Source organism: Arthrobacter sp. SAFR-179 (genome assembly GCF_059414945.1).
In genome coordinates, this window is sequence record NZ_JBPFDM010000003.1 from 56479 (window position 1) to 112222 (window position 55744).

Genomic DNA, 55744 nt, shown 5'->3' on the forward strand with positions numbered 1-55744 from the left:
GGCAGATTGGGTCATAGTGCACTACTTTCCAGGCGGAAGGGTGCCGGTCTTAGCCTCAGGAGAAGACCAGCCCCGCTTCCGCCAAATCCCCGCGGATGGTTTCGATCTCGGTTTCGTCCGGCTCCACGAGGGGCAAACGGACAATCGAGTTGGGCAGGACTCCCTGCCATTTAAGAATCTGTTTGGCCGCCACGGCGCCCTGGACCCGGGTCATGGTTGCACGGACCACCGGCTGCAGCTCGAAGTTGACCTTGCGCGCGGTGCCGAGGTCGTTGGCGATGACGGCGTCGATGAGTTCGCGGAACCGGCGGGTGGCCACGTGGGTGGTAACGCCCACCAGGCCGACGGCGCCCAGCGCCATCCAGGGCAGGGTCAGTCCGTCGTCGCCCGAGTAGAACAGGAGGTCCGTTTCCGCCATGACACGGGTGGCTGCCATGAAGTCGGCCTTGGCGTCTTTGACTGCCACGATGTTGGGGTGCTGCGCCAGCCGGATCATGGTGTCGGGTTCGATCGGGATGGAGGACCGGCCGGGAATGTCGTACAGCATGACGGGTACGTCCACGGCGGAGGCGATGGTCTCAAAGTGGGCGCGGACACCGGCCTGGCTGGGCTTGTTGTAGTAAGGGGTCACCAGGAGGAGGCCATCGACGCCGAGGGCGGCAGCCTGCTGGGAGAGGTGGACCGAGTGCGCGGTGTCGTTGGTACCGGTACCGGCGATGATGGCCGCACGGCCGCCCACGGCGTCCTTCACTGCGCGGAACATGCCAAGGTTCTCTTCGTCCGTGAGCGTGGAGGTTTCGCCGGTGGTGCCGGTGACCACCAGGCCGTCACAGCCGTCGTCGACCAGCTTGCTGGCCAGCGCTGCCGCCTGGTCGTAATCCACTGCGCCGTCCTTGGTGAACGGCGTGACCATGGCGGTCAGGAGGGTACCGAGGGCAGGGATGTGCGCAGAAGAGTCAGCCATGGAAAAAACGTTACCCTGTCCTCGGCTGGTTAGGACAATGCCACGGGCGTGACAAGCGTCAAATACGGTTCCGCCCGGACTGCCGGGCATCCGTTCCGGCATGGCAATAGCGGCCGACGGCGGCCTGCCGGAGGCCCTCAGCCCAGGAGGCGAGCCGCTGCGCAGCCCGTACATAGTGGAACAGCTCGGTGGGCGTCAGGGCGTCAAGGTCCGTCTCTGCCAGCCGGCGCGCAAGCTCCGCCCCTTCCGGCTGCGCGGCCAGGCTGACGCCTTCCCGTTCCCACTGGACGTCCTCGGCTGGGCGCCCGGAGACAAGCTGCCGGAACAGGTAGTCCACCACGCCCGGACTCATGGCCTTCAACAGCCCATCTCCCACGTTCCCGTCGGCGGGCACCGGTGGAGGGTTGAATCCCTGCGGGGCAATGGCTTCTGATGGTGGCATCTCCATGGCCCCATGGTATTCGAACATATATTCGAACACAAGAGTGTGCTGGACTGCGCCTTCCTTGTGACAGCCACGCCTCAGGCGTATGTGAGACGATCTGGTCATGACGTCCCGCACCCCGGCCACCCGGCCCCGGAAGACCGCAAGCCGTCATCAACCGGGCCGCCTTCGGGGCGTGGATGCAGCCCGCGGCCTGGCGCTGCTGGGCATGATGGCCACCCACCTGCTGCCGACATTCGAATCGAATGCGGATCTTACGCCCACCTGGATCGGCCTCACGTTTTCCGGACGCGCTGCCGCCCTGTTCGCCGTGCTGGCCGGGGTGGGACTTGCCCTGTCCACGGGGAAGGACAAGCCGTTGCAGGGCCCCGAACTCTCGGCGGCCCGCCGCGGCGTGGCACTGCGCGCCCTGGTGATTGCCGCCGTCGGGCTGACCCTGGGCGCCCTGGAAGTGAACGTGGCCATCATCCTGGTCCACTACGCCGTGCTGTTCCTGTGCGTCCTTCCCTTCCTGGGACTGGGCGTGAAGCGCCTGTGCGCGTGGGCCGCCGGCTGGATCCTGGTGTCGCCGGTGCTGGCCTACCTGCTGCGGCCCTGGCTCCTTGCCCCTGAGCCGCCCCTGAGGCTGGGCCACAACCCACGCTGGGAGGACCTCGGAACACCGTCCCGGCTGCTGGCCGACCTGTTCCTCACGGGCTACTACCCCGTCCTGCAGTGGCTGGCCTACCTGCTGGTGGGGCTGGCCATCGGCCGGCTGCTCCTGGCCAAGGCAGTGGTGCCCGTGCTGCTGCTGGTGGGAGGAACAGTGGTGGCTGTGGTGGCCAAGACACTGGGTGTGGCGGCGATGGAGGATTGGGGTGGCCGGGCTGCGCTGGAGAAGGTCCTCAACTCACCGGGATACCCGCTGGGCAGCGTACTGCAGGTGAACCTGGCCGGACTGCCGCAGGAGGGTTCGTGGTGGTGGCTGGCATCGGCCGCGCCGCATTCCGGCACCCCGCTTGACCTGCTGCATACCTCAGCCGTAGCGGCGGCCGTCATCGGTGCATGCCTGCTCCTGGAGCGCCTCGCCGAATGGGTTGACCTGGACCTGCTGCTGCCGTCGCGGGGGCCCGGTGCCATGACGCTGACCCTGTACACCGTCCACGTCTGGGTGCTCTCCGGCTTCTACCTCAAACCCCTGCCGGCAGGCTGGACCGAGGACGGGATGTACTTTGCCCATGCCGCCCTTGCGATCGGTGTGGGCATCGTGTTCGCGCGGCTGATGTGGCGGGGCCCGCTGGAATGGGTGGGCCATGGGGCAAGCCTGGTGGGGCGTGGCGGCTTTAAGGCCCTGGCCTGAACGCCGGGCGCAAGGGTTGCACACCGGGCTGCGCGAGGAGCTTCGCATCACACGAAAAGGAACCCGCGGCCGGCCACTGAATGGCGCCGCGGGTTCCCTTCCGGACAGTTCGGTTACGGCCCGGGCTATTGCGGGGTCAGCGTGAAGGTGGCCGTTTTGTCGCCGTAGTCATCGTTCACCACCACCTGGACCGGGCCCTTCTTCACGTCGAACGCAATGACACCCTTGCGGACATCGCCGGCGCCGACCTCATCGGTGGGCAGGGCTCCCAGCCCCTCATCCAGGTAGACCAGTTCGCCCTCTTTGCCGTCGGCATCGTAGACCGCGAAATTCGATGGGCTGGAGAAGCTGCTGCCGGTCAGTGTCTCCCAGGAAACCTGTACCGCCAGGAACCCGCCATTCTTCGGTTCAAGATAAGTCATGTCCGGTATCTCGGTGGTGTAAATGGAGTCAAGAACGCCGATCTTCACCGTGTTGCCTTCGGAGACCGTGGCCACGAAGGAGTTCGCACCGACCCCGGTCCCATTGGACGGAGATGTCCCATTTGACGGTGCGGTCCCATTTGAGGGTGCGGGTGCGGTTTGGGAAGCCGAAGGAAGTTCCGGTGGAACGGGGATGTTCCGGCCGTTAACCGCAGCAGTAATCATGGCCACGGACATAATGGCCAGCACAACCCCGGTAATGATGCTCACCAGCCAAACGACACCGGTGATGATCCAGGCCTTCTTCTTGTTCTCCGGATAGCCGTCCAGGGGTCGCCCGTCTTTATCCCTGGTGTTCCCGGTCAAGGTCATGATCAGGTCCACAATGGACCAGATACCCAGGCCCCCAGCAGTCAGCAGTTTGGCAACAGCCGAGCCGATCTTGCCAAGGTAGAAGCGGTCGGCGCCAAAGGTGCCCAGGAGCAGGGACAGGATCCAGGTGGTCACGAAGGACTTGCGGGGCCGGTCGGAGTATGGACCCTGCCCATAGGATCCTGGCTGGTATTCCCCCTGGGGGGCTGCCGGGTACCGCCCCTCGAAGGAGGGCTGCCCTTCAAAGCTGGACGGCGCTGGGGGAATCGGCGGCGCCGACGGTCCGCCCTGGGGCGCGTGGGGGTAGTTCGGGTGGCTCATTGGTCGTCCTTTGTAAAGGTGTGCAGGTGCGCAAGTGGGGTTCAAGGGACGACCGTGGCGGAATAACCGCCAACCCCATGTCCGCCCCCCAAGCCGGAAAATGTTGCACAACGAACCTACCGCGTGCGGCAGGGAGGTGCGATGGGCAGAAATACCCATCGCAGAAAGTGAGCGGCCGCCGGCAGCCGCCACTGATATTGGTGCCTCCCCCCGCAGCAGGGGTTTAGACCGTGGGCGGGGTTAGCGCGGCTGGGACGCCGCGGTGAAGAGCTTCACGGCGTCACGCATGGAAGAACGCGCGCGCTTGCGGTCCCCGGCCGCGTCATAGGCACAGCTCAGCCGGAACCAGGATCGCCAGTCACCAGGAGCAGCCTCAGCTTCAGCCCTGTACTTTTCGAACTCCGCGTCAGCAGCGGCGCGGACGATCCTGCCGCCGGGCGTGCGGGGAAGTTCATCCACGGGCAGCCCGCCCTCGGCTTCCAGGACCTTTGCCATCTGCTCCGTCCGGGCACCGAACATCAGCTCGCGGATCAAGGCCCACGCGCCGACGATGGGCAGCACCAGGTAGGCAGCGCCGATGGCCTTGGCCGTCAGGTTGCTGTCCGCCAGCAGCAGGAGGGAACGCTGGAAGGACACCACCAGGTAGAAGACCAGCAGCAGGGTCACCGCTCCCACCCAGATCTTGGTGCGGTTCTTCCGGAAGCCGGCTGCGAAAGCGTTCACGGCCTAGAGACCCAGGTCCAGGTAGCCGTCCAGGCCCACGGTCAGGCCGGGGTGCGCGGCGACGTTGCGCACGCCCAGGAGCACGCCCGGCATGAACGACGCGCGGTCGAAGGAGTCATGGCGGAAGGTCAACTGCTCGCCGGACCCGCCGAGCAGGACTTCCTGGTGTGCCACGAGGCCGCGGAGCCGGACGCTGTGGACACGGACGCCGTCCACCTCGCAGCCGCGCGCGCCCGCACGTTCGGTGGTGGTGGCATCGGGGCTGGGCGGCACCTGGGCTGCCTTGCGTTCAGCGGCAATGAGTTCTGCGGTGCGGACGGCGGTGCCGGAGGGGGCATCCACCTTGTCAGGATGGTGGAGTTCGATGATTTCCACGGATTCGAAGTATTTGGACGCCTTCGCGGCGAAGGCGGAGGCCAGCACCGAGCCCAGGGCAAAGTTCGGCGCGATGAGTACGCCTGTTTCCGGGTGCCCGGCCAGGAGGGATTCCAGTGCGGACAGGCGGCCGGCGTCCCAGCCGGTGGTGCCCACCACGGCGTGGATTCCATGCTCGACGGCGAAGCGCACGTTGGCTTCGGTGCTTTCGGGGACTGTCAGGTCCACCAGGTACTGGGCACCGGAGGCGGTCAGCTGCTCCAATGAGTCACCCCGTCCCAGGGCTGCGACGAGCTTCATGTCGGGCGCGGCATCAATGGCCTTGACGGCCTCGGCGCCCATGCGTCCGTTGGCACCAAGGACGGCCACCAGCTTGGTAACGGAGTGTTGTTCGGTCATGGCGTTAACCCTACCGGCGGGACAGGATGGTGCAGGAACCGGGCGGCGTGCGTTACCTCGCAGTTGGGGCACCCAGCGGGCGCGCGTTGAACGGCGCCCGGCCCGGGACGGCATCAGCCGCCGGCGCCGACCCATTCCACGGTGCCGTCCGCGAAGAACTGTTCCTTCCAGATGGGCACCTGTTCCTTGATCCGGTCCACCAGTTCGGAGCAGACCGCAAAGGCCTGCCCGCGGTGCGCAGCGGATACTGCGCACACCAGCGCCGGGTCCCCGATCTCCAGCGTCCCGATCCGGTGTGCGGCCCAGATCCGGACCGGCTGGCCGGCCTTGCCCCCGGAAGTCTCCCCGGCAGCCTCATCCCCCACGGCGTTCTGCTCGGCAACCAGCCGGGCGACGACGTCGGCCATGACCTGGTGGGCCGTGGGGTGGGCACTGTAGCTGAGGCGCTCCACGGCCTTGCCGCCGTCGTGGTTGCGCACAACCCCGCTGAAGCTGACCACCGCGCCGGAGGTGTCGCTTTCCACCGCAGCAATCGCCTGGTCCACGGAGATGGGCTCCGCACTCAGGACTGCCCGCACTACCTCGAATGCTGCGTCAGTGCCCATGTCCGCCCTCCAACTGGTCGCAAAGGTGCCCGATCAGCGGGTCCAGGACGCTGAGCCCGTCCATGACCCCCTTCGGTGACCCGGGCAGGTTCACAATAAACGTCCGCCCCGCGGCGCCGGCGCAGCCCCTGCTCAGGGCCGCCAGCGGCGTCTTGGCAGCGCCGGCCCGCCTGATCGCTTCCATGATGCCGGGGATTTCCCTGTCCAGCAGCGGCAGGGTGACATCGGGCGTGCGGTCGTCCGGGCTGAGGCCGGTGCCGCCGCTGGTGATGACGACGGCGGGACGCTGGGTAAGGAGGGCCCTGATGGCAGCGCCCACGGGATCACCGTCGGGGACCACCATGGCCGGGAAGACGTCGAAGCCGTGTTCCGTGAGCCAGTCGGTGATTACCGGGCCTGTTTCGTCGTCGTAGATACCGGCTGCGGCGCGGGTGGAGGCGATCACGACGCCGGCCTTGCGCCCCTGCACGTCGCCGTGGCGGTGGGGTTCGGAGACGTCCATGACGTTGGGGTTGGTCACAGTGCCCAGTCTCCGCTCTTGCCGCCGCTCTTGGCCAGCACCTTGATTTCCGTCAGGACGGCATGCTTGTCCACCGCCTTGATCATGTCGTAGACACTAAGGGCTGCCACTGACACTGCGGTCAGGGCCTCCATCTCCACGCCGGTGACACCCCGGGTCTTCACGGTGGAGCTGATGGTCACGGCGTCAGTGCCGAGGTCGAAGTCAACGGTGACTTTTGAGAGGGGCAGCGGGTGGCAGAGCGGAATCAGGTCCGGCGTTTTCTTGGCGCCCATGATGCCTGCCACGCGGGCCACGGCCAGGGCATCGCCCTTGGGGAGGCCGCCAGTGCCCAGGAGCTGCATCACCTCGGTGGTGGTCCTGACGGTGGCGGTGGCCGTAGCTTCCCGGGTGGTCTCGGCTTTGGCGGAGACATCCACCATCTGGGCGCTGCCGTCCTGGCGCAGGTGCGTCAGTGCGGGGGTATGTTCTGCGTTCACAGCATCCATACTTCCACCTCGTCGCCGTCGGCGAGTTCCGTTACACCGGAAGGAACGTGGACCAGGACGTTCGATCCGGCGAGGGCGTGCATCAGGTGCGAGCTCTCGCCACCCTCCAGCCGAACGGTTCCGTCCGGCTGCAGGCTGCCGCGCCGGACCTGGTGCTTGTGCCGGGGCGAGGTGAGTTTCCCGCCCGCCCCTCCAAGGTCGAGGCGGGCGCGCAGCGGCAGCCTTCGGGCCGGCGCCCCGAGCAACTCCGACAGTGCGGGGCGGAGGAACATCTCGAAGGACACCAGGCAGCTGACCGGATTGCCGGGAAACCCAAGGAAGGGGACGCCGTCGAACGTTCCCAGTCCCTGGGGCCCGCCCGGCTGCATGGCCACGTGCAGGAAGTCCACCGGCTGGTCCGCCATTGCCTGCCGAACCACTTCGTAGGCCCCCTTGCTGACCCCGCCGGTGGTGACGATCAGGTCGGCGTCCCGGCCTTCGGTCCGCAGCAGCGCCTGGAGTTCGGCCGGGTTGTCGGTGGAAATTCCGGTGCGGCGGACTGTCAGGCCCGCCTGATTCATGGCGGCTTCCAGGAGTGTTCCGTTTGAGTCGTAGATCTTGCCGGGCGGGAGCGGCCGGCCGGGTTCCACCACCTCGTCCCCCGTGGTGACCAGCAGGACGGTCACCGCCTTGTACACTGCCACCTCCGGCAGGCCCAGGGCGGCGAGCAGCCCCAGCTGGGCCGGCCCCAGGCACGTCCCGGCGGCCAGGGCACGCTCCCCTGCCCTGGTGTCGCTGCCCGGGAAGCGCACGAACGCTCCGGGTGCGGTGACGGGCAGCGTTACTGTCTGCCCGTCAACGGATGCCAGGAAGTGGTCCGGCACCGCCTTTTCAATGGGCACGACGGCGTCAGCCCCCGCCGGGATCATGGCACCGGTCATGATGGGCGCCGCAGTGCCCGGCTCGAGCGGCTGCGGACTTGACCCGGCGGGAACCGGGGGCATGATGCGCAGGTCAATGCCGGCGTCGGGAATGTCCGCGGAACGGACGGCGTACCCGTCCATCTGGGAATTGGCGAAGGGGGGAAGGCTGAGCGGCGCGGCGACGTCGCCCACCAGGCCGCGGCCCAGCGCCTGGCTGAGTGGCAGGGTTTCGACGCGGTCCGTTGTCCGGAGCGGCCGGAGAAGTTCGACGACGGCGGCTGCATGCTCAGCGACGGACCGGGCGTGCTCCGCTGCGTGGTGGGCGGGGCCCTGCGTGGTGTGGCTGGTCATGGGTGCGCCTTTGGTCTGGGCCGTCAGGGGTCTGGTCCTCAGGTGGTCTGGGCCGTCAGGATTTCACGTCCACTCTAACGGTGTGGAATCCGGTGGCTCCGTCGGGTGCCGGTGGGCGTGCCGTTTCCTCCTGGGGTTCGCCTGCTAGGTTGGTGGCGCGCACCTGCACCTCGTACTGCCCGGGAGTGAGGTCCGCGGCCAGCTTCCACTGGTACCAGGTGTCGGCGGAGATCCCCGTGGCGAGTTCCGCTTCCCGCCATGGTCCGCGGTTGGTCCGCAGTTCCACCTTCCGGATGCCGGTGTGCTGGGCCCAGGCGACGCCGGCGAAAACAACCGTTCCCGCATTGACCGGGCGGCCGCTGCGGGGGACGTCGATGCGGGATGACGTCTTGATGGGCCCGCGCTCGGACCAGCCACGCGGAGTCCAGTACCCGGCGTCGTCGGCGAACCGGGTGACTTTGAGTTCGGTGACCCATTTGGTGGCCGAGACATAGCCATACAGGCCCGGAACCACCAGGCGGACCGGGAAGCCGTGCTCCAGCGGCAGCGGTTCACCGTTCATGCCCACAGCCAGCAGGGCATCCCGGTTATCGGTGAGGACCTCCAGCGGCGTCCCGGCGGTCCAGCCGTCGGCGCTGCGGGAGAGGACCATGTCGGCGTCCGGCTGGGGACCGGCAAGGGCCAGCAGTTCCCGGACGGGCCAGCCCAGCCAGCGGGCGTTTCCGATCAGGTCACCGCCCACGCCGTTGGAGACGCAGGCGATGGTGATGTGCCGTTCGGTCAGCGGCTTGGCCAGGAGGTCTGCGTAGGAGAGCTGGACTTCTCGGGCTACCTTGCCGGTTACTTTGAGGACCCAGGTATCCGGGTTGACCGCCGGGACGGACAGCGCGGTGTCGATCCGGTAGAAGTCCCGGTTAGGGGTTACCAGCGGCGGCGTGTCTGCAACACCCGACTCCGCAGCAGCAGGCACGGGCTTTGCCGGTGACGCCGCTGCGGGAAGGGTGATCCGTGCCCGGGCCTCGGTGACCGCCATGGTGGCCCCGCGCCAGATTCCTGCCAGTACTCCTCCCGCCGCAGAAGCCGCTGCCGTGACACCAAGGAACTGGAAGAAGCTGCGGCGGGTTTGGGCGGCCACGGGGTCAGGCGTTGCTTCTCCAGCGGCAGCAGGCTGGCTGGCTGTTCGGTTGGCAGGCATTGAAACCTCCCACACATGCAGCCTGGGCACCAGGACGCGCAACAGCACGACGGCGGCTCCCGCGGCCAGGAGCGGAGGGATGAGCGACATGGGGGTCATCTGGGAACGCGTGAGGACGGCGGCCGATCCGGCAAGTCCGAAAATTCCCATCACGGCAGCACCGGTGAACCGCCGGCGATATTCGAGGACTCCGGCAAGCCCGGCCAGGGCGGCGATGACCAGCGCCATTCCCACCAGGAGCGCGGCCTTGTCTGCCGTGCCGAAGACGGAGATCGCCCAGTCTTTAACGCCCGGAGGGACGGCGTCGATGACGGCGCCGCCAACGGCTGTCAACGGTGAAAGCGACGGGCTGAGAACCCCTGCGGCCAACTCCCCCGCTGCCACACCGGCCCCGGCCGAGGCTATCCCGGCAGCCGCAGCCCAACCGCCCCTGGCGCGCGGGACTGCCTGCAGCGGGACGGAACTTTCAGCCCGCTCCCCAAGGCCCGCGCCGTCGTCGTCCGCTGCGTGCCGGCGCTGGGAACTCTTCACAACTTCCAGCATAGGTTTGCCAAGGGTCGTCGGCGGCGGTGCGCACATATATCTTGCCCAGCTGAGTCTGGTCACAGGTGTGATGGGCGGCTCAACGTGGCGTAGCCTGATTTCATGAGTGTCCAGCTAGGCATGCCCCAGCCGCGGGAGGAAGCAGCATCGGCGCTGCCCGGCGTCCCCGCGCGCCGCCCGGCCGATGCACCGGCCGGGCTGGTGGATCGGTATGGCCGCCGCGCCACCGACATGAGGCTGTCCCTGACGGACAAATGCAACCTCCGCTGCACCTACTGCATGCCGGCGGAAGGCCTGGAATGGCTCGCCAAGCAGGCTGTCATGTCTGCCGAAGAGATCGTTCGGATTGTCAAGGTTGGAGTGGAGCAGCTGGGTGTCCGCGAACTGCGTCTGACCGGCGGCGAGCCGCTTGTCCGGCACGATCTGGTGCAGATCATTGCGGCGCTGCGGGCCAACCATCCGGACCTGCCGATCTCCATGACCACCAACGGTGTTGGCCTGGCCAAGAAGGCGGCCGCCCTCAAGGAGGCCGGCCTGACCCGCATCAATGTGTCACTGGACTCCCTGCATGAAGAAACGTTCACCAAGCTGACCCGGCGTCCGTTCCTGGGCCAGGTCCTGGCCGGCGTGGATGCCGCCTGGGCTGCCGGCCTGGGCCCAGTCAAACTGAACGCTGTCCTGATGCGCGGCATTAACGATGCCGAATCGCCGCAGCTGCTCGACTGGGCGTTGGGGCGCGGCTATGAACTGCGGTTCATCGAACAGATGCCGTTGGACGCCGATCACGGCTGGACCCGGCGCAACATGATCACCGCCGCCGAGATCCGCGATCTGCTGTCCCGCGAGTTTGTCCTCAGCCCCGATCCCCGGGCGCGTGATGGTGCCCCTGCAGAGAGGTTTGAAGTACGACGGCGGGCGGCAGGTTCTGCGGATTCGGCTGGTCCAGTTTCGCCTGGTCCAGTGCTGGGAACCGTGGGAATTATCGCTTCCGTCACCGAGCCGTTCTGCTCGGACTGCCGGCGCACCAGGATCACTGCCGAGGGCAAGATCATGAGCTGTCTGTTCTCGCGCGAAGAGTTCGACCTGCTGGGTCTGTTGCGGGCCGGGGCCACCGACCGGGAACTGGCGCAGCGGTGGCAGGACGCCATGTGGATCAAACCCAAGGCCCACGGCATGGACCATGTGGGACTGGATGCTCCGGACTTTGTCCAGCCGGACCGCAGCATGAGCGCTATCGGGGGCTGACCGGGATGCTTGTACGTTATTTTGCTGCCGCACGCGCTGCCGCAGGCTTCGAGGAAGAAAAGTTCGAACTTCCGGCTGGTGCTACCGTGGCGGACCTGCTGGAGGCGGTGCTCGCCGTAGAGCGTGCCGAACCCCCTGCCGGGACGCCGCCGCTTCCGCGGATCCTGTCTCGCAGCAGCTTCCTGCTCAATGAGGTGGCCGTCCGGGATCACTCGACAGTTCTTGGTCCGGACGATGTGGTGGACGTGTTGCCTCCGTTCGCCGGCGGGTAAACAACCGGCCCGTATTCGGAACAGCTCATGAGGCTGCCGCGGGTTTCTGATCGCCCGGTCCTTTGATGCCCTGGCGCAGCTTTGAATGTCAGTGCCTCGTTGGAAGATGTTTCCATGGGAATCGGCGCAGGTGTTGGGGTGGCTTTGGAGGGTGTTCATGCCTCCGTTGCTGCCCTCGATGCGCTGGACCGTGAGGATGCTTTCCTGGCTGCCGGGGAAGGTGTTGGGGCTGACGTGGATGTGTTGCAGCGGCGGTACGAACTCCGGCTGGAACGGCTGGAGGTGGTGAAGCGGCTAGAGGCGCAGCTCGCCGCGATGAAGGCACGCGACGCGGTGGAGTGCGTAGGGTTCCAGCACGCGATGCTTGCCCCGGACGCCGCGGTGCATGAGCGCACGTTCGCGGAGATGTCAGTGGTGGAGGAAATCGCCGGGGTCCTGACCGTCAGCTCCGGCGCTGCCGGGGCTTTCGTGGAGCAATCCCGCCGGGTGTGTACCCTGCCGCCGGTGATGGAGGCTTTGGCCGCCGGTTACCTGTCCTGGCAGCACGCGAAAATTGTTGCCGACGAAACCGAGGGCCTCACCCCCGACGGCGCGGCCGCCCTCGTGGCGCACTTCTTCGACCCTGATGCACCCAACCCGGCCCGCGGCGCCGCCCCCGGTGAGCTCGTGCCCTCCCGGTTCCGGACGAAGGTCCGTAACTGGCGGGAACGCCACCACCCCGAAACCCTGGAGAAACGCCACGCCAAGGGTGTCGCGGACCGGCGGATGGAATACACCCCGGACCGCGACGGCATGGCCTGGAACTCGCTCCACCTCCCCGGCGACACCGCCTGCGCCATCTGGAACCGCACCACCGCCACCGCCCGCGGCCTCCAAGGCCCCAACGAACCCCGCACCATCACCCAACTCCGCCCCGACATCGCCGCATCACTACTCCTCGGCGCCAACAACGCCACCGCCGCACGTTCCGGGAGCGTCCCGGCTGAGGCAACCGCTACTGATACCGCCCAGGGTCCCGGGAGCGCGCCCGGTGCAGACAGCGTCTCCGACACGGCCGGTCTGGCAGCCACTACGGAAATCGGGAAAGTCCCCGCTCCGCGGGCCGATGTCCTGGTCATGGTCCCGGTGTTCTCCCTCCTCGGCCAGACGGACGAACCCGCGGTGCTGGACGGTTTCGGCCCCATCCCGGCCTCGATGGCACGCAAACTCGTCGCGGACGGGGCAGAGTCGTTCTACCGGGTCCTGGTCGACCCCCGCGACGGGACACCACTGGAGATCGGACGCCAACGGTACCGGCTCCCCGAGACCATCAAACAGTGGATCCGGATGCGCGACGGCAAATGCACCTTCCCCGGCTGCAGCAACCACACCCCGGACAACGACACCGACCACCTCACCGCCTGGGAACACGGCGGCACCACCGGCACCAGCAACCTGGCACAACTCTGCCCCAAACATCACCGCCTCAAACACGCACGGCCATGGATCCCCCACCCCGTGACGGAGAACGGCTCTCCCGGCTGGACCTCACCCACCGGACGCCACTACAAACCCGAACACCCCGACCCCGAACCAACCCACTGGCCACCTGCGATCCTGCACTTACTAGCCGAGATCCCGGACTGGCTGGACATACCAGAGGTGCCATGTGCAGAGCCACCCCGTGACCGCTTCATTGACCCGGACGAACTCTCACCAGCGGATCCGCTGTGGGACGACTTCTACGCCATGCCATTCCGCCTGCCGCCGGATCCAGAAATGAACTGGCAGATGCTGCTGACGTGAAAAGTCCTGCTGAAGCCTGTGCTGGCAACACTGGTGGTCCACTATCCACCGTCCGTCGTTCCAAGCAGCCATTGTTACCCCCGTGAGCCGGTTCCAAGCGCCATGGCCATCAATGCCGCCCGGCTGTGGACTCCGCAAGCCTGGAAGATTTGCTTGAACTGGTCCTGGACAGTGTATGGAGTCACTCCTTGGGTATCCGCCATAGTTCCTGTGTCCGCCCCGGCAGCAGCCAACCACAACAGCTCCCTCTGCCGCTGCGTAAGACCGAAGGCCCGGGCAAAGATGTCCAGCCGGTCCGAAGGCATACAGCCCTGAATGGTGACGGCCAGCGGCGGTGTCGAGCCCTCTGCGGCAGGGGCAATCCGGTTGGCTCGCAGCAGTGCCCATCTACCGGAACCAATATGCACCCTGCTCTCCGCGTCATGGTGGTCCACTCCGGCCTCCCTCGCGAGCAACTGCGCACCAACGTTCAGCACCTCGGCCGGAACCTGGTGATGCGGGACGGGACCGGGTTGCAACAGATGGAGCCACGCGTTGACCGATTCAGTCCGGCCAACCACGGCGAGGTCTTCGCTCAAGGTCAGGACACCCTGCTCGGGTAATCCCTGCCTCCCTCTACCCGGCCCAGGGGCCATGTCCTGTCGAGAAGGTGCACCGGGCAGTGCAGAGTCGCCTTTCTGGGAAGCCAGATCCAGCCCGACCATAACGTCAGGCGTGGTTCCTGCATGGAATTGCCTGGACACGGAACGACGCAATCCCGGTGTCAGCGCCGCTGCCAGCTCAGCCAGGTAAGTGGTTTCTTCTTCCGTGAAGTCGTCTGCCTCTCCAGTTCGCCAGAGATCAAGCCAGGCCCAGCACCCGTGCTGGTCGGCGAAGACGACTGACAGCACGTCGCGAACGTCGTAGCGATTCAGCACTCCCCTCCACAACAGGCTGCGGGCAGGATCACCCTGGGTTGCGTGCAGGAGGCTCAATGCGGGGACTGAAGAAGCCATCAACCCGGTCCAGCGCGCCGGAGGGGAAAGGTACTTGAGACGGATGAGTGCTGGCAGTTCCTGCGGGCAGGGAATCCTGGCCCGAGGAGCCATGCCTACCGTCGTGCGGGGGTCGCAAAGAGGCCAGACGAATGCGTCGAAGGGCACCATGGTGCCCACTTCCGTGAGCACGGCTTTTCGGAGAGCCTGGTGGTCCCGGATGGATCCAGCAAGAACCCGGATGCGTTCAAGGCTTCGGACCATCGCCCAGGCCCTCTTCATTCCCCCAGTATGCTCCCGCCGGCACCACCGGACCCGACGCACCCGCCACCCAGATTTCTGGGATACCGGCCAGGGACCGTGCCGTCTATGTTGGCGGCGTGGGCAGCGCCCACGTCGGCAAACGAGTGAGGAGACTCCGATGTACACCCTGCAGATCGAACACACCATCACGGACTTCCAAACCTGGAAGACCGCTTTTGACCGCGACCCGGTCAACAGGGCGGCTTCCGGGGTGCTCTCCCACCGGATTGGCCAACCAGTCGGGGACCCGCACTACATCGTTGTTGAGCTGGACTTCGCGGATTTGGACAAGGCGGAGCGATTGCTCTCGGACCTGCGCGAACACGTGTGGCATTCCCCTGCCAACGCCCCTGCTCTCGCCGGAGCGCCAAAGACCCGCATCATCGAGGCAGCGGCCTGAACCGCTGTTCAGACGCGGTGGAACTCCGAGCGCATAAACGGCCTGTAGGGCGAAGCCTTGCCGTTGGCACCAGCATCAGGCGCGGCACCGGCGTCGTCCTTGCCCATCACCCGCAACTCGGTGACGTGAATGAGGATATCCCCCTCAACGTGGACTGAATGGCGTGTCCACCCGGCGTCGCTGGGGCGCTCAACGCGCAGGACGCCGTCGCGCCAGGTACATCGGGCGGCGCTGCCTGGCGGAACACCGGTGCTGTCGACGTAGTACCAGAGCACATCCTTGCGGACCGGATCAACCGTGAAGATTCCATGGCCTTCAAAATGGCTGCCGTCCGGCTCAACGTGCCGGTAGCTCTGCACAACACCGAGGCCTCCGGCCACCTGGTGGTAGGTCACCTCGGCGTCCACGCTGTGTTCCGGCCCCCAGGGACCGGTAGCCACGGACGTGCGGCCCCGCCAGTGCCCCACCAGACGGGATAGCCCCGGATGTGCGTGCTCCGCTGTTGGCCCGTTCACCGTTCCGCCGCCTCCTGCCGAAGATCATCCCTCCCTCAGGATGGGCTCTCCCCGGCCGGACCGCCAGTGTCCCACGGCAGCAGTCTCCCGTGGGCAGCACTGCCCGGTGGCTCCAGGTACTAAAGCCCGAAGGTCTCGGTCTCGGCGAAGGGACCCACCACGGTGATGGTCCGCGGCGCTGCGGCGAGTTCGGCCGCAAGTTCCTGGACCTGCTCGGTGGTGACTGCTTTGATCAACCGCAGGGTTTCATCGATGTCCTGGTATTCACCCGACACCAGCTCGGCGCGGCCCAGCCGGGACATCCGCGAGCCGGTGTCTTCCAGTGCAAGGACAATTCCGCCGCCGAGTTGTCCCACGGCCTTGCGGAGTTCGTCGTCGGAAATTCCGTGTTCGGCGAGCTTGTCGAGCTCAATACCAAGCAGGTCCACCACCTGGCGCACTTTCGACGGCGTGCAGCCCGCGTACATCCCAAAGTAGCCGGCGTCGGCGTAGGACGACGCAAAGGAGTAGGTGGAGTACACCAGTCCACGCTTCTCGCGGACCTCCTGGAACAGCCGGGAGGACATGCCGCCGCCGAGGACCGCATTCAGGACACTCATGACGTAGCGCCGTTCGTCGGTGGCAACGATCGTGGGGCATCCCATAATGATGTTTGCCTGCTCCACGGCGCGCTTGACCACATGCAGGCCGGCGGTTCCCGTGATCAGGGCGCGCTCGGTGGAGCGCCGCTGCACCGGTGCGGCGTCGGCTTCCAACGACCAACCGGCGGTCTGCAGGGCGTCCACCACCAGGCCGCACACCTTATCGTGGTCCAGGCCGCCTGCGGCGGTGATCACCAATTCTTCGGGCTTGTAGTACCGGCGGTAGTGCTCCCACACTGAATCGCGGGCCACGGCCTTGATCGCAGCCGGGGTGCCGCCAATCGGCCGTCCGAGGGGGTGGCTGCCGAGGACCGCGGCGACGAAGTGCTCGTGCGCCACATCCGTGGGGTCATCGCTGTCCATGGCGATTTCCTCCAGGATGACGTCCCGTTCCTGCTCCATCTCGTCAGGATCCAGCACCGCGCCGGTGATCATATCCGCGATCACGTCGATGGCCATGGGGAGGTCGGAGTCCAGGACGCGGGCAAAGTAGCAGGTGCTTTCCTTGGCTGTTGCCGCGTTTGATTCGCCGCCTACCTCATCAAAGGCAGAGGCAATTTCCAGGGCCGTGCGGCGCCTGGTGCCTTTGAACAGCAGGTGCTCCAGGAAGTGGGTGGACCCGTGCTGGCCGGGCGCCTCGTCCCGGGACCCCACGCCCACCCAGAACCCGATGGTTGCCGACCGCTGCCCCGGCATCGCCTCCGTCAGTACCCGCACTCCCCCTGGCAGTACTGAACGCCGGACCTCGGACCCGCCGTCGGAGCCGTGGACCAGGGTATCGCCGGCGTGGTTCTGCTCAAGCGGCAGGGGTACAACAGTCATTGATGCCTTTCAGGACGGGCAGCCGGATCTGGCTGCCATCGTAACAGCGGCGGGACCGGTGGATCATCCACCGGTCCCGCCGATTCGTGCTTATGCCGGGAAGCCCGGGCTGTTAGACGTCAGCGCCTTCAGCGGGCTCCGTGGTGTGGGCGCGTTCGGTGTCAGCCTCCGCGCCTTCTTCCTCGGCAACCACCGGGGCGAGCGAGAGCTTTCCACGGTCATCGATCTTGGTGATTTCCACCTGGACCTTCTGGCCCACCGAGACAACGTCGTCGACGTTGTCCACGCGCTTGCCGTTGGCCAGCTTGCGGAGCTCGGAGATGTGCAGGAGGCCGTCCTTGCCCGGGGTCAGCGACACGAAGGCACCGAAGGTGGTGGTCTTGACGACCGTACCCAGGTAACGCTCGCCGATTTCCGGGACCTGCGGGTTCGCGATGGCGTTGATGGCGGAGCGTGCTGCGTCGGCAGACGGACCGTTGGTGGCGCCAATGTAGACCGTGCCGTCGTCCTCGATGGAGATGTCGGCGCCGGTGTCCTCCTGGATCTGGTTGATCATCTTGCCCTTGGGGCCGATGACCTCGCCGATCTTGTCCACGGGGATCTTGACGGCGATGACGCGCGGCGCGAACTCGGAGAGCTCGTCCGGGGTGTCGATGGCCGAGTTGATGACCTCGAGGATGTGCAGGCGTGCTTCGCGGGCCTGCTTCAGTGCTGCTGCCAGCACGGAAGCGGGGATGCCGTCGAGCTTGGTGTCCAGCTGGATGGCCGTGACGAACTCGGAGGTACCGGCAACCTTGAAGTCCATGTCACCGAAGGCGTCTTCGGCGCCAAGGATATCGGTCAGGGCCGCGTAGCGGGTCTGGCCGTCAACCTGGTCGGAGACCAGGCCCATGGCGATGCCGGCGACGGCGGCCTTCAGGGGCACACCGGCGTTCAGCAGGGACAGGGTGGAGGCGCAGACGGAACCCATCGACGTCGAGCCGTTGGAACCGAGGGCCTCGGATACCTGGCGGATGGCGTAGGGGAATTCCTCGCGGGACGGCAGGACGGGCACCAGGGCGCGTTCCGCAAGGGCACCGTGGCCGATTTCGCGGCGTTTGGGCGAGCCCACGCGGCCGGTTTCACCGGTGGAGTACGGCGGGAAGTTGTAGTTGTGCATGTAGCGCTTGCGGGTGACGGGCGACAGCGAGTCGATCTGCTGTTCCATTTTGAGCATGTTCAGCGTGGTGACACCCATGATCTGGGTCTCGCCGCGCTCGAAGATGGCTGAACCGTGAACGCGGGGCAGAACCTCAACCTCTGCAGTGAGCTGGCGGATGTCCGTCAGGCCACGGCCGTCGATGCGGATCTGGTCCTTGAGGATGCGCTGGCGCACAACGTGCTTGGTCACCGACCGGAAGGCTGCGGAGAGTTCCTTCTCGCGGCCCTCGAACTGGCCTGCCAGGTTGCCGAGGACCTCGTCCTTGAGCGCGTCGGAAGCGTTGTCGCGTTCCTGCTTGTCGGCGATCTGGAAGACAGCGGCAAGCTTTTCGGCGGCGGCGGATTCGACGGCGGCGTAAGCGTCATCCTCGTAGTCGAGGAAGACCGGGAATTCAACCGTGGGCTTTGCGGCGCGTGCGGCCAGATCGGCCTGGGCGTCGCAGAGTGCCTTGATGAACGGCTTGGCAGCCTCGAGGCCCTCGGCCACAACCTCTTCGGTGGGGGCGGTGGCGCCCTGTTCCTTGATGAGGTTCCAGGAGTTGTCGGTGGCTTCGGCCTCAACCATCATGATGGCGACGTCGTCACCTGCAACGCGGCCGGCAACAACCATGTTGAACACGGAGTTTTCCAGCTGCGAGTGCTTGGGGAAGGCAACCCACTGCGAGCCGTTTTCGTCGGCAACCAGGGCAACGCGGACGCCGCCGATGGGGCCGGAGAACGGAAGGCCGGACAGCTGCGTGGACATGGAGGAAGCGTTGATCGCCACCACGTCGTACAGCTCGTCGGGGTTGATGGCCAGGACGGTGACCACGATCTGGACCTCGTTGCGCAGGCCCTTGATGAATGCGGGGCGCAGCGGGCGGTCCATCAGGCGGCAGGCCAGGATGGCCTCGGTGGACGGGCGGCCTTCACGGCGGAAGAACGAGCCCGGGATGCGGCCGGCAGCGTACATGCGCTCTTCGACGTCGACCGTCAGCGGGAAGAAGTCAAAGCCTTCACGCGGGTGCTTGCCGGCAGTGGTGGCGGACAGCAGTGCGGTGTCATCGTCGATGTACACCATGGCTGCGCCGGCTGCCTGCTTGGCAAGGCGGCCGGTTTCGAAGCGGATTACGCGCTTGCCGAAACGGCCATTGTCAATGACTGCTTCCGAGAACTGGATTTCGGGACCCTCCAAGAGAGTCACCTCCGTTTCTGTTTGACGGAAGTCCAGCCGCATCAACCCGGCCAGCATCTGTCTACTGGCCCTGCACCCGGTCATCGATCGAGACCCACGGGCCGCCGGCTTCAGTCAACGAAGCCGTTCCCGGGGATCACTACCGAGGACCGCGAATGCGTGATGCGGTTGATCCTCCTGTTTAGTTTTTATTTGAAGAAGGCGGCCCGTTCCGGAAGGAAAGGGCCGCCCGAAGCCAGACTAGCGGCGCAGGCCGAGGCGCTCGATGAGCGAACGGTAGCGGGCGATGTCAGTCTTCTTGAGGTAGCTCAGCATACGCTTGCGACGACCAACCATGGCCAGCAGACCGCGCTGGGTGTGGTAATCGTGCTTGTGCTCCTTCATGTGCTCAGTCAGATCCTTGATCCGCTGGGTCAGGACGGCAACCTGGACCTCCGGTGAACCGGTGTCGCCTTCTACGGTTGCGTATTCCTTGATGATGGACTGCTTTACAGCGGCGTCAAGTGCCACAATAACTCCTTGGGAATGTGCCGTGAGGGCCCAGGTCAGTAACTCACTGCCGGGTCTGCCGGGTACGTCCTGATCCGGCGAACCGGAGCAGGCGGACTGCAACAGGAACCAGCCGCCACGGACTGCAGCCGGATCCATCGTCCAGTTTACCGGCCCCGGCCTAACCTTGTCGAAACAGAGCGCTCCTCAGCCCTGGAGCCGGTCCCGGATAGCGGCCATGCCCTGGAGGACTTCCGCGAAACTGGTGCTCAAGGGCGACAATCCCACCCGGATGCCGTGCGGAGAACGGAAGTCCGGGATCACGTCTCCGTCCCAGAGTGCCTCAACGGTGGCCTTGGTGAAGTTGGCATGATCCACCGTGATGTGGCCTCCCCGCTCCCCCGGGTCCCGCGGAGACGCCAGTTCCGCACCCAGCGGGGCCAGCCAGGCGTCGAAGACCTCCACCGCGAACGCGGTCAGCGCCAGGGACTTCTCCCGGATGGCAGCCATGGTGGTTTCCTCGATGAGGTCCAGGGTGCCCTGCATGGCGATCATGCCGAAAATGGCGGGGGTGCCGCTGAGGAAGCCGCGGATGCCGGCGGCCGGTTCATAGCCGGCGGCCATCTCGAAGGCGTCCTTGCGCCCCATCCACCCCCAGATGGGCTGGTTCAGCGAGGGCAGGTGCCGGGCATTGACGTAGGCGAAGGCAGGTGAGCCGGGGCCGCCGTTGAGGTACTTGTAGGTGCAGCCGCCTGCGAAGTCCACGTCCGCGCCGTCAAGGTCGATCTCCACGGACCCCGCCGAATGGCAAAGATCCCACACCACCAGGGCGCCGGCGTCGTGCACTGCCGCGGTGATGGCGGGCAGGTCGGCCAGGTGGCCGGAGCGGTAGGCGATCTGGCTGAGGAGGACGACGGCGGTCCGCGGCCCGGTGGCCTGGCGCACCTGCTCAAGAGTCACCCCGGCCGCCGGGTCAGGCTCGATCCAGCGGAGGGTCAGACCTTCCTCGAGGGCGATGCCCTCCACCAGGTAGCGGTCAGTGGGGAAGTTTTCGGTGTCCAGCACCAGCTCGTTGCGGTCAGGGTCCTGCACTGCGGCAAGGGCGGCGCGGATCAGCTTGTAGAGGACCACGGTGGTGGAATCGGCGATGATGGTCTGCCCCGGGGCCGCTCCGAGGACAGCGCGGCCCAGCTGGTCCCCGATAGCCTGTGGCATGCTGAGCCACTTTTCGTCCCAGCCGCGGATCAGGCGGCCGCCCCATTCGTCCCGGATGAAGGCGGCGACGTCGTCGGCCGTGCGCTTGAGGGGCCTGCCCAGGGAGTTTCCATCCAGGTAGGACAAGGGCGTGTCCGTGCCGATGAAATGGTCCCGGCAGTGCGCCAGGGCGTCCCGGCGGTCCAGCTCTTCGGCCCGCGCACGGAGGTCTTCGGCGGTCACCGCCGTGGGGTTTTCCTGGTGGATGCTCATTGTCCGATCTCCGTCCTGACAGCGAATAGTTCCGGGAAGAACGTCAGTTCCAGGGCCTTCTGCAGGAAAGTGACGCCGCTGGATCCCCCGGTGCCCGTCTTCATGCCGATGGTCCGCTGGACGGTGCGCAGGTGCCGGAACCGCCAGAGCTGGAAGTTGTCCTCCAGATCAACCAGTTCCTCACACGCCTCGTAGGCCGCCCAGTTGTCCGCCGCATTTTCGTAGATGTGTTTGAAGAGCGGGACCAGTTCCGGGGCGAACTCGTGCGCCCGCGTGACGTCCCGGTCCAGGACCGAAGGGGGCACGTCGAAACCCTGGCGGGCGAGGTACGCCAGGAATTCGTCGTAGATGCTGGGTGCGGCCAGCAGTTCCTCCAGCATGGCGTGCGCTTCGGAGTCGGATTCGAAGACCGGCAGCATCTTGCGGTTCTTGTTGCCCAGGACGAATTCGACGGCGCGGTACTGGGCGGACTGGAACCCCGACGAGTTGCCCAGGAACCCGCGGAACTGCGAATACTCGGTGGGTGTCAGGGTGGCCAGGACGGACCACTGCTCGGTGAGGGTCTTCTGGATGTGCTTGACCCGGGCAATGCCCTTGAGCGCGGACCCGAGATCGTCTTCCCGGAGCCAGGCGGCGGCGCTCCGCAGCTCATGCAGGACCAGCTTGAGCCACAGCTCCGTGGTCTGGTGCTGGATGATGAACAGGAGCTCGTCGTGGTGTTCGGGCTGGCTGACCGGCTGCTGGGCGCTGAGCAGCGTGGGTAATTGCAGGTAGGAGGCGTAGCTCATCCGCGAGCTGAAGTCGCGGACGATCCCCTTATCCAGCTTGCGGGTGTTCTTTTCGACGGACACGTGCTGCCTTTCGTTGTGCTCACCCGGTTGCTGAAGCTCCGGCGGATGCTGGAATCAGCGGCCGCTGAGGAGCTGGTGGGCCTGGGCCACATCCAGCCGCATTTGTTCCACCAGGGCCTCAGGGCCACGATAGGCCACCATGCCGCGCAGCCGCGCCACGAATTCAACAATCACTGTCTGGCCGTACAGATCGAAGTCCTCCACGGCCTCCTTGGGCCGGTCGATCACGTGCGCTTCAACCTGGCGGCTCACGCCGTCGAACGTGGGATTGGACCCTACCGAGATCGCGGCCGGCCAGCGCGTGCCGGCCTGGTCCACGAGCCAGCCGGCGTAGATGCCGTCCGCGGGAATCAGCCCTGAGGCGTTCGAGGAGAGGTTGGCCGTGGGGAAGCCGAGGGCACGGCCGCGGGCGGCGCCATGGACCACCTCGCCGCGCATCCTGTGCGGACGGCCCAGGACGGAGGCGGCCGTGGCCACATCGCCCTCCTGCAGGGCCTCGCGCACCCAGGTGGAGGAACAGCGACGGTCCGTGCCGTCGTCGTCATGCAGGGGGTAGCCCTCGGCCCCGAACTCGCTGATGACCTGGACGTCGAAGCCGAACTTGTCGCCCAGCGCCTTCATGGTGTCCAGGTCCCCGGAGTTGCCCCGTCCAAAGCGGGCGTCATGTCCGATGACCACGTGGCTGGCATGCAGGCAATCCACCAGGTACTGCTCCACGAATTCCTCCGCCGTGAGGCTGGCGAGGTCCAGCGAGTACTTGACCACCAGGACGGCGTCCAGTCCCAGTTCGCCCAGCGCCTCCAGCTTGTCATCCAGGCCCATGATCAGCTCCGGGGCGGCCTCGGGACGGTGGATGACCGCCGGGTGGGGGTCGAACGTCACGGCAACAGCCTTGGCGTGGGAGAGACGGGCCGAACGGATCAGCTGGGACAGCACCTGCTGGTGGCCGCGGTGGACACCGTCAAAATTGCCGAAAGTGACAACGGATGGGCCGAAATCCGCCGGGACATCGGACGGATCGTTCCAGATGTAAACCATCACCCTCGCCTTAAGCTGCCTGCATCGACGTTCCGGAACCATGCCGGCCGCGGAACTCTTCAAGATTACCCGGATTCATTGTGCTGCCCTTGACACCCTGACGCCCCCGGCGCCACGCGGTTGCTTTGGCTTCACCGGGAAGCGCTGGCACGCGGTCCAGCCACCGAAGGCCGGCGCCGGTAAAGCCACACCAGGCCAAGGATGGGCAGCAGCAGCGGTATGAAGCCGTAGCCGCGGCCAAACAGGGACCACACCGTCTCGTGCGGGAACTGCACGGAATCCAGGATGCTCAGGGTCCCCACCACCAGGACACCCACCAGTTCAACCAATACTGCGGCCACGGAGACCTTGAACCAGGTGGTTCCGGCCTTGGCCAGTGACACTGTGGCCACCACGTAGACCAGCGCGGCGAAGGCGGATAGCAGGTAGGCCAGCGGAGCCTCGGAGAACTTGGTGAGGATCTGGTAGCCGGCACGGGCGGTGGCCGAGATGGCGAAGACTCCATATACGGCAATCAGGAGACGGCCGGGGCCGGTGTTGCGGGTATTGCGGACGGATCCGTCCCGTGTGGCCGCCTGGGCCTGCTTGTCTTTCATTCCTGCTGCTTCTTCCACTTCAGTACCAGATCTGGTTCATTCGGGCAGCCATGACGAGTGCCGTGACGCCAACTGCGGCCAGGACAAAGTTGCTCCACCGTGTGCGCTCCAGGATGGACCAGTAGATCGCTGCGGGCGGCAGGAGCATGGCGGTGGCCATATAGCCCCAGAACTCCCACGCCTCGCCGGCAATGGGTTCGCCGGCAGTGACCCGGACGATGGAACCCACCAGGTACACCACCAGGGCCACTTCCACCGCAACGACAGACAGGATGGTCACGTCGTTCGGCGCTTTCTTCAGGATTCCTGCGCCCAGGCATACCAGCGTCGACACCAGGCCGACGACCAGAACGATCCAAAAATATGCGTCCACGCTTTAGTCCTCCGCGGCGGCGGTTGCGGCCGCTCCGGAGCCGGGGGCGAAGACAAGCACCGGCTTGGCGTAGCTGCCGGCGTCGGCAAGAAGGGCCACCAGGGTGCCGTCGGGGGCGAAGGCAGCGGCGGGATGTTCGGCGGTGGCAGCGCCGGGAGCGCCAGGGGCGGCCCCCGCAGCAATGCGCCGCCCAAAGGAGATCTCCGTGGTTTCCTCGGCGCTGAGTTCACGGTTCGGCATCAGCGCGCGGGCAGCTTCGGACATTTCGAGGACGTTGAGCTCCTGGGCCAGCTGTTCAAGGGTGCGCGCCTGATCCAGGGAGTAGGGGCCCACGTGGGTCCTGCGGAGGGCGGTGAGGTGGCCTCCCACGCCGAGGGCATTGCCAAGGTCCCGGGCCAGGGCACGGATGTACGTACCGGAGGAGCATTCGACCGTGACGTCGAGATCAACCACATCCGCCTCGGGATCCCGGCGGATGGCGTGCACCTCGAACCGGTGGATGGTGACGGGGCGCGAGGCCAGCTGCACCTCCTCACCCGACCGCACCCGCGCATAGGCGCGTTCGCCGTTCACCTTGATGGCGCTGACGCTGCTGGGCACCTGCTGGATGTCGCCCGTGAGGGCCGCGACGCCGTCGTAAATTGCCTGTTCGCTGACGCCGGACGTGCCGGCCGTGGCGGTGACCTCCCCTTCCGCGTCATCGGTGACGGTTGACTGGCCCAGCCGGATGGTGGCGGTGTAGGTCTTTGAGGTGCCCACGATGTAGGTGAGCAGCCGCGTTGCCTTGTTGATGCCCACCACCAGCACGCCGGTGGCCATCGGGTCCAGGGTTCCTGCGTGCCCCACTTTCCGGGTTCCCGCGAGGCGCCGCATCCGGCCAACCACATCATGGCTGGTCCATCCCTGCGGCTTGTCCACTATCACCAGTCCAGAAAGCACGCCTCCCAGTATATCGGCGCTGGTAGGCCCGCCTGCCCACCCACCGGGGTCCTGCGGTACGGTCCGCGGCAGGCCCGCTGTGACGGTTAGGATGGCTGGCATGCCTGAGCTTGCCGCCCATGTCCGCGACGTGCCCGTCAACCAGATCCGCGAGATCACCGAGGCCGCGTGGCGCACTCCCGGCGCCATTGTGCTGAGCATCGGGGAGCCCGGGTTCCCGCTCCCCCGCCATGTCCTGGACGCAGGCATCGCCTGCCTGGACCGCGACGAAACCAACTACACGCCCAACGCGGGGATTCCCGCCCTTCGTGAAGCGTTCGCTGCCAGATTCCGCGAAGAACAGGGAGTGGACGTCGGCGCTGACCGCGTCTATGTAGTGTCCGGTGCGCAGCAGGGCCTGCACTTCGCCATGAGCCTGCTGCTCTCCCCCGGAGACGAGATCCTTATCCCCAACCCGGGCTACCCCACCTTCGCCATGACCAGCCGGCTGCTCAATGCCGTCCCCGTAGGCTATCCGCTGCACCCCGAACACGGCTTCCAGCCCCGGGTTGCCGATGTGGAGGCGCTGATCACCAGCCGCACCCGTGTGCTGGTCCTCAATTCCCCCTCCAACCCGCTCGGCGCCGTGCTGGGTGAGGAAGTGATCCGGGAACTGATGGAACTGGCCCGCCGGCACGACATTTGGGTGGTCTCGGACGAGTGCTACGAGGCGTTCACCTACGACGTGCCCCACGTCAGCCCGGCAAGGTTCGACGGCGGCAGCGCGGCGGATGCGCGCGTGTTCACTTCGCTGACACTGTCCAAGACCTACGGCCTGACCGGGCTGCGCATCGGCGCCCTGGTCTGCCCGCCGGGGCTCGAACAGAAGATGGACAACGTCATGGAATCGATCGTCTCCTGCGTGGCGTCTGCACCGCAGTATGCGGCGCTGGCGGCCCTGACGGGGCCGCAGGACTACGTCCGGCATGCGCACCGGCACTACAGGGAGAACCGGGACGCCGCTTCTGCGGTGCTGGCAGCGAAGGGGATCCCGTACCTTCCGGCGCAGGGCGCGTTCTACCTCTGGGCTGATATGTCCCATGTAAGTGGCGGGGATGTGCGGGCCTGGGTCCGGCGTTTCCTCGCAGACTCCGGTGTGGCGCTGGCTCCGGGGACCGCTTTCGGCTCCATTGGCGAGGGGTGGGTCCGGATCGCGCTCTGCGGCCGGAAACAGGATCTGCTGGAGGGGCTGTCCCGGCTTCCGGACGCCCGGCCGTAGACCGCGGGGCCGGTGCCGGGCTTCGAGCGCCGCGTGTTTAACTAGCTGCGGGCTCCGGCAATGGCCTTGTCCAGCCAGGAACGGAGGACCCCCGCGGGTGCGGCGCCGGCCTGGCGCGCTGCGACCTTTCCGCCAACGAGCACCATCAAGGTGGGAATTGCCTGCACATCGAACCGCTGCGACAGGACCGGCGACGTGTCCACGTCCACCTTCACCAGCTTGATCTTCCCGGGCCGTTCCCGGGCCAGCTTGTCCAGGACCGGGCTGACCATCCGGCAGGGTCCGCACCAGGCGGCCCAGAAATCGACCAGCACCGGAACCGGGGATTGCTCCGCCACGGCCGCGAAGTCGCTGTCGCCTGCCGATACGATCCAGGGCAGGTCTGCCTTGCAGTTGCCGCAGCGTGGGTGGCCCGTAGCCTGGGCCGGAACCCGGTTGGTTTTGCCGCAGGCGGGGCAGCTCAAAAGTGTGGGCTCCATGGCTAATATTCCTTCCTGCTGTCAAAGGCGCGCCACGCCTGGAAGGGGAGGTCCGACGTCGGGATGTCACCCTTGGTGACCGGCATCAGCTCCGGCGCCGCGCCGCTGAAGTAGTCGTAGAAGAGTGCGTCATCGAAGCCTGCCGCCGCGGCCCCGTGCCGGTCTGCGGCGTAGTAGACGCGGCCGATCCTGGCCCACAAGGCGGACGCCAGGCACATGGGGCACGGCTCGCAGCTTGCGTAGAGGACAGAACCGGTCAGGTCGAAATCGGATGCAGCGGCGGCCGCCGCCCGGATGGCCACCACTTCCGCGTGGGCGGTCGGGTCGTTGTCCCTGGTCACCCTGTTGACCCCGGTGTGGACACGTCCGTCCGGCGTCACCACCACCGCACCGAATGGCCCGCCGCCCTCCGCGACGTTGCGCGTGGCCAACTCCACGGCCTGTTCGAGGTACTGAGCCTGCCCAGGATGCTGGGTAGACCCAGGGTGCTGGGCAGATTCGGGGTGCTGCAAGCCCCTGTTGCCGTGGTCTGCGGACGTCATAGCACGATCCTAGCCACAGGTGCCCTGTTGGGGGACGAAAAGGGGGCAAGGAAGGGGGGATGCCCCCAACGACTACCCGCTGGTAGGGGCCTACGCTTGCGCCCGGGGGACCATTTCGCCTCTGCGGAGGCTTCATATTCAGCCCGCAAGGGCATCTCGCACCCCGGAGTACCCAATGAAACGACAACTTACCTTTATCGCCTGCGTGGCCGCCGCCACGATGGTGCAAGCCGCACCGGCTTTCGGATCCAGCCACAACCCCGACTATGAAGAGATGGCGACCGGCCTCGTTTCGCCCCTCCATCTCGCGGTGGGCAGCGGTGAAACTGTCCGCGTCAGCCAGGATTTCGCCGGGATCCTCACCCGAGTGGAGCACGACGGCGAAAGGGAGGATATCCATACCGCGGAGCAGGGCTGGGAAGTTGCCGGGGTGGACATCCACGATGGCATTACGTATTTCCTTGAAAGTACCGGAGCAGGGCAAGGTGACCCCGCCGCTCTCCAGGGCTACCTCAAGTCCATTGACTCCAAGGGTGATGTGGACACCATCGCCAACTTCGCGGACTACGAACGGAAGCACAACCCCGACGGGGACCAGCACTACGGTTTTGAGCCCGATGTCAGCGACAAGTGCCTGACGGGTTGGCCGGCCTTCCCGCCCGCCCGGTACACAGGAACGGTGGATTCCCACCCCTACGCCCTGGCAATCAAGGGCAATACTGCCTATGTGGCGGATGCCGGCATGAACGCGATCCTCAAGGTGAATCTCACATCGGGCGCCATTTCGACGCTGGCCGTCCTGCCGCCAAGGCCAGCCAAGGTCCCGGCCGGCCTTCAGATTCCCGTTGACATGCAGGGCAATACTATGGCGGTTCCTGAATGTGTTGTTGGCCAGAAGTATGCCTTCGAACCCGTTCCCACCGATGTCGAAATCGGGCCGGACGGCTGGCTGTACGTCACCTCACTGCCTGGTGGCCCGGAAGGACCGGAAATGGGTCCGCGCGGTGCAGTCTTCAAGGTGAATCCGTGGAACGGTGACACGACTGTTTGGGCGGACCATATCCTGAGCCCCACCGGGCTGGCTGTGGCAGACAACGGGGAAATCTACGTGGCGTCGCTGTTTGGCGGAGAAATTCTGAAGTTCACCTGCGATGCCGAGCGGTCACGTTTCCTTTCCGTGAACCAGCCCGCCGACGTTGAGTACAGGGACGGGGATGTCTTCGCCACGGTGGATGCACTGATGGGGCTCTCAGACCCGTCAGCACCGGACGCTTCCGCTCCCAAGCCTGCAGGCCGGGTCATCGAAGTCGACCGCTGACAAGTGGCCGCACATACGCAGCAGGACCCGGAGATGCCTCCGGGTCCTGTTGCTGTGTTGCTGGCTAAGTCGGCTGCCTACTTGTTGCCGTCTTCGTCGAGGTCCTCATCGTCGCTGAGGTCCAGGTCCTCTTCGTCGAAGTCGTCCTCGTCGATGTCCACGTCAGCCACCGCGTCGGACTTGTACGGGTCCGCGTCGCCAGCGTGCCGGGCGTTGGCGGCAAGCGCAGCAACCTCGGCGTCCCGCTTCTTGGCTTCGCGCAGCAGTTCTTCCAGGTTGGAGGCGTTGACCGGAATCTGGTCAGCCACGAACTCAAGGGTGGGAGTCAGCCGGACGGTGATGTTCCGGCCAACTTCCTGCCGGAGCACACCCTTGGCCTTTTCAAGGCCCTTGGCAGCATCAGCCTGGACAGCCTGGTCGCCAAAGACGGTGTAATAAACGGTGGCGTGCTGCAGATCATTGGTCACGCGGGCATCAGTAACAGTAATGCCCTCCAGCCGGGGATCCTTGACCTTCCGGCCCAGAGCCTCAGCAACAACAACCTTAATCCGCTGCGCCAACTTGGCAGCACGTGCCGGATCAGCCATGAACAACTCCTATAAGAAGAAAAAATTTGGGACGTACGACGACGGCGCAGCAGGGGCTGCGTTTCGCATCGTACAAAGGTTGCCACGCACCCAAGCGAGCCGATGACGCACCCGTTGGATTATTCCGGCGGCCCGGGAGTGGCATCGGGCCTGCCGAAGCTGGGCGGCCGACGTCGTAAGACGTTGGCCGCCCAGCGAAGGGGCGGGGCCGCCGGAAAAATCCAACGGCCCCGGCCACGGACTAACAAGAGTTAGACGCGCGGCTTCTCGCGCATCTCGAAGGTCTCGATGATGTCACCTTCGGTGATGTCGTTGTACGACCCAAGACCGATACCACATTCGAAGTCGGTGCGGACCTCGGTGGCGTCGTCCTTGAAGCGCTTGAGCGTCTCAACGGTGAGGTTGTCACCGATGATCTTGCCGTCGCGGCTGATCCGCGCCTTGGTGTTACGGCGGATGATGCCGGAGCGGACGATCGAGCCGGCGATGTTTCCGAACTTGGAGGAGCGGAAGACTTCGCGGACCTCGGCGGTGCCGAGCTGGACTTCTTCGTATTCCGGCTTGAGCATGCCCTTGAGCGCTGCTTCGATGTCATCGATTGCTGCGTAGATGACGGAGTAGAAGCGCATGTCCACGCCTTCGCGGTCTGCCAGTTCGGCAACCCGCTCGGCGGGCTTGACGTTGAAGCCGATGATGACGGCGGAGTCGACCGTTGCCAGGTTGACGTCGTTCTGGGTGATGGCACCCACACCGCGGTGGATGACGCGCAGCTGCACGCCTTCGCCGACGTCGATCTTGAGCAGCGCGTCTTCAAGGGCTTCGACGGCACCGGACACGTCACCCTTGAGGATGAGGTTGAGGGTGTCGATCTTGCCTTCGGCGACGGCCTGGTCGAAGTCTTCCAGGCTGATGCGCTTGCGGCGCTTGGCCAGGGCGGCGTTGCGGTCGGCGGCTTCGCGCTTCTCGGCGATCTGGCGGGCGGTGCGCTCGTCAGCGGTCACGAAGAAGGTGTCGCCGGCGCGCGGCACGTTGGACAGACCCAGCACCTGGACGGGGCGGGACGGGCCGGCCTCGGTCAGGGCGCTGCCGTCGTCGTCGAACATCGCACGGACACGGCCGTGGGCCGTGCCTGCCACGATGGTGTCGCCGACGCGCAGGGTACCGGACTGCACCAGGACGGTAGCAACGGCACCGCGGCCCTTGTCCAGGTTGGCTTCGATCGCGATACCGCGGGCGTCCTTGTTCGGGTTGGCGCGCATGTCCAGGGCGGCGTCCGCGGTGAGCAGGACGGCCTCGAGCAGCTCGTCGATGTTGAGGTTCTGCCGTGCAGAGACCTCAACGAACATGGTGTCGCCACCGTATTCCTCGGGAACCAGGCCGTATTCGGTCAGCTGGCCACGGACCTTGTCCGGGTTGGCGCCTTCCTTGTCGATCTTGTTCACTGCCACGACGATCGGCACGTTGGCCGCCTGGGCGTGGTTGAGGGCTTCAACGGTCTGCGGCATTACGCCGTCGTCCGCTGCGACCACCAGGATGGCGATGTCGGTGACCTTCGCACCACGGGCACGCATGGCGGTGAACGCCTCGTGGCCGGGGGTATCGATGAAGGTGATCTTGCGGTCGTCGCCTTCGTGGTTGTGCGTGACCTGGTAGGCACCGATGTGCTGGGTGATGCCGCCGTGTTCGCCGGCCATGACGTCGGACTTGCGGATGGCATCGAGCAGGCGGGTCTTACCGTGGTCGACGTGGCCCATGACGGTGACAACCGGAGGACGTGCCTCGAGTTGCTCGTCGCCTTCGGCTTCCAGTTCGGCATCGAAGTCGATGTCGAACCCGGAGAGCAGCTCGCGCTCCTCGTCTTCCGGCGACACTACCTGGAGCTTGTAGCCCAGCTCCTCGCCCAGCAGGGCGAAGGTCTCCTCGTCCAGCGACTGCGTTGCCGTGGCCATTTCACCGAGGTGGAACAGCACGGTCACCAGCGCGGCGGGGTTTGCCTCGATCTTGTCGGCGAAGTCCGTGATGGACGAGCCGCGGCGGAGCCGGATGACGGTGTTGCCGTCGCCGCGGGGTACGCTCACGCCACCCAGCGACGGGGCGCTCATCTGCTCAAGTTCCTGGCGCTTGGCGCGCTTGGACTTGCGCTGCTTGCCACGGCCTGCGCCGCCCTTGCCGAAGGCACCCTGGGTGCCGCCGCGGCCGCGGCCGCCCTTGCCGAAGCCACCGCCGGCGGGAGCTCCGCCGCCGGCACCGGGACCACCGGTTCCGGGTGCGCCGCCGGGGCGTCCGGGGCCGCGGCCGCCGCCACCGGGACGTCCTGCACCTGCGGGTGCGGGACGCTCAGTGCGGTTGGGCATCATGCCGGGAGTAGGACGGGGACCTCCGGGGCGGGGTGCGCCCGGACGGGGTCCGCCTGCGCCGGCTGCGGGGCGGGGTCCGCCTGCACCGGCTGCGGGACGCGGTCCGCCCGGACGGGGTCCACCGGCACCGGCTGCGGGACGGGGACCACCGGGGCGGTCGCCGTCGTTGCGGCTGCCACCGGGACGGGGCATGCCCTGCGAGGTGGCGAAGGGGTTGTTGCCCGGACGCGGGGCGCGTTCACCGTCTCCGCCGCGGCCGCGGGGCATGCCCTGCGAAGTGGCGAAGGGGTTGTTGCCCGGGCGGGGACCGCCGGGACGGGGGCCGGACCCACCCGAGGTGGATCCACCGGGACGGGTGGACGGAGCCGGGGTGTCGGCCTTGGGTGCCGGGCGTGCACCGGGCTTGGCGCCGGTGGACGGAGCACCCGAGGTGGGCGCAGCCGAGGACGGAGCCGCGGGGGCGGCAGGCGCGGCGGCCTGCGCGGCCGGTGCTTCTGCCTGTGCGGGTGCGGCGGGGGCAGCGGGAGCCGGTGCCTGTGCCTTGGGGGCCGGAGCCTTGGGTGCAGCAGGGCCGGGTGCGGGTGCTGAAGGACGTGATTCTGCTGCGGGAGCAGGTGCCTTGGGCGCAGCGGCGGGCGCTGCGGCCGGTGCCGCTGACTTGGCAGCGGCGTCGGGGAACGCGTTGCGCAGTTTACGCACAACGGGGGCCTCAATGGTGGAAGAGGCGGAGCGAACAAATTCGCCCAGTTCCTGCAGTTTTGTCACTGCATCTTTGGAAGTAATACCGAGCTCTTTGGCGAGCTCATGTACGCGGACCTTGGCCACATTTCTCCTGTCTCGGTCCGCACCGAGCCAGGCACGAACCGTCTACTTCTTACTGCGGACCCCAGCCGCGAATACAGCGGAAGGGCCCATTGCAGAGCGCAACAAAGTTGTCATCGTTACGCACTCATCGCTGGGAACTCATCGGGTTTCCATCAGATTTCTGACCCGCTTTCAGGTTGGACGGTTGGTGTTGCAGCCACCGGGGCGGCGTCAACGTTCGGGCCTCGCGTGATCCAGTGTTCGACGGCGGCTGTTTCGGTTGCGCCCGGAAGGGCACGTCCGAATGCTCGCCGCTTGACCGCCAGAGCCAGGCACGATTCGCTGGGGTGCAGCCATGCACCCCGGCCAGACATCCGGCGTCGTTCATCCACCAGGACAGCGGTTGACCCGCTGCCTTCGGCGACGAGCCGGAGCAACTGTGACCGCGGGCCCTTCTTCCGGCATCCGATGCAGGTACGTTCAGGCTGACTTCCGGTGGAAAGCACTTCTGCCACGGTCATCGTCCTGACGTTCATTCTGCTGGCCGCAGGTTTACCGCCTCCGCAGTTACGGAAACGAGCACGCCCAAGGCACACGGCTACCGGCCGTTAGGCGCGGTCTTGTCTATTCTAGCCCCTTTGGGCCGTTCTGCCCGAAACCGGGTGACTGCCGCGTTGCGCCAGCCACCCTTCCCGGGACTCTACTTGTCGCGGGCCGCCGCGGCGTCGGAGACGATGTCGATCCGCCAGCCGGTCAGCTTCGCCGCCAGCCGGGCGTTCTGGCCCTCCTTGCCGATGGCCAGGGACAGCTGGTAGTCAGGGACCACCACCCGGGCCGAACGCGTGGCCTCGTCCGTGATGGTGACCGAATTCACGCGCGACGGCGACAGGGCACTGGCAATGAAGGTTGCCGGGTTCTCGCTGAAGTCGACGATGTCGATCTTTTCGTCGTTCAACTCGGTCATGACCGCGCGGACACGTGAACCCATCTCACCGATGCAGGCACCCTTGGCGTTGATCCCCGGAGTGTTCGCCTTGACGGCAATCTTGGTGCGGTGGCCGGCTTCGCGGGCCAGGGCAACAATTTCCACGGAGTGGTCGGCGATCTCGGGAACTTCCAGTTCGAAGAGCTTGCGGACCAGGCCGGGGTGGGACCGGGAAAGCGTGACGGACGGACCCTTGGTGCCGCGGTGCACGTCGATGACCAGGGCACGCAGCCGGTTCCCGTGGACGTACTTCTCACCGGGAACCTGCTCGGGCGGCGGCAGGAGGGCCTCGAGCGACCCGAGGTTGACCTGGATCATGTGCGGGTTGTTGCCCTGCTGGATGGTGCCGGAGACCAGCTCGCCCTCGCGGCCCTTAAATTCGCCCAGGACGTTATCGTCCTCAACATCGCGCAGGCGCTGCAGGATGATCTGGCGTGCGGTGCTGGCGGCGATCCGGCCGAACCCTTCCGGGGTGTGCTCGAATTCACCGATGGGGGCGCCGTCGTCGTCAATCTCCACGGCCCAAATGGTGACGTGGCCGCTCTTGCGGTCCAGCTCGGCGCGCGCTTTCTCGAAGGCGCCGGGTGACTTGTGGTAGGCCACCAGGAGCGCCTGCTCGATGGTGGGGATCAGGAGGTCCAGCGGGATTTCACGCTCACGCTCCAAAAGTCTCAGTGCGCTCATGTCAATATCCATCAGGCCTCCTCAGAAGGTCCATTGTGTTCAGGTTCCAGACCGTCCTCGGGGAGGTGGCTGAATTCGATCTCGACTTTTCCGTTGCGGATCCTGTCGAAAGGAAGTTTTACGGGTTCGCCCTGCCGGGGCTTCATGCCCTTCTTGACGGCGACCTCGGGGACCAGGGTCACTCCCCCGTCGTCCACGGACTGGATGCGTCCGGTGATGTTCTCGCCCTGGATGACGTTCACCTTGGCCATCCGGCCCCGGGCGCGGTACCAGTGCCGGGGTTCCGTCAGGGGGCGTCCGACGCCGGGTGAGGACACTTCGAGGTCGTAGGGACGGCCGTCGTCGTTGGGATCGTTGTCCAGCACGTCCGAGAGCACCTTGGAGATGTCTGCGATGACGTCCAGGCTGACCCCGCCGCTTTCCTCCTGCGGCAGGTCCACCACGACGTGGACCACGCGGTGCGAGCCGGGAATAATGGCCACGTCCTCCAGGTACAGGCGGTTGGCCTGGACGGCGGGTTCCAGGAGGGCCCGCAGCCGGGCAGCTTCGGGGTTGTGGGCCGGCGCGGATCCGCTTCCCGTACCGGTATGGTCTGGTGAAGCCGTGGCTTCTGCATTGCTCACGATGCCGGCCGCCTCCCTATAGATGATGTGGTGTTTACTAGCGTAGCTATTTTACCGGCCCAGCGGTGCACCCGGGTGCCCCTTCGCCGTGACACCATGGTCTGTTGTGAAAGACCGCCGCCAGGACAGCAGCCCGCGCATGCGCCCGTTCCGTTTTGCCGTCTTTGGCCTCGTCGTGCTGGTTGTCCTGAGCCTCGGTTTCGCCCTGAATCCCGCGGAAAAGCCGGCACCTGCCCCGCCTTCGTTCTCCGAGCGCGCCCGGGCGGCGGCGTTCAGCGAGACGATGGACCTCCGCGCTGCCGGGATGGAGCTCGCCTCCGCCGGCGCGGCGGAATCCACCGCGGTGGAACCGGTTGTGACCTTGCTGACCATCCAGGCCAGGGCATTGTCCGGCCCCGCTTCGGACGCCGGCCCTGCGTCGGCGTCACCATCGCCAACCGGACGGCATCCCGGTGCAGGTCTTCCGGGTGCTGGCCTTCAAACCCCCGCCGCGCTGGTCCAGGCGCTGGCCAACAGTGGCACCGCCCGCGTCAAGGACGCGGAGACGGCCGACGGCGGCATGGCGCGCCTCCTCGCAGGCACCGGCACCGCACAGCTCCTCGCGTCCGGACGACTTGCCGCCGCAACGGGGGTACCTGCACCGCAGGGACTCGCAGGAACCCAGGGAAAAGCTTCCGCGGTTGAAGCAACTGCCCCTTGCCCGTCGCCTTCGGATCCGGCTGCCGCCCCGAAGACCACCGGGCCGGACGCTGCCGCAAGTGTGGGGCAGGCACTGGCCGCTGCCGTGACCGCGGAGCAACAGGCCGCCTACGGCTACCAGGCGGCACTCCCCCGCCTGGCGCCCGCGGAGGTGGGCCCGGCGTCGGAATTCCTGCTCCGCCACAAGGAACAGGCCGCAGCCGCGGAGGAACGCCTCCGGTCCGCCTGTGGTACGCCCCTGCCGCAGCAGCCGGGGTATGTCCTTGACGCCGGCTTCCTGGCGGCACCGGGGGCCGGTTTGGGCAAGCTCGAGGCGGCCACCCTGGCGGCCTACGGGGACGTCGTGGCGGTGTCCGTGGGCCAGGACAGGTTGTGGGCGCTGTCAGCGCTGCAGTCTGCTGCGGGCCGGGCCCTGCGATGGGGAGCAGATCCGGGCCCCGTTCCCGGGCTGCGCCTGGATATTGACCAACTGCCGGCCCTTCCTGCCGGCGCTGCCCGGCCTCCTCGATCCGACGCACCGCAGTCACCTGCCGCGCCCTGAACCCTGGTGATCGCCGGCCCTCCCCCGAACCCCGGCCGGCGAGGAAGGCCACCTCGAGGCTGGCACTGGGCAGGCGGGGATGGTTTGCTGAAGGGATGAACGCGGACGAACCGGCCGACGCTCCGGAAGCCAGTGCCGGCAGCAGGAAACTGAACAGCCATCTTGAAACCGAACCACATGGCAACGACATCGCGCACCGGCTGAACTGGCTCCGTGCCGGCGTCCTGGGCGCCAATGACGGCATCGTCTCCGTCGCCGCGATTGTGGTGGGCGTGGCCGGTGCCACTGCCGAAACCGGCCCTATCCTGGCGGCGGGTGCAGCCGGGCTCGTGGGCGGCGCGGTGTCCATGGCCTTGGGCGAATACGTATCGGTCAGCAGCCAAAGCGACAGCCAGCGGGCCCTGATCGAGAAGGAGCGGCGCGAACTCGAGGAAGAACCGGAAGAGGAACTGGCAGAACTCACGGCGATCTACCAGGCCAAGGGCCTCAGCCCAGAAACAGCCGCCAAGGTTGCCCGGGAGCTGACGGACCACGATGTGCTGGCCGCGCACCTGTCCGCCGAACTTAATATCGATGAGGCGGACATCGTCAGCCCCTGGCACGCGGCTTTTGCCTCCGCCATCGCTTTCACCATCGGCGCCATCCTGCCCATGCTGGCCATCCTGCTTCCGCCGGCGGGGATCCGTGTTCCGCTGACCTTCGCTTCAGTCCTGGTGGCCCTGGCCCTGACGGGTGCCCTCGGTGCGTGGATCGGCGGCGGTTCGAAAGCCCGGGCGGCCGTGCGCGTGGTGGTTGGCGGTGCCCTGGCGCTCGCGGCAACGTTCCTGATCGGCAACCTGCTGGGCGCCTCCGGCGTTGTCTGACCCGATGCTTCCTGACTCGACAGTTCCGGACCCTGCGGCGCCTTGCCCCGGTATGAGTGGCTCCGGCATCAGTGGCTCCGGCATCAGTGGCTCCGCGAGGGCTCGTCCTGTGGCGGCCGTCCCCATCCCACCGGACCTTTCGGCCCGCTACGCCCATAGCAGTGAAGGAAGGGCGTGGCTTGCCCGCCTCCCGGGCCTGCTGCAGGAGCGCCTGGAGCAGTGGCACCTCGAGGTGGACCTGGTGCCCGGGACCATGCCGTGGAACGGCCACGGCGGCCTGGTGGTGCCGGTGCGGCGGCAGGACGGTTTGGCGGCAGCCCTCAAAATCGCCTTTCCCCACGACGAGGCCAAGGTGGAGCTGCATGCCCTGGCCCTTTGGGATGGCCGCGGTGCTGTTGTGCTGCTGGCCTCGGATGCCGGGTCCTGTGCCATGCTCCTGGAACGCCTCGACGCCGGCCGGACCCTGGCGGACCTGGAAATGGACGACGCCGTGCAGGTGTGGGGCGGTTTGGTGCGGCAGCTGAGTCTCATCCCGGACCAGCGGCCCGAGTGGCGGGAATTCGGCCACATCGCGGCCCGGGCGGAACAGTGGAGCGATGATCTTCCGGCCGACTGGGAACACTTGGGCCGACCGTTTCCCAGGTGGCTTCTGGAGGCGGCCCTGGAGGTCTGCCAGACGCGGGGTGCGGTGGGACGCCGGTCCGCACGGGACGTGCTGGTCCACGCGGACCTGCATTTCCTGAACATCCTGGCCCGCCCCGGCAGGGCTGGCTTGGATGGTATGCGTGCGCCGGCTGCTTACGCTGCCATCGACCCACAGCCGATGATCGGCGAGGCCGAGTTCGCAGTTGCGCCGCTGCTCTGGAACCGCCTTGGGGAGCTGCCGGCGGTAAAGGCCGCTCCGGCACTGCTCAGGCGCTGCCACGACTTCAGCACAGCCGCCGGGCTGGACCCTGACGTGGCCCGGCAATGGGGCATCGCCAGGGAGGTGGAGAACGCGCTGTGGTTTGCCGGCCATGGCCACCCCGGCGACCTGGCGAGGTCCCTCTGGGTTGCCAGCACCCTCGCCGGCGACACCTTGGAAGTTCTGCCGCACCCCCATGCGCTGCCGGAACCCGGCCAGGGTTGATTGTCCAAGGTGGATGGTCCGGGCCGAACAGCGACAGGTCCCGAAGACCCTTAGGCGTTCCGCACGGCGGCGAGGGCTGACCGGACAGCGTCCACCGCCGTGGCCACCTCCCCGCCGGAGGTCTGCCAGTTGCTCACTGAAACCCGGAGGATATCGCGGTCCCGCCAACGCGACCCGGACATCCACACCTTTCCCTCGTCGATGACCCGGGCAGTGACCGCGCGGGTGGTGTCGTCGTCGCCGAAAGCCAGGCACACCTGGGTGTAGCCGACGTCGTTAAGCACCTCCACGCCGTCCAGGCCCGCCATGCCCTCGGCAATTGCGGTGGCGGCGGCGGCAAGTCCACCCACCTGCGCTGCCACCCCATCCCGGCCCAGGCTTTTCAAGGCGGCCCAGACCGGCACTCCCCGCGCCCGGCGTGACAGTTCCGGGACCTTCTCGAAGGGGTCACCCGGACCTTCAGCGTCGTGGACGAGGTAGCTCGCGTGCAGGCCCATCGCCGCACGCAGGGCCGACGGGTCCCGGACGATGGCAATGCCGCAGTCGTAGGGCACATTCAGGGTTTTGTGCGCATCCGTGCCCCAGGAGTCCGCTTCCCCGCAGCCGTCCATTAGGTGCCGCAGTTCCGGCGCGGCGGCCGCCCACAGCCCGAAGGCGCCGTCAACGTGCACCCAGGCACCATGTTTGCGCGCGACGGCGATGGCCTCGGTGAAGGGGTCGAAGGCACCGGAGTGCAGGTTCCCCGCCTGGAGGCATACCAGGGCGGGGCCGGTGCCGGCGGAAAGGGCAGCGTCCAGCGCGGCGGGCACCAGGCGGCCCTGCCCGTCGGCGTCGACCTGCGTCGGCTGTCCCAGGCCCAGGTAGCGCAGGCCAAGATCAACGGTGTCGTGCCGTTCCCGGCCCACGAAACAGCGGATCCGGGGCGCGCCGAAGAGGCCGTCCCGGTCCAGGTCCCACCCTGCGTCGGCAAGCAGGCGCCAGCGGGCGGCGGCCATGCCGGTGAAATTTGCCATGGTGGCGCCGGTGACGAAACCCACGTCGGCAGTGGACGGCAGGCCCAACAACTCCAGCACCCATTGCCCCGCGGCTTCCTCGATGGCAGCGGTAGCCGGGGTGGCATACCGGAGACCGGCATTCTGGTCCCAGGCGCTGACCAGCCAGTCCGACGCCATGGCCGCCGGGAGGGTCCCGCCAATGACCCAGCCGAAGAACCGGCCGGAGGGCATGGCCATGAGTCCGGGTTCGGCAGCGCCGGCCAGGAAGTCGATCACCTCATGGGCAGGCATGCCCGCGGCCGGCAGCGGCCCGCCGAAAACGGGAGCGAGCTCGGTGGCATGCAGGCTGGGTCCCACATGGCGGTCCGGAAGACTGTCCAGCCAGGCCTGCGCGTGGGCTGCTGCGGCCGCCAGTGCGGCGGCATACCCGTCTTCGCCGTGTGCCATACCTGCATGCTACGCCGGGCCGGCGCCAGCCACGAGGAGCATTTCCGGGCGGATCAGGCGAAGTTTTCCTGCCAGATGTCGTAGCCGAGCTTGACGATCAGGGCTGCAACGACCACCAGGAAAACAATCCGGACGAACTTGCTCCCCTGTTGCACGGCCGTGCGGGCGCCAAGGTAGCCGCCTGCCATGTTGGCTGCCCCCAGGAGCAGGCCGATGCCCCACAGGATGGACCCGTGCGGCAGGAAGAACAGCAGGGCCCCGGCGTTGGTGGCCATGTTCACGATCTTTGCCTTGGCGCTGGCCTCCAGGAACGCGTAACCCATGGCGGACACCAGGGCAATGACCAGGAAGGATCCTGTCCCCGGGCCGATGAGGCCGTCGTAGAAGCCGATCACGGCCCCGATGAGGCAGGCGACGACGTAATGCCTGTGGCCTTCATGGCGGAGCGCCGTCAGCTCACCAACGCTGGGCCTCAGCGCGGTGAAAAGCGCGACGGCGACGAGCGCCACCACGATGATGGGCTTGAAAACCCCGGCCGGCAAGGTGGCGGCCAGGCTGGCCCCGCCGAAACTTCCCGCCAGGGCTATCAACGCCATGGGCACGGCAGTGCGGAGGTCCGGCCCCACCCGCCGGTAGTAGGTGGCGGCACTGGTCGCGGTCCCGAAAATGGAACCCATCTTGTTGGTGGCCAGCGCCTGGACGGGTGCGATGCCCGGAACCAGGAGCAGCGCTGGAAGCTGGATAAGTCCGCCGCCGCCCACCACCGCGTCAACCCACCCGGCTGCGAATCCAGCCACCACGATCAGGATGATGGTGGTGAGCTGGATCGATTCGAAGCCCGATATCACTGGTTTCGGACGGCGTTGACCACGTAGTCCACGGCCTTATCGACCTCGATATTCTCGGCTTCACCGCTGCGGCGGTCCTTGATCTCCACCACACCGTCCACCAGGCCGCGTCCTACGGCCAGGATGGTGGGTACGCCCACCAGTTCCGCGTCGCCGAACTTTACGCCCGGCGAGACCTTGGGGCGGTCGTCGTAGATGACGGACAGGCCGGCGTCCTCAAGTTCCGCCGAGAGCTTCTCCGCGGCCTGGAAAATCTCATCACCGCGGCCTACGGCCACCACGTGCACGTCGGCCGGGGCCACCGTGCGGGGCCAGACCAGGCCGCGGTCATCATGGTTGGCCTCTGCCAGGGCGGCCACGGCGCGGGTCACGCCGACGCCGTAGGAGCCCATGGTGACCACCACCTGCTTGCCGTTCTGGTCCAGCACTTTGAGGTCCAGGGCCTCTGCGTACTTGCGGCCGAGCTGGAAGATGTGGCCCATCTCTATGCCGCGGGCGGTTTCCAGGGGACCTGACCCGTCCGGGGAGGGGTCGCCGGCGCGCACTTCGGTGCATTCGATGACGCCGTCCCACGCGAAGTCGCGGCCGGCCACCAGGCCGAAGACGTGCTTGCCGGCCTCGTTGGCGCCGGTGATCCATGCTGTTCCGCTGACCACGCGCGGGTCCACGAGGTACAGCAGCTTGGTGGCGCTGTCGGAGCCCAGGAGTGGCTGGTCGAGGGAAAGCCCGGGGCCCAGGTAGCCCTTGACGATAAGCGGCTGCTTCTTCAGGTCCTCCTCGCCGGCCTGCTCGAGTCCAATCTCGCCCGCGATGGGCAGGAAGGCACCAATGTTTGCCTCCACCCGCTTAAGGTCCACTGCACGGTCCCCGGGAACGCCGATGACTACCAGCTGCCGCTCACCGGTGGGCAGTGTGACGGCGAGGACCACGTTCTTGAGCGTGTCCTCGGCAGTCCAGGCGCCGCCGTCGGCCTCTGCCCGCGGGGCGATCTGGTTCGCGGCGGCAACCAGCGTCTCGATGGTGGGAGTGTCCGGGGTGTCCAGGACCTCTGCGGCCGGTGCATTGCTGAAGTCGATCTCGTCGGGGACCACCGTGGTGACGGCCTCGACGTTGGCTGCATAACCGCCCGCGGAGCGGACAAAGGTGTCCTCGCCGATCTCGGTGGGGAACAGGAATTCCTCGCTCCTGGACCCGCCCATGGCCCCCGCGGTGGCTGCAACAGGAACAACCTCAAGGCCCAGGCGTTCAAAGATCTTCAGGTAGGCGCCGCGGTGGGCTGCGTAGCTGGCATCCAGGCCTGCGTCGTCGACGTCGAAGGAGTAGGAATCCTTCATGATGAATTCGCGGCCGCGGAGCAGCCCTGCCCGCGGGCGTGCCTCGTCACGGTACTTGTTCTGGATCTGGTACAGGCTCAGCGGAAGGTCCTTGTACGACGAGTACAGGTCCTTGACCAGGAGCGTGAACATCTCCTCATGCGTGGGTGCCAGCAGGTAGTCGGCACCCTTGCGGTCCTGGAGCCGGAACAGGCCTTCACCGTACTCGGTCCAGCGGTTGGTGGCCTCGTAGGGCTCACGGGGCAGCAGGGCCGGGAAGTGGACTTCCTGCGCACCGATGGCAGCCATTTCCTCCCGGATGATTTCCTCGACCTTGCGCAGCACGCTCAGCCCCAGTGGAAGCCAGGTGTAGATGCCCGGGGCCGCGCGGCGGATGTAGCCGGCGCGGACCAGGAGCTTGTGGCTGGCAACCTCGGCATCGACGGGATCTTCGCGCAGCGTGCGCAGGAACAGCTGGGACAGTCGTAGGACCACGGGTGGTATCCGTTTCTGGGGAAGTGCTGGGTCAGCAGGGCCGGACAATTCGTCTGGGTACTAATCTACCGGCACACGGCCTGCGACATGGACTGGCGTCACGGGCAGCCGCCGCGGACCTTCTTCAGGCCGGACACAGTAGGGCCACGCCCGGGAATACAAAGCCCCTGGCCCCCCAATAGGGCTGGTCATCGTATCCGGGCGTGGCCCGACGCCGTTATCGCCTAAGTACTGGTGAGGACTGGTGAGACCGCCCACCCCACTTCCAGCGCAGCTAAATCGAACTTATGTGATCGTGAACACGTTTGACAAGTGTTTTTACTTTAAGACCCACCCACCGGATGGTTATTGGACCTGCGCGGCAGCGGAGTCCAGCAGCGCACCTGCCCGCCGGACGGCGTCGGCCCCGCTGTCACCGCCGGCTGCCACCGAGGTAATCAGCATGCCGTGGTGGACCACCTGCGCCCTGACTATGGACTGCGTGCTGCCGTCCGGCAACGCGGTATCGGTGCGGTAGGCGATGGCGCCGGGCAGCCCGCTGGCCCCCTCCACCGGCGTGATGGTGACTGCCACGGTGATGCCGGAGGCCGTCATGGTCATGGAGGAGCACTTCGCCAACTGCCCCGACGGGTCGGAAACCTGGGCAAGGGCGGTCTGGTCCAGTCCCGCCACCAGCGATAATGCCGCCATCGCGCCGGTAGCGGCGTCAGTGCTCATGCCGATCGCCATGGTTGCATCCTCCACCGAGGGCACCGTGCTTGCGGCAGCGAGTTCCTGGCATTCCGCCGGTTCGACGTTGATGGAGGAGATCATGGCCTTGGTTTCCTCCAGCGCCGCGGCGATGTCACCGCTGGGCAGGACGGAAAGCCTGCGGTCGGCATCGTCACGCACCTGTCCCACGATGGCAGCGAGTTCGCCACTGGTGTACGCCTTGGCCGTGGGAGTGGGGGTGGGCGTTGCTGTTGGAGCGGGGGCTGCCGTCGAAGTCTGGGCCGTGGCAGGCGGGGCAGCCGAAGATTCCGCAGCGGGAGGCGCTCCCGTCCCGCCGCAGGCAGAAACCGTTATGGCCAGCAGGGCCAAAGCCCCGAAAGTTCCCAGCACGGACGTCTTCAATTTTTCCCCCAATATTCAGCTGGCCGCGGCCTCTGCCCGGCTAGAAAAGAACTGTAGCGAACGTCCCCACCTGGCGGAAGCCAACACGTTCGTAGGTGGATCTGGCCCGGGTGTTGAAGCCGTTCACGTAGAGGCTGGTCACCGGGGCGATCTGCCGGGCCTTTTCCACCACAGCGGACATGTAGCCGGCGCTCAGCCCTTGGCCGCGGAAGATCGGGTTCATCCAGACACCCTGGACCTGGGTGACGTCGTCGGTGACTGCGCCGAGCTCAGCTTTGAACACCACTTCGCCGGCGTTGTTGAGGTGGACCAGGGAGTGCCCCTGCCTGATGAGGCCCTCCACCCGGCGGCTGTAGAACTCCCTGCCGCCCAGGTAGGGCGAATACCCCACTTCTTCCTCGAACATGGCGGCGCAGGCGGGAAGGATGCGGTCGAAGTCGGCGAGGTTCCCTGGCTCCAGGCCCCGGTTGGGCTGGACCAGGGGCGGTCCGTCAATGATCATTAGTGGCTGGTCAGCCCGGACCTCGTGCGCACGGTGCCCCAACTCCGCAAGTTCGGCGTTAAGTGCCAGCACAGCTGCGGCGGGGCCAAAGGCGGATGCATACCGGCGGCCGGAACTGTTTGCGGCCTCCGCCACCAGGGGGGCCAGGGCGGGGTCGAGCTGGACCGGAACCAGGTTGGCTCCGGCCCAGCAGGCACCTGTCAGGATGCCGTCGTCAAAAACTCCGATGACACCCGCACCACCACTGGTGAGCGCTGCGGTCCCCGTGGCACGCAGGTGGGCCAGGATGAAGACGTTGGCTACCGGGTCCTGCCGGGCCAGCAATAACAGCGCGGGGGTATCCTGGGCGTCCAGTGTGCGGACAGAAAGCCCCGCCGGGTCTGGAGCGTCCCTACGAGACGCTAACCACGGGGCTACCCTTGACAGCATCTTCGCCATCGGCCTCCCCCATCTCTTCCGCGATACGCATAGCCTCTTCGATCAGTGTCTCAACAATTGCGCTCTCGGGAACAGTCTTGATGACCTCGCCCTTAACGAAGATCTGGCCCTTGCCGTTGCCTGATGCGACACCGAGGTCGGCCTCGCGGGCCTCGCCGGGTCCATTGACAACACAGCCCATAACCGCCACGCGGAGAGGGATCTCCATCCCTTCGAGCCCGGCGGTGACCTGCTCAGCCAGAGTGTACACGTCAACCTGGGCACGGCCGCAGGAAGGGCAGGACACGATTTCCAGCTTCCGGGGCCGCAGGTTCAGCGACTGGAGGATCTGGTTGCCTACCTTGATCTCCTCCACCGGCGGCGCGGAGAGGGACACCCGGATGGTGTCGCCGATCCCGCGGGACAGGAGCGCACCGAAGGCGGTGGCGGACTTGATGGTGCCCTGGAACGCAGGCCCTGCCTCGGTGACGCCGAGGTGCAGCGGCCAGTCACCCTTTTCCGCGAGCATCTCGTAGGCCGCCACCATGATCACGGGGTCGTTGTGCTTCACCGAGATCTTGAAGTCGTGGAAGCCGTGCTCCTCGAAAAGCGAAGCTTCCCAGACGGCGGATTCAACCAGCGCTTCGGGCGTGGCCTTGCCGTACTTCTTGAGGATGCCCGGTTCAAGGGAGCCGGCGTTGACGCCGATGCGGATGGAGGTGCCGTGGTCCTTTGCGGCGGCGGCGATCTCCTTTACCTGGTCATCGAATTTGCGGATGTTTCCAGGGTTTACGCGCACGGCAGCGCAGCCGGCTTCGATGGCCGCGAAGACATACTTGGGCTGGAAGTGGATGTCCGCGATGACCGGGATCTGGGACTTCCGGGCGATGATGGGCAGCGCCTCCGCATCGTCAGCAGAGGGGCAGGCGACGCGGACAATGTCGCAGCCGGACGCCGTGAGTTCGGCGATTTGCTGCAGCGTGGCATTGATGTCCGTGGTGGGCGTGGTGGTCATGGACTGCACGCTGATGGGGAAATCAGACCCGACGCCAACCGAGCCGACTTTGATCTGGCGCGTCTTGCGGCGGGGGGCAAGGACGGGCGGTGGTGCTGACGGCATTCCCAGGCTGACCGAGGTCACGTGGACTCCTTGAGTTGAAAGGGTGAAAAGGCGGCTACGCGGCAATCCCGGCCAGCATGCCGGTTACCGGAGACCATTCGGTGATGCGGGTTCCGGCAATCACGCCGGCTGCGGCGAACGGGTCCTGCTTGAGGATCGAGTTGAGAGCGGCTTCATCCGATGCAGCGAAGATCAACAGGGCACCCGCACCGTCGCCGTAGGGTCCGCTGGCCACGATGACGCCGTCCTGCGCCAGGCTGCCCGTCCACTCCCGGTGTGCGGGGCGGACCTCATTGCGGGTTTCGGTGGAGTTGGCGGCATAAACGTACTCAACGGCAAAAACTGTCATACCGCTACCCTATCGCCATGGCTGGCTTGGTACCGTACCCATGCTCCATGCAGGAAAAGCGCCGGCGCAAGGACGGAGCTTCAGCGCAGGAAGAGGACTTTCACCGCGGCAGCGGTTCCGGCAGCCCAGAGCATGGAGGTGAGGGTCCCGATGATGAAGCGCTCAGCGGCCACGGGCGTCTCCTTCAGCTCGGCGAACCTGCCCAGGCCCTTGATGGCGACAATGTAGGCAATAGCCACAGGCTGGCCGGTCAGGATGGCGAGGCACACCCCCAGCCGCTCCAGCACCCCGATGATGGCCCCACCGCGCAGGATGCGCTGGCTGGGCAGGGCGGGTCCGGCCCCCGGCCCGTCCGACGCCGGTACGGCGGGAGGGGCGCTCAGCTCACCGTCCACGGCCTGGCCGGCTGCGCCCCCGGAAGGATCGTCCACGGTGACGTCAGCTGAGGGGTCAAGTTCTGTCCGGCGGGCCTCCTCCGCAGCCTTGGCAGCGTCCGCTTTGTCATCGATGGTCCGGGCCAGCTTGAACACCAGCGCGGTGACGGGCCAGCCGGCGAAGCCTGCCACCACCAGCGCCACTGCCACCCAAAGTGCGGTCACCTGTCTCCTTCATTGGGGTCGTCGTCAATCCGGCCATCCTGCTCCTTCAGGGGGCTGGACCTTTTCATGCCCGGCCATCCTTGAGCGCCCGGCCATCCTTGACTGCCTGCGCAACCTGGGTGTCGGCAAAACCAAGAAGCATGGAAGCGGCCGGCCTGGCTGCCCATTCTTCCTGCCAGGCGGCCCGAAGCACGGTGCGGCTCACCGACTGCTCCGAGATTCCAAGTTCACGGGCCACCTGCTTCTGGCTTCCGTGCCGGCCCGCCCCCTGCCCGCCTGTACCCAGGCGGCGCAGGGCATCGACAACCCGCCACTGGGCTTCCGTCCGGTCCTGGACAAGCCGGCCGAGCAACCGAAGAACCGCCTCCGCATTGGCGCACGCCTGCACCCCTTCCCCCGCAGGTCCGCCCGCAGGGATTCCCCCGCGGGTTTCCCCTGCCATGATGCCGGCCACCACTGACAGCGGCACCTGGGAGCCGGCGCCTTTGGCTATTTCCACCGCCTTGCGGGCGGCAACAAAAGCAGTTCCGGTCCCTTCGCGCGGGCTGGCACCGGGTGGCAGGGACACGCTTCCGACGCCGATTCCCACGTACCAGCGGCCTTCGCGGAGGGCGTGCAGGGCGATCTCCACCACCGTGGAAGGGTCCCGCACCACCCCCTGCACTTCGTCGCCGACTGACCGGTCGAATACCGGGTGTCCGGATTGGGGAAGTTCGAGGCGCGAAACCTGCCCGAGCAACGCCGGAACCCGGTCCTGGTCGCCAGTGCTCCCGCGCTGGTCGATGGTCATGACGAACATTCATCAACCATAGGCGGTTGAGAGCAGATGATCAATCATATTTGGCTGATTTTCCGGAGTCAGCCGATATGGAATCCTTAGCCGAACAGATTGACCGGCTTGACGATGTCCGCGTAGATCAGCAGCACGCTCATGCCCATCAACAGCGCTGCAACCACGTACGTGACGGGAAGCAGCTTTGCGATGTCGAAGGCGCCGGGATCCGGCCGGCCGCGTAGCTTTGCCACCCCGCGCCGAATTCCCTCGTAGAGGGCTCCGGCCACATGTCCGCCATCAAGGGGCAGAAGCGGGACAAGGTTGAACACTGCCAGCGCAAAGTTCAGTCCCGCCATCAGGCCAATGAGCGTAGCCACCCGGGACTGCAGCGGTACGGCTTCCATGGCCGCCACCTCGCCGGCAACCCTGCCCACGCCCACCACACTGATGGGGCCGTTGGGGTCCCGGGGCTCTTCGCTGAACGCAGCCTTGGCCACTCCCACCACACGTGCCGGGAGGTTGAAGATAACGCCGGCCACCTGGCGGATGTTCTCCCCCGCCATGGGCAGGACGGACGACGCCGGCTGGGGAACCAACGCCGTTTGCGCACCGATGCCCAGGAATCCGACGTCCTGGTACTGGAGGTTGCCGGCAGCGTCGGTGGCCTGCCGCCCATCCGTTCCCATCACGGGCCGGGCCGACAGCACCGGGGTCACGGTGGTGGACACGGGATTGCCGTCCCGCTGCACTGTGATGGCCACTTCCCTGCCGGCGGAGGCGCGGATCCACTCCGTCAGCTGCTCCCAGCTGGTGACGGGTTTGCCATCGAAGGAGGTGATGGCGTCGTTTGGCTTCAACCCGGCGGCGGCAGCGGGCGTCAGCCGGCAGTCCGCAGAGTCGGGATCAACCGTTTGGCCGGCGGCCACCTGGCATTTGGACACGTCAGAAATGGTGGTGGTGGCTGTGGCAATACCGAAACCCATCAGCAGCACGGCGGTGAGCAGCACGCCAAGGATCATGTTCATGGCCGGGCCGCCCAGCATCACAATCACCTTCTTCCACACCGGCAGGCGGTAGAAGACCCGGTTTTCGTCGCCCGGCCCCACTTCCTCGTGGGCCACGGAACGGGCCTCGGTGGCAAGCGTCTGGAACATGCCGGTGCTGGAGGGGCGGACGGAACCGTCCTCCTTGTTGGGCGGGTACATGCCGATCATGGACACGTAGCCGCCCAGCGGCACGGCCTTCACGCCGTACTCGGTTTCACCCTTCCGGCGTGACCACAGCGTGGGCCCGAAGCCGATCATGTACTTGGTGACGCGGACTTTGAAGAGCTTGGCCGGGACCAGGTGCCCCACCTCATGGAGCGCGATGGACACGGCGATGCCGACGGCGACAAAGACGACGCCGAGGATGAAAAGTAGGACAGGGGTCATGGAGGTGGTGCTGCTTCCTAGAGACTGCTGACTGCTAAACGTTCGTGGGCGCGGGCGCGTGCCCATCTCTCAGCATCCAGTACTGATTCCACCGTCAGCCCTGAGGAACCTGAATGTTCGCTGAGCACACTGTCCACGGTATCGACAATGTCGGTGAACCGGATGCGGCCGGCGTGGAAGGCGTTGACGGCCTCCTCATTGGCCGCATTGAACACGGCAGGGAAGGTGCTCCCCTGCCGTGCGGCGTCCTTGGCAAGGCCGACGGCAGGAAAGGCTTCGGCGTCGAGCGGTTCGAAGGTCCAGGTGGCGGCCTGCGTCCAGTCGCAGGCGCTGGCGGCGCCGGGCACCCGGGCCGGCCAGCCAAGCCCCAAGGCGATGGGCAGCCGCATGTCAGGCGGCGAGGCCTGCGCGATGGTGGAGCCGTCAACGAACTGGACCATGGAGTGGACGATGGACTGGGGATGCACCACCACGTCGATGCGGTCCAGCGGGATATCGAACAACAGGTGCGCCTCGATGACCTCCAGGCCCTTGTTCACCAGAGTGGCGGAGTTGGTGGTGACCATGGGGCCCATGTCCCAGGTTGGGTGGGCCAGCGCCTGCTGCGGGGTGACGGCGTGCAGTTCCTCCCGGCTCATGCCCCGGAACGGACCGCCGGAAGCGGTGAGGATGAGCTTGTCCACCTCATCCCCGGTACCTGAGCGCAGGCACTGGGCGATTGCGGAGTGTTCCGAGTCCACCGGCACGATCTGCCCCTCATGCGCTGCGGCCTTGACCAGGCTGCCGCCAACGATCAGCGACTCCTTGTTGGCAAGGGCAAGGGTGGCTCCGGATTTGAGGGCCGCCAGCGTGGGTGCCAGGCCGATGGAACCGGTGATGCCGTTGAGCACCACATCCGCCTCCACGGCGGCGATCCGCGCGGAGGCGTCAGGGCCGGCCACGATCTCCGGACGGTACCCTGGACGGCCTGCAGCTGCCGCGGCCTCGCGGATCAGCGCTTCCAGCCTGCCGGGGTCTCCACCGGCAATTCCCACCGCCGCCGCACCGGTGTGGACAGCCTGCCGGGCCAGGAGCTCCAGGTTGCCGCCGCCGGCACTGAGCGCCACCACCTCGAACAGGTGCGGGGCGGCGTCGACGACGTCAATCGCCTGGGTGCCGATGGAACCGGTGGATCCGAGGATGACGATTCTGCGTGGCTGCATTGGTTAAGTATCCCGCACCCTGCCCTGCGTGCTTGCGCCCGTGGCCTGCTGCAATGCCCCGACCGGCCTTGACCGGGGCACGGCCGGGCGTAACGTGGATTGCGTGGACTGGCTCGCCTGGTTTGATGCGCCGGAGTACGAATTTGCCCGGCAGGTGCTGCAGCGTGGCGTCGCTGCACTGTATTTCGTTGCGTTCCTGTCCACGCTGAACCAGTTTCCCGCCCTGCTCGGCGAGCGCGGCCTCCTCCCGGTGCCCGATTTCCTGGCGGCATTCACCCGCCTGCGCCGGCCCACGTTGTTCCGCTGGCGGTATTCGGACGGGCTGCTTCGCGGGGTTTGTGCCGTCGGCCTGCTGGTGTCTGCGCTGCTCGTGGCCGGAATACCGCAAACGGGCCCGCCGTGGGTTCCACTGATTGCGTTCCTGGTCCTGTGGCTGCTGTACATGTCGATTGTGAACGTGGGCCAGACGTTCTACGGGTTTGGCTGGGAAATGCTGCTCCTGGAGGCGGGGTTCACCGTGGCGTTCCTGGGCTCCAACCAAACGGAGCCGCCGCGGAGCATCCTGATCCTGGTCGTGTGGCTGGTGTTCCGGCTGGAATTCGGGGCTGGAATGATCAAGATCCGCGGTGGCCGGGAGTGGCGGGACCTGACGGCGCTGTACTATCACCATGAGACCCAGCCGATGCCAGGTCCCCTCAGCCGGCAGGCGCACCTCCTTCCCAAGCCGCTGCACCGCATCGAGGTGGTGGGCAACCACATCGCCCAGCTGGTGGTGCCGTTCCTGCTGTTCGCTCCGCAGCCCGTGGCCGGCGTGGGGGCGGGGGTGGTTATTGTTACCCAGTTATGGCTGGTGGCCAGCGGCAACTTTGCCTGGCTGAACTGGATGGCGATCGTGCTGGCGTTCGCGGCCGTCAGCGATCCTGTGGCGCACGCGGTGATACCGGCCCTCCCGGCGGACTGGGACGCGGCCGTGGGAGGCCGGCAGGAGACGCCGCTGTGGTGGCTGGCCATCACGCTGGCGGCATCCGTCCTGTTGCTGGTGCTGAGCTACTGGCCACTGCGCAACCTCTTCTCACGGCGCCAGCTGATGAACGCCAGTTTCAACCGGTGGCAGCTGGTGAACGCCTACGGCGCGTTCGGCACGGTGACCAAGCAGCGGGTCGAGGTGGTGGTGGAAGGCACGCTGGACGATGACCCGGATGACAGCTCCGACTGGCGCGAGTACGGCTTCAAGGGCAAGCCCGGTGATGTGCGCCGGATTCCCCGGCAGTATGCCCCCTACCATCTGCGGCTGGACTGGCTGATGTGGTTCCTGCCGCTGCGTACGGTGCACGAGGAATGGTTCTACGCGTTCCTTGCCAAGCTGCTCGCGGCGGACCGGCAGATGCTGCGGCTGCTCAGGCATGACCCGTTCGACGGCGCCGAGCCGCGCTGGGTGCGCGTACGCACCTTCTATTACCGCTTCGCCACCCGGAAGGAGTTCCGGGAGACAGGAAACCGTTGGGTACGGACGCTGCTCTACGAGCCCATCCCGCCCACGTCCTTGCGCCGCCCGCAGAGACGGCAACGGTAGCTGGGCCGTGCGCTATGCTTTCGCAGCGGCGCGGCGGACGATTTCCTGGGCGTGCTTGAGGATGGGCCCGTCGATCATCTTCCCCTGGTACTGGAACACTCCAGATCCGGCTGACGCTGCGGCCTCCAGGAGGGCAGCAGCCGCGGCCACCTCGTCTTCCGACGGTGCGTAGGCTGTGCGGACCACCGCCGCCTGGCTGGGATGGATGCAGGCTTTTGAGCTGAAGCCCGAGGCCACTGCGTCGGCGGCTTCGACCGCCAGTCCGTCGAGGTCGGGGATGTTGGTGTAGACGGCGTCCACCGCTTCCTTGCCGTAGGCGCGCGCTGCCAGCAGGACGGCGGAGCGGGCATGCAGGGCCACGGCCCGGTAGCCGCCGTCGTCCTTGCGGCTGGATGTACCTCCCAGGCTGGCCAGCAGATCCTCGGCGCCCCACATCAGGCCCACCACGTTGGGAGCGGCGGCGATGGCCGGCGCATTGAGCACGCCCAGCGCCGTTTCGCAGAGCGCAATCACCTGGTAGCCCTCCAGCGCCTTGAGCTGTTCGGCCGATTCGGCCTTGGCCAGCATCACCGTGCGGTACGGGGTATGGGCCAGGCAGTGCAGGTCCTTTTCAAACTCCTCCGTACCAACGGGATTCACCCTGACGATGGTGCAGCTGGGCTCGAGCTCAGGTTCCACGCCGGTGGTTCCCAACTGGGCCAGGATGGCACCCCGGGCGCGCTGCTTGTCCGCCGGCGCCACGGCGTCTTCAAGGTCCAGGATCACCGCGTCCGCCCGCGCGGCCGCTTTCTGGTAGCGCTCCGGCCGGTCGGCGGGGCAGAACAGCAGCGCGGGGCCCATTACAAAAGTCATACCGGCATTGTCTCCTGTCCGGCGTCCTGCGCCTTGCCGTGGGCGTCCCGCGTCCACATCAGGCAGCTTCGGGTGGCCCGGGCCACCACCGTTCCGTCCTGGTTGCGCCCGGTGTGCTCCATGGTCACGATGCCCTGGCCGGGCCGTGACGACGAGAGCCGCTTGGCTGTGATGGCTGTCTCCGTGTAGAGGGTGTCGCCGTGATACAGGGGGTGCGGGAACGTGACGTCCGTCAGGCCCAGCTGGGCGATGATGGTTCCCTGGGTGAGCTGGGTGACCGACTGGCCCACCATGGTGGCGAGAGTAAACATTGAGTTCACCAGCCGCTGGCCAAAGGGCTGCCCGGCGCTCCAGGCGGCGTCCAGGTGCAGCGCCTGGGTATTCATGGTGAGCGTGGTGAAGAGGACGTTGTCGGTTTCGGTCACGGTGCGTCCGGGCCGGTGGGCGTACAGCACGCCTTCCTCCAGCTCATCGAAGTACAGCCCGCGCTGCTCGATGACCCTCCTGCCGCCGTCGTCCTCCTGCCGGGAACCCGGACCGTTTCGGTCAGTCATACGGTGAGTTCCCGGTCTTCCTCGAACAGGTCCGCGCCGGTGGCCGCCACCACGTCCTCGGCAGAGACATTGGGGGCCAGTTCCCGCAGCACCAGGCGCGAAGCGCCGTTGTCCTTCAAGACATCAATGACGGCGAGATCCGTGATGATGCGGTCCACACAGCCCTTGCCGGTCAGCGGGAGTGAGCATTGCTGGACGATCTTCGGGTTGCCGTTGCGGTCCACGTGCTCCATCATCACGATGACCCGCTTGGCACCGAACACCAGGTCCATCGCCCCGCCCATGCCTTTGACCATCTTGCCCGGGATCATCCAGTTGGCCAGGTCCCCGTTGGCGGCCACCTCCATGGCGCCCAGGACGGCGAGGTCCACGTGGCCGCCCCGGATCATGCCAAAGCTTGTTGCCGAATCGAAGAACGCGGCGCCCCGGTTGACCGTCACGGTTTCCTTGCCGGCGTTGATCAGGTCCGGATCCACCGCGTCCTCAGCGGGGTAGGGGCCGACGCCGAGGATTCCGTTCTCGGAGTGCAGCACCACCTCCACTCCGTGCGGAATGTAGTTGGGGATCAGGGTGGGCATCCCGATCCCAAGGTTCACGTACTGGCCGTTGCGAAGCTCCCTGGCCACCCGTGCGGCGAGCTCGTTCCGGGTCCAGCCCTTGGCACCGGTCCCGTCCGGCGGTGTCTCATGCTGTTGTCCTGCCGCCCGGCGGTATTCAGGGCGGACGCCTTCTGGCCGCGGCGCGAAGGGGCTGTTCGGGTCCATGGCTAAGCTCCTGCCTGCTGGTTGGTGCCGCGCTCCCGTGCCGGGGCCAGCGCCACTGTCCGCTTTTCGATCCGTTTCTCCCCGTGCGCGGCCAGGACCACCCGCTGGACGAAGATGCCGGGGGTGTGGATATGTTCGGGGTCCAGCTCGCCGGGCTCCACCAGTTCCTCCACCTCGGCAATGGTGATCCTGCCGGCCATGGCGCACAGGGGGTTGAAGTTCATGGCGGTGGCGTGGAACACCAAGTTGCCGTGGCGGTCGCCTTTCCAGGCGTGGACCAGCCCGAAGTCAGGGGTGAGGGATTCTTCCAGGACGTAGTCCACTCCCCCGAAGGACCGCACTTCCTTGGGCGCGGAGGCAACCGCAATGCCGCCGTTGGCGTCGTACTTTTGCGGCAGGCCGCCGTCGGACACCTGCGTGCCCACCCCCGCCTTGGTGTAGAACGCCGGGATGCCCGCCCCGCCTGCCCGCAGCTTTTCGGCCAGCGTGCCCTGCGGCGTGAGCACCACTTCGAGCTCACCGGCCAGGTATTGGCGCGCGAATTCCTTGTTCTCGCCCACGTAGGAGCTGATGGTGCGGCGGATGCGCCCGTCCCGCAGCAGGATGCCCAAACCCCAGTCATCAACGCCGCAATTGTTGCTGACGGTTTCCAGGCCGGAGGTGCCGGCCCGGTGCAGGGCGTCGATCAGGGCAACGGGAATTCCACAGAGGCCGAATCCGCCCACCGCAAGCGAGGCGCCGTCCGGGATGTCTGCAACCGCTTGGTCAGCGCTGGCAACAACCTTGTCAATCATCAGTGATCCTCTCAGGCCGGCTACAGCCCCAGGTTCTAAAGACCCAGTTCGCGGGCGATCAGCATCAGCTGGACCTCCGTGGTGCCTTCCCCCACTTCAAGGATCTTGGAGTCGCGGTAGTGGCGTGCCACGGTGAACTCGTTGATGAAGCCATAGCCGCCGAATACCTGGGTGGCATCCCGCGCGTTGTCCATGGCCGCCTCGCCTGCGACCATCTTAGCGATGGCCGCCTGGGTCTTGAACGGCTTGCCGGCAAGCATCCGGAACGCCGCGTCGTAGTACGCCAGGCGGGCGGTGTGGGCCCTGGCTTCCATCCGTGCGATCTTGAAGGAGATGGCCTGGTACTTGCCGATCTGGTGTCCAAAGGCGCTGCGTTCCTTGGCGTATTTAACCGACAGATCCACGCAGCCCTGGGCGGCGCCGGTGGCCAGCGCGGCGATGGCGATGCGGCCCTCATCGAGGATGGACAGGAAGTTGGCATAGCCGCGGCCTTCGGCGCCCAGCAGGTTCGCTTCCGGCACCCGGACGTCCTTCAAGGTGAGGGGGTGGGTGTCCGAAGCGTTCCAGCCCACCTTGTTGTACGGCTTTTCCGCCTTGAAGCCCGGCGTGTCGGTGGGCACCAGGATGGTGGAGATCTCCTTTTGAACGCTGCCATCCGCGCGCTCCTTTTGCCCGGTGACGGCGGTGACCGTGACCAGCCGGGTGATGTCCGTTCCGGAGTTGGTGATGAACTCCTTGTTGCCGTTGATGACCCAGTTCCCGTCCTCACGCCGGGCGTGGGTCTTGGTCCCGCCGGCATCCGAACCGGCCTCGGGCTCGGTGAGGCCAAAGCCGGCGAGCGCCTGGCCGGACGCCAGCATGGGCAGCCACTCCTGCTTCTGATCCTCCGTGCCGAAGCGGTAGACGGGCATCGCACCGAGGGACACGCCGGCTTCCAGGGTGATGGCTACGGACTGGTCCACCCGGCCCAACTGCTCCAAGGCGAGGGCCAGGGCGAAGTAGTCCCCGCCCATGCCGCCGTATTCCTCCGGGAAAGGCAGCCCGAAGAGGCCCATCTCCGCCATCTGCTTCACCACTTCGTAGGGGAAGCTGTGCTCTTCGTCGTGCTTGGCCGATACCGGGGCGACGACTTCGTCGGCGAATTCCCGGACGGTGTTGCTGAGGTCCTGGTATTCCTCGCTGAGTTCAAAACCGGACATGTCAGGCTCCTTCGCCTTGGTCTGCAGCAGTGTCTGATGCTGTGTCTGATGGTGTTTCTGTACCGGAAATTTTTGTGTCGGCGGCAGCGGGATGGATGGTGGCCAACACCTGGTCGGCCTTCACCAGGTCGCCCGTACGGGCCGTCAGGTGCACGGTCCCTGCCAGCGGAGCCACCAGGTGGTGCTCCATCTTCATGGCCTCCACGGACACCAGGACCTCCCCTGCCTGGACCGTGTCCCCGTCAGCCACCGGGACGGCCACGACGGTTCCGGGCATCGGCGAGCGCACCTCCGGGTCGGCTGCCCCTTCCTGCCGCTGGACGGCTGCCAGCACGCGTCCCAGCCGCCCCTCCCGGGTCAGGACATCGAGGCGGCAGGACCAGCCGTCGCTGCCGAGGTAGAGCTGTGTGGGGCCGGCGGGCACAGGGTTGTCCCAGGTTGGGGCGGCGGCTCCGGAATACACTGGTGCCAGCCGGTAGGCGT

The 55744-nt window shown here is 66.6% G+C and carries 57 protein-coding genes (2 of these 57 running past the window's edge); 11 read left to right on the top strand and 46 right to left on the bottom strand.

What is annotated here, in order from left to right:
- The 3 genes in view from ACR65K_RS07175 to ACR65K_RS07185 are tightly spaced (at most 58 nt apart) and all read right to left on the bottom strand, a layout consistent with a single transcriptional unit that may run on beyond the window.
- On the bottom strand, positions 1 to 15 hold the beginning of the coding sequence (locus ACR65K_RS07175; RefSeq protein ID WP_056338346.1) for a ribonuclease J. The gene continues 1677 nt to the left of window position 1, outside the view; 15 of the gene's 1692 nt are visible here — the first part of the coding sequence; the start codon lies at positions 13 to 15; its stop codon lies beyond the left edge, outside the window.
- A gap of 40 nt (positions 16 to 55) precedes the next feature.
- The gene (gene dapA, locus ACR65K_RS07180) at positions 56 to 964 is read right to left on the bottom strand and encodes a 4-hydroxy-tetrahydrodipicolinate synthase (RefSeq protein WP_440151982.1); all 909 of its coding nucleotides are present in this window, start codon (positions 962 to 964) and stop codon (positions 56 to 58) included.
- A 58-nt stretch (positions 965 to 1022) separates the two neighbouring features.
- Positions 1023 to 1412, bottom strand: coding sequence for a hypothetical protein (locus ACR65K_RS07185; RefSeq protein WP_440151983.1), 390 nt, complete (start codon positions 1410 to 1412; stop codon positions 1023 to 1025).
- 100 nt (positions 1413 to 1512) lie between these two features.
- Between ACR65K_RS07185 and ACR65K_RS07190 the strand changes: the two genes are divergently transcribed.
- Positions 1513 to 2748: a heparan-alpha-glucosaminide N-acetyltransferase domain-containing protein gene (locus ACR65K_RS07190; protein WP_440151984.1), complete on the top strand. Its 1236-nt coding sequence runs from the start codon at positions 1513 to 1515 to the stop codon at positions 2746 to 2748.
- Between the two features lie 125 nt (positions 2749 to 2873).
- On the opposite strand, the gene ACR65K_RS07195 is transcribed toward ACR65K_RS07190, so the two are convergent.
- The 8 genes from ACR65K_RS07195 to ACR65K_RS07230 form a co-directional block, all read right to left on the bottom strand.
- The gene (locus tag ACR65K_RS07195) at positions 2874 to 3863 is read right to left on the bottom strand and encodes a TM2 domain-containing protein (RefSeq protein ID WP_440151985.1); all 990 of its coding nucleotides are present in this window, start codon (positions 3861 to 3863) and stop codon (positions 2874 to 2876) included.
- A 240-nt stretch (positions 3864 to 4103) separates the two neighbouring features.
- Complete coding sequence (locus ACR65K_RS07200) at positions 4104 to 4586, bottom strand: hypothetical protein (protein WP_056338357.1); 483 nt, start codon at positions 4584 to 4586, stop codon at positions 4104 to 4106.
- A 3-nt stretch (positions 4587 to 4589) separates the two neighbouring features.
- Positions 4590 to 5360 carry a 4-hydroxy-tetrahydrodipicolinate reductase gene (gene dapB, locus ACR65K_RS07205; RefSeq protein WP_440151987.1) on the bottom strand — a complete coding sequence of 257 codons (771 nt, stop codon included), beginning with the start codon at positions 5358 to 5360 and terminating at the stop codon, positions 4590 to 4592.
- A 113-nt stretch (positions 5361 to 5473) separates the two neighbouring features.
- The gene (locus ACR65K_RS07210) at positions 5474 to 5965 is read right to left on the bottom strand and encodes a molybdenum cofactor biosynthesis protein MoaE (RefSeq protein WP_440151988.1); all 492 of its coding nucleotides are present in this window, start codon (positions 5963 to 5965) and stop codon (positions 5474 to 5476) included.
- Positions 5955 to 6467 (bottom strand): MogA/MoaB family molybdenum cofactor biosynthesis protein, encoded by a 513-nt coding sequence (locus ACR65K_RS07215; RefSeq protein ID WP_440152308.1) that lies wholly within the window; start codon positions 6465 to 6467, stop codon positions 5955 to 5957. The genes ACR65K_RS07210 and ACR65K_RS07215 overlap by 11 nt, the downstream gene beginning before the upstream one ends.
- Positions 6468 to 6481: 14 nt before the next feature.
- A complete protein-coding gene (gene moaC, locus ACR65K_RS07220; protein WP_056338365.1) occupies positions 6482 to 6973 on the bottom strand; it encodes a cyclic pyranopterin monophosphate synthase MoaC in 492 nt (163 codons plus the stop codon).
- Positions 6961 to 8226: a molybdopterin molybdotransferase MoeA gene (locus tag ACR65K_RS07225; RefSeq protein WP_440151989.1), complete on the bottom strand. Its 1266-nt coding sequence runs from the start codon at positions 8224 to 8226 to the stop codon at positions 6961 to 6963. Before ACR65K_RS07225 ends, moaC begins: the two co-directional genes overlap by 13 nt.
- A gap of 55 nt (positions 8227 to 8281) precedes the next feature.
- Positions 8282 to 9805: a molybdopterin-dependent oxidoreductase gene (locus ACR65K_RS07230; protein WP_440152310.1), complete on the bottom strand. Its 1524-nt coding sequence runs from the start codon at positions 9803 to 9805 to the stop codon at positions 8282 to 8284.
- A 261-nt stretch (positions 9806 to 10066) separates the two neighbouring features.
- Here ACR65K_RS07230 and moaA point away from each other — a divergent pair, with 261 nt between their 5' ends.
- The 3 genes from moaA to ACR65K_RS07245 all read left to right on the top strand — a co-directional run bounded on the left by moaA (position 10067) and on the right by ACR65K_RS07245 (position 13266).
- On the top strand, positions 10067 to 11209 hold the full coding sequence (gene moaA / locus ACR65K_RS07235; protein ID WP_440151991.1) for a GTP 3',8-cyclase MoaA: 1143 nt from the start codon (positions 10067 to 10069) through the stop codon (positions 11207 to 11209).
- A gap of 5 nt (positions 11210 to 11214) precedes the next feature.
- Positions 11215 to 11481, top strand: coding sequence for a MoaD/ThiS family protein (locus ACR65K_RS07240; RefSeq protein ID WP_440151992.1), 267 nt, complete (start codon positions 11215 to 11217; stop codon positions 11479 to 11481).
- A gap of 114 nt (positions 11482 to 11595) precedes the next feature.
- Complete coding sequence (locus ACR65K_RS07245) at positions 11596 to 13266, top strand: HNH endonuclease signature motif containing protein (protein ID WP_440151994.1); 1671 nt, start codon at positions 11596 to 11598, stop codon at positions 13264 to 13266.
- Between the two features lie 74 nt (positions 13267 to 13340).
- Here the strand turns inward: ACR65K_RS07245 and ACR65K_RS07250 are convergent, their stop codons facing one another.
- A complete protein-coding gene (locus ACR65K_RS07250; protein WP_440151995.1) occupies positions 13341 to 14522 on the bottom strand; it encodes a helix-turn-helix transcriptional regulator in 1182 nt (393 codons plus the stop codon).
- Between the two features lie 139 nt (positions 14523 to 14661).
- Between ACR65K_RS07250 and ACR65K_RS07255 the strand changes: the two genes are divergently transcribed.
- Entirely contained in the window at positions 14662 to 14943 is a 282-nt protein-coding gene (locus ACR65K_RS07255; RefSeq protein WP_056338380.1) for a hypothetical protein, read from the top strand.
- Between the two features lie 8 nt (positions 14944 to 14951).
- Here ACR65K_RS07255 and ACR65K_RS07260 read toward each other — a convergent pair whose 3' ends face one another.
- The 10 genes from ACR65K_RS07260 to truB all read right to left on the bottom strand — a co-directional run bounded on the left by ACR65K_RS07260 (position 14952) and on the right by truB (position 25048).
- On the bottom strand, positions 14952 to 15458 hold the full coding sequence (locus ACR65K_RS07260; RefSeq protein ID WP_440151996.1) for a DUF1579 family protein: 507 nt from the start codon (positions 15456 to 15458) through the stop codon (positions 14952 to 14954).
- A gap of 119 nt (positions 15459 to 15577) precedes the next feature.
- The gene (locus ACR65K_RS07265) at positions 15578 to 16921 is read right to left on the bottom strand and encodes a M16 family metallopeptidase (protein ID WP_440151998.1); all 1344 of its coding nucleotides are present in this window, start codon (positions 16919 to 16921) and stop codon (positions 15578 to 15580) included.
- A gap of 112 nt (positions 16922 to 17033) precedes the next feature.
- Entirely contained in the window at positions 17034 to 19295 is a 2262-nt protein-coding gene (locus ACR65K_RS07270; protein ID WP_440152311.1) for a polyribonucleotide nucleotidyltransferase, read from the bottom strand.
- A 240-nt stretch (positions 19296 to 19535) separates the two neighbouring features.
- Positions 19536 to 19805, bottom strand: coding sequence for a 30S ribosomal protein S15 (gene rpsO, locus ACR65K_RS07275; protein WP_056338389.1), 270 nt, complete (start codon positions 19803 to 19805; stop codon positions 19536 to 19538).
- A 186-nt stretch (positions 19806 to 19991) separates the two neighbouring features.
- A complete protein-coding gene (locus ACR65K_RS07280) occupies positions 19992 to 21251 on the bottom strand; it encodes a kynureninase (RefSeq protein ID WP_440151999.1) in 1260 nt (419 codons plus the stop codon).
- Positions 21248 to 22102, bottom strand: a complete 855-nt coding sequence (gene kynA / locus ACR65K_RS07285; protein WP_440152000.1) for a tryptophan 2,3-dioxygenase — start codon at positions 22100 to 22102, stop codon at positions 21248 to 21250. Before kynA ends, ACR65K_RS07280 begins: the two co-directional genes overlap by 4 nt.
- Before the next feature lie 54 nt (positions 22103 to 22156).
- A complete protein-coding gene (locus ACR65K_RS07290) occupies positions 22157 to 23140 on the bottom strand; it encodes a bifunctional riboflavin kinase/FAD synthetase (protein ID WP_440152001.1) in 984 nt (327 codons plus the stop codon).
- Positions 23141 to 23271: 131 nt separating this feature from the next.
- A complete protein-coding gene (locus tag ACR65K_RS07295; RefSeq protein ID WP_440152002.1) occupies positions 23272 to 23736 on the bottom strand; it encodes a hypothetical protein in 465 nt (154 codons plus the stop codon).
- Between the two features lie 19 nt (positions 23737 to 23755).
- A complete protein-coding gene (locus tag ACR65K_RS07300; protein ID WP_440152003.1) occupies positions 23756 to 24109 on the bottom strand; it encodes a hypothetical protein in 354 nt (117 codons plus the stop codon).
- A gap of 3 nt (positions 24110 to 24112) precedes the next feature.
- On the bottom strand, positions 24113 to 25048 hold the full coding sequence (gene truB / locus ACR65K_RS07305) for a tRNA pseudouridine(55) synthase TruB (RefSeq protein WP_440152004.1): 936 nt from the start codon (positions 25046 to 25048) through the stop codon (positions 24113 to 24115).
- 100 nt (positions 25049 to 25148) lie between these two features.
- Between truB and ACR65K_RS07310 the strand changes: the two genes are divergently transcribed.
- The gene (locus ACR65K_RS07310) at positions 25149 to 26306 is read left to right on the top strand and encodes a pyridoxal phosphate-dependent aminotransferase (protein ID WP_440152005.1); all 1158 of its coding nucleotides are present in this window, start codon (positions 25149 to 25151) and stop codon (positions 26304 to 26306) included.
- Positions 26307 to 26347: 41 nt separating this feature from the next.
- Here ACR65K_RS07310 and trxA read toward each other — a convergent pair whose 3' ends face one another.
- Positions 26348 to 26785 (bottom strand): thioredoxin, encoded by a 438-nt coding sequence (trxA, locus tag ACR65K_RS07315; RefSeq protein ID WP_440152007.1) that lies wholly within the window; start codon positions 26783 to 26785, stop codon positions 26348 to 26350.
- A 2-nt stretch (positions 26786 to 26787) separates the two neighbouring features.
- Positions 26788 to 27327: a nucleoside deaminase gene (locus tag ACR65K_RS07320; protein WP_440152008.1), complete on the bottom strand. Its 540-nt coding sequence runs from the start codon at positions 27325 to 27327 to the stop codon at positions 26788 to 26790.
- A gap of 175 nt (positions 27328 to 27502) precedes the next feature.
- On the opposite strand from ACR65K_RS07320, the gene ACR65K_RS07325 reads away from it, so the two are divergent.
- Positions 27503 to 28645, top strand: a complete 1143-nt coding sequence (locus tag ACR65K_RS07325) for a ScyD/ScyE family protein (RefSeq protein WP_440152009.1) — start codon at positions 27503 to 27505, stop codon at positions 28643 to 28645.
- A gap of 77 nt (positions 28646 to 28722) precedes the next feature.
- On the opposite strand, the gene rbfA is transcribed toward ACR65K_RS07325, so the two are convergent.
- The 5 genes from rbfA to rimP form a co-directional block, all read right to left on the bottom strand.
- Entirely contained in the window at positions 28723 to 29232 is a 510-nt protein-coding gene (rbfA, locus tag ACR65K_RS07330) for a 30S ribosome-binding factor RbfA (protein ID WP_056338417.1), read from the bottom strand.
- A gap of 251 nt (positions 29233 to 29483) precedes the next feature.
- Entirely contained in the window at positions 29484 to 32414 is a 2931-nt protein-coding gene (gene infB / locus ACR65K_RS07335; protein ID WP_056338420.1) for a translation initiation factor IF-2, read from the bottom strand.
- 152 nt (positions 32415 to 32566) lie between these two features.
- Positions 32567 to 32929 carry a YlxR family protein gene (locus ACR65K_RS07340; RefSeq protein WP_307091012.1) on the bottom strand — a complete coding sequence of 121 codons (363 nt, stop codon included), beginning with the start codon at positions 32927 to 32929 and terminating at the stop codon, positions 32567 to 32569.
- A 164-nt stretch (positions 32930 to 33093) separates the two neighbouring features.
- A complete protein-coding gene (gene nusA, locus ACR65K_RS07345; RefSeq protein ID WP_056338426.1) occupies positions 33094 to 34074 on the bottom strand; it encodes a transcription termination factor NusA in 981 nt (326 codons plus the stop codon).
- On the bottom strand, positions 34074 to 34685 hold the full coding sequence (rimP, locus tag ACR65K_RS07350; RefSeq protein ID WP_142030811.1) for a ribosome maturation factor RimP: 612 nt from the start codon (positions 34683 to 34685) through the stop codon (positions 34074 to 34076). The genes nusA and rimP overlap by 1 nt, the downstream gene beginning before the upstream one ends.
- A 106-nt stretch (positions 34686 to 34791) precedes the next feature.
- Here rimP and ACR65K_RS07355 point away from each other — a divergent pair, with 106 nt between their 5' ends.
- The 3 genes from ACR65K_RS07355 (at position 34792) to ACR65K_RS07365 (ending at position 37917) form a co-directional block, all read left to right on the top strand.
- A complete protein-coding gene (locus ACR65K_RS07355) occupies positions 34792 to 35925 on the top strand; it encodes a DUF4439 domain-containing protein (protein WP_440152010.1) in 1134 nt (377 codons plus the stop codon).
- Between the two features lie 95 nt (positions 35926 to 36020).
- Positions 36021 to 36788: a VIT1/CCC1 transporter family protein gene (locus ACR65K_RS07360; RefSeq protein WP_440152011.1), complete on the top strand. Its 768-nt coding sequence runs from the start codon at positions 36021 to 36023 to the stop codon at positions 36786 to 36788.
- 52 nt (positions 36789 to 36840) lie between these two features.
- Positions 36841 to 37917, top strand: a complete 1077-nt coding sequence (locus ACR65K_RS07365; RefSeq protein WP_440152013.1) for an aminoglycoside phosphotransferase family protein — start codon at positions 36841 to 36843, stop codon at positions 37915 to 37917.
- 50 nt (positions 37918 to 37967) lie between these two features.
- Here ACR65K_RS07365 and ACR65K_RS07370 read toward each other — a convergent pair whose 3' ends face one another.
- The 11 genes from ACR65K_RS07370 to dxr form a co-directional block, all read right to left on the bottom strand.
- A complete protein-coding gene (locus ACR65K_RS07370) occupies positions 37968 to 39359 on the bottom strand; it encodes a pyridoxal phosphate-dependent decarboxylase family protein (protein ID WP_440152014.1) in 1392 nt (463 codons plus the stop codon).
- Between the two features lie 53 nt (positions 39360 to 39412).
- The gene (locus ACR65K_RS07375) at positions 39413 to 40207 is read right to left on the bottom strand and encodes a sulfite exporter TauE/SafE family protein (protein ID WP_440152015.1); all 795 of its coding nucleotides are present in this window, start codon (positions 40205 to 40207) and stop codon (positions 39413 to 39415) included.
- Positions 40204 to 42015, bottom strand: a complete 1812-nt coding sequence (locus ACR65K_RS07380; RefSeq protein ID WP_440152016.1) for a proline--tRNA ligase — start codon at positions 42013 to 42015, stop codon at positions 40204 to 40206. Before ACR65K_RS07380 ends, ACR65K_RS07375 begins: the two co-directional genes overlap by 4 nt.
- Positions 42016 to 42360: 345 nt before the next feature.
- Positions 42361 to 43116 carry a hypothetical protein gene (locus ACR65K_RS07385; RefSeq protein WP_440152017.1) on the bottom strand — a complete coding sequence of 252 codons (756 nt, stop codon included), beginning with the start codon at positions 43114 to 43116 and terminating at the stop codon, positions 42361 to 42363.
- A 52-nt stretch (positions 43117 to 43168) separates the two neighbouring features.
- Positions 43169 to 44059, bottom strand: a complete 891-nt coding sequence (locus tag ACR65K_RS07390) for a GNAT family N-acetyltransferase (protein WP_440152312.1) — start codon at positions 44057 to 44059, stop codon at positions 43169 to 43171.
- A complete protein-coding gene (gene ispG / locus ACR65K_RS07395; RefSeq protein ID WP_018771945.1) occupies positions 44022 to 45188 on the bottom strand; it encodes a flavodoxin-dependent (E)-4-hydroxy-3-methylbut-2-enyl-diphosphate synthase in 1167 nt (388 codons plus the stop codon). Before ispG ends, ACR65K_RS07390 begins: the two co-directional genes overlap by 38 nt.
- A gap of 34 nt (positions 45189 to 45222) precedes the next feature.
- The gene (locus tag ACR65K_RS07400) at positions 45223 to 45516 is read right to left on the bottom strand and encodes a YciI family protein (protein ID WP_440152019.1); all 294 of its coding nucleotides are present in this window, start codon (positions 45514 to 45516) and stop codon (positions 45223 to 45225) included.
- An 80-nt stretch (positions 45517 to 45596) separates the two neighbouring features.
- Entirely contained in the window at positions 45597 to 46115 is a 519-nt protein-coding gene (locus ACR65K_RS07405) for a hypothetical protein (RefSeq protein ID WP_440152020.1), read from the bottom strand.
- Between the two features lie 64 nt (positions 46116 to 46179).
- Positions 46180 to 46914 (bottom strand): MarR family transcriptional regulator, encoded by a 735-nt coding sequence (locus tag ACR65K_RS07410; protein WP_440152022.1) that lies wholly within the window; start codon positions 46912 to 46914, stop codon positions 46180 to 46182.
- A 77-nt stretch (positions 46915 to 46991) separates the two neighbouring features.
- Entirely contained in the window at positions 46992 to 48323 is a 1332-nt protein-coding gene (locus tag ACR65K_RS07415; protein ID WP_056338469.1) for a M50 family metallopeptidase, read from the bottom strand.
- A gap of 17 nt (positions 48324 to 48340) precedes the next feature.
- Complete coding sequence (dxr, locus tag ACR65K_RS07420) at positions 48341 to 49525, bottom strand: 1-deoxy-D-xylulose-5-phosphate reductoisomerase (RefSeq protein WP_440152024.1); 1185 nt, start codon at positions 49523 to 49525, stop codon at positions 48341 to 48343.
- Positions 49526 to 49628: 103 nt separating this feature from the next.
- Here dxr and ACR65K_RS07425 point away from each other — a divergent pair, with 103 nt between their 5' ends.
- The gene (locus tag ACR65K_RS07425; protein ID WP_440152025.1) at positions 49629 to 51098 is read left to right on the top strand and encodes a lipase maturation factor family protein; all 1470 of its coding nucleotides are present in this window, start codon (positions 49629 to 49631) and stop codon (positions 51096 to 51098) included.
- 12 nt (positions 51099 to 51110) lie between these two features.
- On the opposite strand, the gene ACR65K_RS07430 is transcribed toward ACR65K_RS07425, so the two are convergent.
- The 6 genes in view from ACR65K_RS07430 to ACR65K_RS07455 are tightly spaced (at most 35 nt apart) and all read right to left on the bottom strand, a layout consistent with a single transcriptional unit that may run on beyond the window.
- Positions 51111 to 51950, bottom strand: coding sequence for an HpcH/HpaI aldolase/citrate lyase family protein (locus tag ACR65K_RS07430; RefSeq protein ID WP_440152026.1), 840 nt, complete (start codon positions 51948 to 51950; stop codon positions 51111 to 51113).
- Positions 51947 to 52504 carry a MaoC family dehydratase gene (locus ACR65K_RS07435; RefSeq protein WP_440152028.1) on the bottom strand — a complete coding sequence of 186 codons (558 nt, stop codon included), beginning with the start codon at positions 52502 to 52504 and terminating at the stop codon, positions 51947 to 51949. The genes ACR65K_RS07430 and ACR65K_RS07435 overlap by 4 nt, the downstream gene beginning before the upstream one ends.
- Positions 52501 to 53268, bottom strand: coding sequence for a CoA transferase subunit B (locus tag ACR65K_RS07440; RefSeq protein ID WP_440152029.1), 768 nt, complete (start codon positions 53266 to 53268; stop codon positions 52501 to 52503). Before ACR65K_RS07440 ends, ACR65K_RS07435 begins: the two co-directional genes overlap by 4 nt.
- A gap of 2 nt (positions 53269 to 53270) precedes the next feature.
- Positions 53271 to 54062 carry a CoA transferase subunit A gene (locus tag ACR65K_RS07445; RefSeq protein ID WP_056338487.1) on the bottom strand — a complete coding sequence of 264 codons (792 nt, stop codon included), beginning with the start codon at positions 54060 to 54062 and terminating at the stop codon, positions 53271 to 53273.
- Between the two features lie 35 nt (positions 54063 to 54097).
- Complete coding sequence (locus ACR65K_RS07450) at positions 54098 to 55261, bottom strand: acyl-CoA dehydrogenase family protein (protein WP_440152030.1); 1164 nt, start codon at positions 55259 to 55261, stop codon at positions 54098 to 54100.
- Between the two features lies 1 nt (position 55262).
- Positions 55263 to 55744: the 3' end of an acetyl/propionyl/methylcrotonyl-CoA carboxylase subunit alpha gene (locus tag ACR65K_RS07455; protein WP_440152032.1), read on the bottom strand. Its footprint extends 1786 nt past the window's final position; the window shows 482 of its 2268 coding nt (coding positions 1787-2268); its start codon lies off the right edge, out of view; its stop codon occupies positions 55263 to 55265.

Bases quoted from the DNA above. Each gene is read 5' to 3' on its own strand.
- dapA (WP_440151982.1), bottom strand. From the start codon at position 964: ATGGCTGACTCTTCTGCGCACATCCCTGCCCTCGGTACCCTCCTGACC.
- ACR65K_RS07185 (WP_440151983.1), bottom strand. From the start codon at position 1,412: ATGGAGATGCCACCATCAGAAGCCATTGCCCCGCAGGGATTCAACCCT.
- ACR65K_RS07190 (WP_440151984.1), top strand. From the start codon at position 1,513: ATGACGTCCCGCACCCCGGCCACCCGGCCCCGGAAGACCGCAAGCCGT.
- ACR65K_RS07195 (WP_440151985.1), bottom strand. From the start codon at position 3,863: ATGAGCCACCCGAACTACCCCCACGCGCCCCAGGGCGGACCGTCGGCG.
- dapB (WP_440151987.1), bottom strand. From the start codon at position 5,360: ATGACCGAACAACACTCCGTTACCAAGCTGGTGGCCGTCCTTGGTGCC.
- ACR65K_RS07210 (WP_440151988.1), bottom strand. From the start codon at position 5,965: ATGGGCACTGACGCAGCATTCGAGGTAGTGCGGGCAGTCCTGAGTGCG.
- ACR65K_RS07215 (WP_440152308.1), bottom strand. From the start codon at position 6,467: ATGGACGTCTCCGAACCCCACCGCCACGGCGACGTGCAGGGGCGCAAG.
- moaC (WP_056338365.1), bottom strand. From the start codon at position 6,973: ATGGATGCTGTGAACGCAGAACATACCCCCGCACTGACGCACCTGCGC.
- ACR65K_RS07225 (WP_440151989.1), bottom strand. From the start codon at position 8,226: ATGACCAGCCACACCACGCAGGGCCCCGCCCACCACGCAGCGGAGCAC.
- moaA (WP_440151991.1), top strand. From the start codon at position 10,067: ATGAGTGTCCAGCTAGGCATGCCCCAGCCGCGGGAGGAAGCAGCATCG.
- ACR65K_RS07240 (WP_440151992.1), top strand. From the start codon at position 11,215: ATGCTTGTACGTTATTTTGCTGCCGCACGCGCTGCCGCAGGCTTCGAG.
- ACR65K_RS07245 (WP_440151994.1), top strand. From the start codon at position 11,596: ATGGGAATCGGCGCAGGTGTTGGGGTGGCTTTGGAGGGTGTTCATGCC.
- ACR65K_RS07250 (WP_440151995.1), bottom strand. From the start codon at position 14,522: ATGAAGAGGGCCTGGGCGATGGTCCGAAGCCTTGAACGCATCCGGGTT.
- ACR65K_RS07255 (WP_056338380.1), top strand. From the start codon at position 14,662: ATGTACACCCTGCAGATCGAACACACCATCACGGACTTCCAAACCTGG.
- ACR65K_RS07265 (WP_440151998.1), bottom strand. From the start codon at position 16,921: ATGACTGTTGTACCCCTGCCGCTTGAGCAGAACCACGCCGGCGATACC.
- ACR65K_RS07280 (WP_440151999.1), bottom strand. From the start codon at position 21,251: ATGAGCATCCACCAGGAAAACCCCACGGCGGTGACCGCCGAAGACCTC.
- ACR65K_RS07290 (WP_440152001.1), bottom strand. From the start codon at position 23,140: ATGGTTTACATCTGGAACGATCCGTCCGATGTCCCGGCGGATTTCGGC.
- ACR65K_RS07295 (WP_440152002.1), bottom strand. From the start codon at position 23,736: ATGAAAGACAAGCAGGCCCAGGCGGCCACACGGGACGGATCCGTCCGC.
- ACR65K_RS07310 (WP_440152005.1), top strand. From the start codon at position 25,149: ATGCCTGAGCTTGCCGCCCATGTCCGCGACGTGCCCGTCAACCAGATC.
- trxA (WP_440152007.1), bottom strand. From the start codon at position 26,785: ATGGAGCCCACACTTTTGAGCTGCCCCGCCTGCGGCAAAACCAACCGG.
- ACR65K_RS07320 (WP_440152008.1), bottom strand. From the start codon at position 27,327: ATGACGTCCGCAGACCACGGCAACAGGGGCTTGCAGCACCCCGAATCT.
- ACR65K_RS07325 (WP_440152009.1), top strand. From the start codon at position 27,503: ATGAAACGACAACTTACCTTTATCGCCTGCGTGGCCGCCGCCACGATG.
- rbfA (WP_056338417.1), bottom strand. From the start codon at position 29,232: ATGGCTGATCCGGCACGTGCTGCCAAGTTGGCGCAGCGGATTAAGGTT.
- ACR65K_RS07340 (WP_307091012.1), bottom strand. From the start codon at position 32,929: ATGAACGTCAGGACGATGACCGTGGCAGAAGTGCTTTCCACCGGAAGT.
- nusA (WP_056338426.1), bottom strand. From the start codon at position 34,074: ATGGATATTGACATGAGCGCACTGAGACTTTTGGAGCGTGAGCGTGAA.
- ACR65K_RS07360 (WP_440152011.1), top strand. From the start codon at position 36,021: ATGAACGCGGACGAACCGGCCGACGCTCCGGAAGCCAGTGCCGGCAGC.
- ACR65K_RS07365 (WP_440152013.1), top strand. From the start codon at position 36,841: ATGAGTGGCTCCGGCATCAGTGGCTCCGGCATCAGTGGCTCCGCGAGG.
- ACR65K_RS07370 (WP_440152014.1), bottom strand. From the start codon at position 39,359: ATGGCACACGGCGAAGACGGGTATGCCGCCGCACTGGCGGCCGCAGCA.
- ACR65K_RS07390 (WP_440152312.1), bottom strand. From the start codon at position 44,059: ATGCTGTCAAGGGTAGCCCCGTGGTTAGCGTCTCGTAGGGACGCTCCA.
- ACR65K_RS07400 (WP_440152019.1), bottom strand. From the start codon at position 45,516: ATGACAGTTTTTGCCGTTGAGTACGTTTATGCCGCCAACTCCACCGAA.
- ACR65K_RS07410 (WP_440152022.1), bottom strand. From the start codon at position 46,914: ATGTTCGTCATGACCATCGACCAGCGCGGGAGCACTGGCGACCAGGAC.
- ACR65K_RS07415 (WP_056338469.1), bottom strand. From the start codon at position 48,323: ATGACCCCTGTCCTACTTTTCATCCTCGGCGTCGTCTTTGTCGCCGTC.
- dxr (WP_440152024.1), bottom strand. From the start codon at position 49,525: ATGCAGCCACGCAGAATCGTCATCCTCGGATCCACCGGTTCCATCGGC.
- ACR65K_RS07430 (WP_440152026.1), bottom strand. From the start codon at position 51,950: ATGACTTTTGTAATGGGCCCCGCGCTGCTGTTCTGCCCCGCCGACCGG.
- ACR65K_RS07435 (WP_440152028.1), bottom strand. From the start codon at position 52,504: ATGACTGACCGAAACGGTCCGGGTTCCCGGCAGGAGGACGACGGCGGC.
- ACR65K_RS07440 (WP_440152029.1), bottom strand. From the start codon at position 53,268: ATGGACCCGAACAGCCCCTTCGCGCCGCGGCCAGAAGGCGTCCGCCCT.
- ACR65K_RS07445 (WP_056338487.1), bottom strand. From the start codon at position 54,062: ATGATTGACAAGGTTGTTGCCAGCGCTGACCAAGCGGTTGCAGACATC.
- ACR65K_RS07450 (WP_440152030.1), bottom strand. From the start codon at position 55,261: ATGTCCGGTTTTGAACTCAGCGAGGAATACCAGGACCTCAGCAACACC.